This is a genomic window from Shewanella sp. WXL01 (assembly GCF_012263345.1).
GTDB lineage: Bacteria > Pseudomonadota > Gammaproteobacteria > Enterobacterales > Shewanellaceae > Shewanella > Shewanella maritima.
Genome location: NZ_JAAIKQ010000002.1, coordinates 706673 through 764343 on the forward strand (window position 1 = coordinate 706673; position 57671 = coordinate 764343).

The following is a 57671-nucleotide window of genomic DNA, read 5'->3' on the forward strand; positions in this document are numbered from 1 at the left end:
TGGCTTCGAGTTGCTCAATACGTGTATTTTGCGCCGCTTTGTCAGTCACGTCCTGACTAATACTGACTTGATCGCCGCTTGCCATGATTTGCTCGGCATCGTATTCAGAAAATAGCTGCTGATATTGATGATCACGTCTGTTTGCTTGCTTAGGCAGTTGCGCCACTACTGGCGTTTCTAATTGTGATAAGGCAACCAGCACTGATTCAACATGTGAAGCATCATCAAAGTTATACATGCGTTGACAGCGGGTTTTTAGCTCGCCCGGAGTCTGTGGTCCTCTGAGCATGAGCACCGTTAGCACGGCAACTTGTTCTGGTTTGAATTGGTTTTCGCTAAATTCTGTATTACAAAAGCGGTGTTTATATTTAACGACTCTTGAGCCGAAGCCCGATTGCTCACTGATAAGCCTGAGCTTATTAAGCGACTCAATGGTTTCACTAACTTGCTGCTCAGATAACGACATCACGGGTTCGCGGCTGCTTTTTTGATTACAGGCAAGTGTCAGTGCATTAAGAGAGAGAGGGTATTGATCTGGTGTGGTAATTTCTTTTTCGAGTAAACAGCCAATGACTCGAGTTTGCTGTGGGTTAAGTTGCATAAACGCCCCAAAATAAAAAGCCTGCTTCTGTTATAACAGAGGCAGGCTTTGAAGCAAAGGCAAACAAATGTAAGTACTTATATTAAAATGATAACTGAGACTAATCTGTACACTTTGCGTAAGGGGCTAACTACCAACTCCCTAGCTACCAGTTAAATGGATGCCATCTGTCTCAATGGTGATTTTCTGTGCTTTGAACAGGCCGCCGATGGATTTCTTAAAGGCTTTCTTACTCATTCCAAGCTGATCGTAAATCACGTTGGCATCGGTTTTATCATTAAGCGGTAAAAACCCACCGGCTTTGTTTAGCCTAGATAAAATCAGCATAGCGTGTTTATCAAGTTCAGCTTTACCACCTTGTTGCAGTACTAAATCGATTTTGCCGTCGCTGCGTACTTGCTTAATGTAACCAGTAATTGATTGACCGAATCTTAGTTTCTTGAACACTTCATTTTTGTAAATTACGCCCCAGTGACTATTGTTGATGATAGCTTTATAACCAAGGTCAGTTTGGCCTCCAATAATCAGTGAAACTTGTTCACCTTTACAGTAATTAGGTTCAGTTTTGTCAAGAAACTTATCAACTTTGGCTGAGGCAACGATACGCTCATCGACATGATTGATGTGCACGTACACTAAATACGAGAAGCCTTCTTCAACCGGGCGCTTTTGCTCACCGAAAGGGAGAAATAAGTCTTTGTCTAACCCCCAGTCTAGAAATGCACCGACTTTATTGGTCGCGACTGCTTTAAGAAAAGCAAATTCACCTACTTGGGCTTTAGGCTTTTGAGTAGTAGCGATCACCACGTCTTCGGAATCAAGGTATAAAAATACCTCAATTTTATCGCCAACTTGACTGTCTGCAGGGACATATTTTTTAGGTAGTAATACCTGACCTAATTCAAGGGCATTAAGGTACACACCAAAGCTTACTTCTTTGACGATTTCGAGTGAGTAGTGGTTGCCAATATCTATCATCTTACGCTCAATGTTGGAGGTTTTTATAACTGCGGCAATTATACACGGCTTTTTATCTTTGATAGTGCTTAACTTAAAAAATGCCAAAATATCCACTATAAATTAACCAATGTAAGCACCGCGCAAAATAAAGGTAGCCTTTTGAATGTTTTTGCTTGCTTATTGGTAGGTTAGCGAGTTAAATTCTCGCGCTTTTTGTTGATACGGCGCTCGTAAAGCATTGGATAAGTATATAGGTTTAAGTGACAAGACTATCGAGAGTTACTCAAACACTAAATTCTTGCTAAAGAGCGAAAAATAACGCAGTGTTAACTGTATTGTTCCATGGTTTTATATCGTTTTATTTGGAAAATGTTATGACTGAATGGTCTATTGAAGATGCGCGCGCAACCTATAACGTGACGCATTGGAGTCAGAAGTTTTTTGGGATCCGTGATGATGGTGAAGTGACGGTGTCACCTGATCCGCAAAATCCTGAGCATAAAATTGGCTTAAATGAGCTCGCTAAAGACATGGTTAAGGCCGGTGTGTCTTTACCCGTGCTGGTGCGTTTCCCACAGATTTTACACCATAGAGTTGAAAGCCTGTGCGAAGCCTTTAATGAGGCTATTCAGAAATACGAATATCAAAATAAATACCTGTTGGTTTACCCGATTAAGGTGAATCAACAGCAAACTGTTGTTGAAGAGATTTTAGCGAGTCAAAAATCTAAAGAAGTCCCGCAACTCGGGCTTGAGGCCGGCAGTAAGCCAGAGCTAATGGCGGTGCTTGCTATGGCACAAAAAGCTAGCTCGGTGATTGTTTGCAATGGTTATAAAGACAAAGAATACGTTCGCTTGGCATTAATTGGCGAGAAGCTTGGCCACAAAGTTTATATTGTGCTTGAGAAAATGTCCGAGCTAAAACTGGTACTTGCTGAAGCACAACAGCTTGGTGTTACCCCGCGTTTAGGTATTCGTGCGCGCCTTGCATTTCAGGGTAAAGGTAACTGGCAAGCCAGTGGTGGTGAAAAGTCAAAGTTTGGTTTATCTGCTGCGCAAGTATTACAGGTGGTTGAACAGCTTAAAGCACAAGATATGCTTCCTAGTTTGCAATTGTTGCACTTCCATTTAGGCTCGCAGATCGCCAATATTCGCGATATTAGGCAAGGTGTGAGTGAAGCTGGTCGCTTTTATTGTGAATTAAGGCAGCTTGGCGCTCCTGTGGATTGTTTTGACGTTGGTGGCGGTTTAGCTGTTGATTATGACGGCACCCGTAGCCAGTCAAGCAACTCAATGAACTATGGCCTAACAGAGTATGCCAATAATATCGTTAACGTGATGACGGATTTATGTAACGAGTATCAACAGCCAATGCCGTTGATTATCTCAGAGTCAGGTCGTCACCTTACTGCGCATCATGCGGTGTTGATTACCGATGTAATTGGCACGGAAGCTTATAAACCAGCTGACGTTACTGAGCCTGATGAAGATGCACCTCAACTATTACAAAATATGTGGCAGTCGTGGGGTGATTTAAAGGGACGTTTAGATCAACGTGCTTTAATCGAGGTTTATCACGATACGCAAAGCGATATGGCCGAGGCCAACTCATTGTTTGCGGTAGGTCAACTGACATTGGCGCAGCGCGCGTGGGCTGAGCAAACAAACTTGCGAGTGTGTCACGAGCTTAAAGGATTGCTAAGTAACAACAACCGCTTTCACCGACCAGTTATTGATGAGCTAAACAGCAAGCTAGCTGATAAGTTCTTTGTGAACTTTTCATTGTTCCAGTCATTACCTGATGCCTGGGGTATTGATCAGGTATTTCCTGTATTGCCGTTAACAGGACTGGATAAAGCACCCGAAAGACGTGCGGTGATGCTGGATATTACCTGTGACTCTGACGGTATTGTCGATCAATATGTTGATGGTCAAGGTATTGAGTCCACCTTACCCGTGCCGGCTTGGAGTGCTGAAAGCCCGTATTTAATTGGCTTTTTCATGGTTGGCGCTTATCAAGAAATTTTGGGCGATCTACACAACTTATTTGGTGATACTAACTCTGCAGTGGTGCGTTTAGACGATCAAGGCTTAGCCAATATTGACTCAGTGCTAGAGGGCGATACTGTAGCTGATGTGCTCAGATACGTGAATCTTGATGCAGTAGAATTTATGCGTACCTACGAAGAACTCGTCAACAAGCACATTGTAGAGAATGAGCGTGCATCAATTCTTGAAGAATTGCAGCTTGGCCTGAAAGGCTACACCTATTTAGAAGATTTCTCCTAGCGGTGTCACTTGCGCCGCAACTTTTGCTGCGGCGCGAGTTTTTGAGTGGTTAGATGTTTGAAGCCAGTGAAAAAAAACTTGAGATAGTTGTTGCGAATGAGTTTGGCTCGTTGAGAACTTTGCCTGATGACTTTAAGGCAAAGCTGTTAACGCTTGCTGGCGCTGAAATCTTATCTCACGTTCACAATGACTGCATCGATGCGTACGTGCTGAGTGAGTCGAGTTTATTTATTTGGGACAATAAACTACTGCTGTTGACTTGTGGGCAGTCAACCTTAATTGAGTCGGCGCTTTATGCATTAGGCGTAATTCCTACCGATCATATCATTAGTTTCAAGTATCAACGTAAAAGCGAACTTTTTGCGGCGCTGCAAACTACAACCTTTGCTGAGGATGCAAAGCTGTTAGCTCAGCAACTACCAGGTCGATCTCTGACGTTAGGTGACAAACCTGAGCAACAACATTTCATGTTCTATTATACTCATCGTGATTTAGATACAACATTAGTTCCGCTACCAGAGTTAACACCTCAAGAGCATTTAATAAGCGAATTAATGCTTTACCAACTCGATAGTGACAGTGCGGCACGTTTTATGGCGCTAAAAGGGCAAGGCAAAACCTTAACCGCAGCCAAGCAACGTAGGCTACTTAATATTGGTGAATTACTTGTGGGCTTTAAGTTTGACGACTATGCATTTAGCCCATGCGGATACTCGTTAAACGCAATTAGTGGCAGTTATTATTTAACCTTGCATTTAACTCCTCAAAGCAGTGGCTCTTACTTAAGCATTGAAACAAATCTAGATAATTTAACCATCGTTTTCGGGATATTTACTCGTTTACACCACCAATTTAGTCCGGCTCGTTGCGATCTTGTGTTAAGTGGTCATGGCGCTTTTACCAGTGATGTGAGTCAATACTTAGCAACAACGCTAAACCTCTGTGATAGCAAACACGGTAGCGATGTCAACATTGTCGACACTAGCCTTAATGAGTTAGATAACCATACTGAAAGCCCTGAGCAGAGATATACTATACACTTGCGCCAATTTTGCCGACGTCAATAAGACACGGTGCGCATTACTTTTGTTATTAAGTGAGGAGTCTATGACGACTTTTGCTGAAAAACCAGATTATTCATTGTATTCAAATGCGTTTGGCTACTTACGCCAGCCGTTAGATTTTAAACCACTAGCGAGCAACGCCGATGTCGTTGTCATTGGCCTACCGTTTGATATGGCGACTACAGGTCGCTCAGGCGGCCGCATGGGGCCCGATGCAATTCGCCGCGCCTCAGTTAACTTAGCCTGGGAGGATACTCGCTGGCCTTGGCATTTTAAGTTGAGCGATAGCATTAGCATTGTTGATGCGGGCGATTTAGTGTTCGACTGTGGCGATCAAGCCGACTTTACTGGCCGATTAGAAGCTTTTGCGACTAAAGTGGTCGAGTCTGATAAAGCGCTGTTGAGTTTTGGTGGTGACCACTTTGTTACATTGCCACTGCTGCGTGCTCACCATAAGAAATACGGCAAAATGGCTTTATTGCATTTCGATGCTCACACGGACACTTACAGTCAGGGCAGTAAATATGATCATGGCACCATGTTCTACCATGCGCCGAAAGAGGGGCTGATTGATGTTGAACATTCGATTCAGATCGGCATTCGCACTGAATACGAACAGCAAGGGCACGGTTTTGACGTAGTCGACGCTGCAACTGCAAATGAAATGACCGCAGATGCCATCATTGAACGTATTAAACAGCGTGTTGGTGATTTACCGCTATATGTAACCTTTGACATTGACTGCCTTGATCCTGCTTTTGCGCCGGGCACTGGTACGCCGGTGTGTGGTGGCTTAACCAGTGATAAAGCCATGAAGATTATTCGCGGCCTGCAGGGTATGAATATAGTGGGTATGGATGTGGTAGAAGTTGCCCCATCGTACGATCATGCAGACATTACCGCACTTGCTGGCGCCACATTAGGGCTTGAAATGCTGCATTCATGGGCAGTGGGTAAAAAGCTCGCACCGGCAAAAGACTAGTAATGTCATCGATTAATTGAAAAGCACAGCTGGAGTAGACACTTGCAGCTGTGCTTTTATTTGATAATCAAGAATTAAAAAGCGAACCGAACAATGAGTGATTTAAGTGATATTCGCCGCGAGTACACTCAAGGTGGATTAAGACGAGAGCAATTGCCAGACAATCCGATGGCATTGTTTGAAACCTGGCTTGAACAAGCACGTGATGCCAAGTTAATCGACCCAACTGCCATGAGTGTAGCAACGGTTGATGAAGACGGCCAACCATTTCAGCGCATTGTGCTATTAAAGCAATTTAGCGACAAAGGTTTTGTATTCTTTACCAATCTTGAAAGCCGTAAATCTAAGCAAATTGCCTGCAATAGCAAGGTAAGCTTGTTATTCCCTTGGAATGTATTAGAGCGTCAGGTGGCGGTAACTGGCGAGGCAAAGCCACTGTCTATGCTTGAGGTGAGTAAATACTTCATGAGCCGACCAAAAGACAGTCAGATTGCTGCCTGGGTGTCAAAGCAGTCTAGTAAGATTTCTGCCAGACAAGCCTTGGTGGGTAAATTTAACGAGATGAAAGCCAAATTTGCCGAAGGTGAAGTACCGCTGCCTAAATTCTGGGGCGGCTATATTGTTGAGCCAACAAGCATTGAGTTTTGGCAAGGTGGTGAAAGCCGCTTGCATGACCGGTTCTTGTATGAAAAACAGCAAGGTAATTGGCAGATTGATCGCTTAGCACCATAGGGCTTGTTATGAGTAAACCATTTATTTGGGTCGATGCTGATGCTTGCCCAAACCCTGTGAAAGACATGTTGTTTCGAGCAGCGGAGCGTAAACAGTTGCAACTACGCCTGGTTGCGAATCAACTAATCGGTCATCCTCCATCGCAATTTATCAAAGCGATTCGCGTGAGTAGTGGTTTTGATGAAGCTGATAACTTTATTGTCGAGCAAGCGTCACAAGGCGATTTAATCGTTACTGCTGATATCCCACTTGCAGCAGATGGCGTTGCAAAAGGTGCTTTGGTGGTGAACCCACGAGGTACTTTATATACAAAAGATAATGTTAAGCAAGCACTTAACTCGCGTAATTTTATGGAAGAAATGCGCTCAGCTGGTGTAGTTACCCAAGGACCCGCTAAATTCTCAGCTGCCGATAAGCATGCTTTTGCAAAAGTCCTGGATAAATGGCTTGCTAAGATAAATTAAAGATGACTAATATTTAGTTAGAGCGTTAATTTATTACGTCATAAAAAGGACTTACATCATGAAGACTCAACTCAAATGCTTATCTGTAGTAGCGCTTAGCGCTTTTTTTAGTGCTAGTGCGTTAGCTGGAGATTGGCAGGTTAATTCAGCCAACTCAAACGTCAGCTTTATTTCTACTAAAAAACAAGACATTGCTGAAGTACATCACTTTAAGAATCTATCTGGCAGTTTGTCGGAGTCAGGTGAGTTTAGTTTAACTATTCCACTTAAGAGTGTTGCGACAGGTATCGAGATACGCGATCAACGCATGCAGTCGATGTTGTTTGAGGTGAGTAAGTATCCAAGTATGATGCTTAGCGCTGAGGTTAAGCCTGAGTTGTATAAATCGCTTGCGGTAGGTCACAGTGTCATTGCACAGGTAAATGGTACGATTGACTTACATGGTATTAAAGCTGATAAAGTTTTTGATGTTATGGTCGCGAAAGTGGCAAAGGAAAAGTTACTTGTCACCAGTTTTAAACCCGTGGTAGTCAACGCCAAAGACTTTGGATTAGAAGGTGGGGTAGAAAAGCTTAGAGAAGTGGCTGGTTTATCAAGTATCAGCTTAGCAGTACCTGTGAGCTTTGTGATATCCTTATCGCAATAAATTTAAATAGTTAGCGAAAGAGGGCGCACTGTTAAATGCGCCTTTTAATTGCTCAAGGAGCCATAATGGTTACAGATAAAGACGGTTATGTTCATCTTATTCAGTACTTAACCGAACACTTGCACTTGTTTGAAACCAACGACGCTAGTGTTGAAGATGCTGGCAGTGTACTTGAGCTATTTGAAGAACAGTTATCAGCACAAATCATTATGGTTTGTGGTCAAAACCCGCAACTTAGTTTTGCCCAACGTAATATGGTTATCCGCGAGATCGATGCCATTGTTTATGATCTTGAAGAGATTTTAGGCTCCAAAGGTAATCATCAAGCAACAGCTCAACAAAGTATTTTTGTCACAGAATTCTCAGGCTTGATTAAAAACTTGTTTGATCAAGAAATCGAGCGCATGGTGCCTTAGGCTTGTTTGTGCTCGGTACCGCGCCAGACTCCATCTGCTGGTTACAGTCAGTTAGATACACAAATTTGGCATGCTAGATTAAATTGTAAAGCGCATGCACCCACCACAGCTAGCTTTATCGTAACAACTAGTTGTAGCGTAAAATACCTACCTCATTGATTGTCATAGTAAAAGGAATATAAATATGCTGCGTTATCTTTTCTTGTTTCTTATGATTAGTTTGTCAACACAAGTACACAGCAAACAAGCCGACCCTCAAAACCAGAGTAAACAAACGCTCAAAGGGTTTGAAACTATGACGGTAGCGGGCTCGAATTTAATGTTTGCTGCGCGTATGGACACCGGAGCGAGTAAGTCATCTTTGCACGCCGTTGATTTAGAAATCAAAGGCGGCGCGCATAAAAAGATGAAGAAAAATATTGGTAAAACCATTGAGTTCACAACCATGAATGAGCGTGGTGAAACAGCGCGCTTGTCTGGCAAGATTGTTGATACTTCTACGGTAAAAAACTCTCAAGGCACTGAAACACGCTACATTGTTGAGCTTGCCATTGGCTTCCCCGACAAACTCAAAACAGTGCAGGTTAATTTACGCGACCGCGCCCACATGGATTTTAAATTACTCATTGGCCGTAACTTCTTGAAAGGTGATTATGTGGTCGATGTGTCGGAGAAAAAGTACATTGGCCCAGTAGAAAAGCTGTCTATTGTTGAGTCTGACTTACTTTTTAAAACCCGCATTGACACTGGCGCAGTCGAGAACTCACTGCATGCGGTTGATATTCATATTGAAAATGAAGACAAAGATAATATGGATAACAATATAGGTAAGATGATCACTTTTACTACCGAAAACGAAAAGGGCAAAAAGGCGACCGTGAAGACTCGCATCACTAACACCTCACTTATTCGTAATGCTCAAGGTAGCGAAGTGCGCTATATGGTCAAACTCAAAATTGGTGAGCCGGGCAGTGAGTTTATGGTGGAGACCAATTTAAGAGACAGAAGCAAGATGAGTTATAAACTACTCATTGGGCGTAATTGGCTGCAAGGGCATTACATAGTGGATGTAGACCTTTAAAGAAGCGCCTTAGGCTAAAATTTTTTTCGCTCGCGACTAGCGCAAACAAAAAACGCCAACAAAAAACCGCTAACAGTAATGTCAGCGGTTTTTGTGATTTTATAGCGTTATAAAAGTAGTGTTAAGCCCGCATTGATTTTTCACCACGAGCAAGTCCTACGATGCCTGAGCGAGACACTTCAATAACCTTAGTGACATCAGCGAGGTTTCCTATAAAGGCGTCTATCTTTTCCCCCGTGCCAACCATTTGAATGGTATACAAGTTAGGAGTCACATCGACAATCTGGCCACGGAAGATATCAGCCGTGCGCTTTACTTCTTCGCGATTTGCGCCTTGCGCTTTTACCTTAATCAGGGCAATTTCACGCTCAATGTGCGCGCCTTCAGTAATGTTCGCAACCTTAAGAATATCAATCAGTTTGTGAAGCTGTTTCTCAATTTGTTCCAGTACGCTACCGTCAGCGGTAACCGTGATATTTAGCCGTGACAAGGTGTTATCTTCTGTCGGTGCCACGGTCAAGTTCTCAATGTTATAGCCGCGCTGTGAGAATAAGCCAACAACGCGAGATAAAGCACCGGGCTGGTTTTCAAGTAATACAGAAATAATTCGACGCATTAGCTTTTCTCCGTTTTGCTTAACCACATTTCATTCATCGCACCACCGCGAATAAGCATTGGGTACACGTGCTCAGTTTCGTCAACACTGATATCAACAAACACTAGCTTATCAGTCATGCTTAGTGCTTGTGCCAGCTTAGTTTCAAGCTCAGCAGGATCGCTAATCGTCATACCTACGTGACCATAAGCTTCAGCAATTTTGGCGAAGTTAGGTACAGAATCCATATAAGAGTGGGAGTGACGACCTGAATAAATCATGTCTTGCCACTGCTTAACCATGCCTAAGAAACGATTATTGAGGTTAATAATTTTCACCGGAATATCGTATTGCAGCGCTGTCGAAAGCTCTTGAATATTCATTTGAATAGAGCCATCGCCAGTAACACAAACTACGCAGGCATCAGGGTGGGCAAATTTAACGCCCATAGCCGCAGGCAAGCCAAAGCCCATGGTGCCTAGACCGCCAGAGTTAATCCAACGTCTTGGTTTATCAAATGGATAGTAAAGCGCGGCAAACATTTGGTGTTGACCCACGTCGGATGCAACATAAGCATCACCATTAGTCAGCTTATGGACGGTTTCAATTACCTGTTGCGGCTTAATTCTCTCTGAGCTTGTATCGTAAGCAAGGCACTTACGGTTACGCCATTGGTTGATTTGGCTCCACCACAAGTCCATGGCATTGGCATCGTTTGCTTTGCCAGAATCTTCTAAAAGCGACAGCATACTAGACAGCACTTTGTCAGCGCTGCCTACGATAGGAATATCAACCCGCACAGTTTTAGAAATAGATGATGGGTCAATGTCTATGTGGAGAATTTTGGCATTCGGGCAGTACTTTTCGACATTATTAGTTGTACGATCGTCAAATCGTACCCCAATACCGAAAATAAGGTCGCAGTTATGCATTGCCATGTTGGCTTCATAGAGGCCGTGCATGCCAAGCATGCCTAAACATTGTTGATGGGTGCCAGGAAATGCCCCTAATCCCATAAGAGTGTTTATCACTGGGATATTAAGCTTTTCAGCTAGCTGTAAAATTTGTTGATCACATTCTGATATGATCGCGCCTCCGCCAACATAAAGCACTGGCTTCTTTGCTTGTAATAAAGCCTCTAGACCACGTTTTATTTGACCCTTATGGCCAGTAGTCGTTGGGTTATATGAGCGCATGCTTACCGTTTCAGGGTAAACATAATCATGCAATACATCAGGATTCAAACAATCTTTAGGTAGGTCTATAACAACCGGGCCAGGACGTCCGCTTGCAGCAATGTAAAATGCTTTTTTGACGATAGCGGGTATGTCAGCAGGATCGGTAACCAAAAAGCTGTGTTTCACCACAGGCCGTGAAATACCAATCATGTCGCATTCTTGGAATGCATCATTACCAATTAAGTTACTTGGTACTTGGCCTGACAACACCACCATAGGAATTGAGTCCATATAAGCGGTAGCAATGCCGGTGACTGCATTAGTTGCGCCAGGGCCTGATGTCACAAGCACCACACCAACTTTGCCTGTTGAGCGGGCATAACCATCTGCCATATGCACGGCAGCTTGTTCATGACGCACAAGAATATGTTCAATACCAGAGATTTTGTGCAGAGAATCGTAAATGTCGAGGACGGACCCACCAGGGTAACCGAAAATATGTTCAACGCCCTCATCGATTAGAGAGCGCACAATCATGCTCGCGCCGGAAAGCTTTTCCATAAAAAACATCCTTTAAAGTTACCGTATGGTAAACAGTAGCTTGAATACAACGACGGTAATCGTTAAATCAGGGGGAGAGAAGGGTAATTCGCTCCCATGTCGAGCTCGATCAAGAGTATTGATACAGCCTTAAAAACATCATATGTAAAATTTAATTTACTGCAATAGCTGAAACTAATTTATTTTTATACTTGAAGTTTATTCAACTTTGTTGTTTTGAGTGCGCTTATGTGGATTTGAAAGGCTATAGCCTGTGTTGTGAGTAAACTTTGTGGATAGGGGGAAGAGAATAGTAGATTCTGAAGCGGCAATGATGCCGGAACCAATTTTTGGCACCGGCATTAAATATTTAAATTCGCTTAATAGAAGGGCAAACTTTTATGACTAGTTTGCTCTTTGTCTTGTTTGCAGCACAAGGCAAACCACTACCAATAATACTGAAATCAACATTAGCGCAGAGAATGGCACGGCATCGCCGGTATAGAACAGGGCTAAAAGTGGCCCAGCGAGAGCGCCAAAGCCAAATCGCAACGTGCCAATCACTGCAGTCGCCGTGCCGGTTTCTTGTTTAAACTTCATCAGTACGATGGCATCGGCATTCACCGACATGACACCCAAACAACCCATTAATGGGATTAGCATTGCCACTGTGTAGTGATAACTTAGCCCAAACACGTTAGCAGCTAGCAATGCTGATGCCGAAACAGTTGCGGCAAAGGTCGCCATTACCAACATACGTTTTGAACCAAAGCGACCAACGATTCTAGAGTTAATAATATTGGCGAGCATCAATGCGCCAACATTACTACTAAACAAAATTGCAAACATGTTTTTGCTTAGCTCAAACACTTCCATGTAAACAAATGGTGATGCGGTTAGGTAACAGAAAAATGCAAATGACGTCAGTACGCCACAAATGATGTTGAGTTTTACACCCTCGCGAGAAAATACCGTGTAGTAGGCTCGAAAAAACGATTTCTGACTGCGCTCATTGCCAGCATCACTAGGCATTTTAAGTTTGATGAGCACCAATATTAGCAAGCTAAAAGCATATAAAGCCTGACTGGCAAAAATCATGTGCCAGTCAGCAAAGCCAAGGATAATACTGCCAAGGGACGGTGCAACAAGCGGCGCTAACATCATAATCAAACTGACATACGACATGCCTTTAGCTGTGTTATTACCGTAAACCTCTTTAATGTAGCCAGGAACTACTACGGTCGCTGCCGCGCCTATAAACGCTTGTAAAAAGCGTAATGACAAAAATACTTCGACGCTGGTGGTTATCGCAATAAGTGTACTGACTAGGGTAAAGCCTGATAAGCCAACTATCACTAACGGACGGCGTCCAAAACGATCGGCTAATGGGCCAAAGGTAAGCATTCCTATTGCGTAACCCGCTAGGTAAATGCTCAAAGACTGTTGAACAGTTGTTACACTAGAATTGAAGCTGTCAGCCAATATCGACATTGCGGGTAAATACATGTCGATTGCCAATGGGGTGATGGCAACAATCGCCGCTAGCATTGGGATTAATAATGCAAGTGGGGGGAAGTTAGCTAGGGGATCTGTTTGATTGACATGGGTACTGGAACGCAAAACTACCTCAGAATACCGTTGAAAACAGTAATATTTTAACACGCCAACTAAATTAGCGTCCGGCTAATTACGTTTTAATTGTAAGATTTTACAAAGATTGCAGCTTGCAATATATCGTTAATCTTATCGACGCAAATTTGTCATTTTTATCCAGTACGTTATGCGAAATCAAAAAAAACAGGACGTACTAAAAATGAAAAAGCGCTTATTTTCTTTATCGGTAATTTGTTCAGCCATGTTGCTAAGTGCATGTGATGGCGATGATGGTGTCAATGGCACTAACGGCAGCAATGGTGAGAACGGAAAGGATGGCTATAACACTGTCATATCAACAACCGATATTGCTAAAGGTAGTGAACAATGTGTGTTTGGTGGGCAAATGATCCAAGCTGGGTTAGATGTTAACCGCAATGGCGTGCTTGATGCTGATGAAGTTGATGCGAGCTTAACAGTTTATCAATGCAATGAAGCACAGGGGAAATTAGCGGCTAATTTGATTGGTCGCTATGAATCTGGCGTGTTTGGCCAAAGCGCCGCTGAAATTGTTGATTTTTACGCGTCAAGTAAACAAGCATTTGTCGTAAACGCGCAAAGTGGCATGGTAGATGTGCTCGACTTGTCAAAATTAAGTGCCGCTGAACAAGTTGAGAATCCATTCACGCTAAACAATATCGACAAGCTGATGACAATAGACGCAGCTGCCGATAGCGCGTTAACAGGCTTAGGTAGCGTAAACAGTGTTGCTGTACATGGTGATTTAATGGCGATGGCGATTGAACGTGCTGATAGCGCTGGTAACAGCAAGCAAGGTAATGGCGTAATAGCATTTTATCGTTTGAGCGATTCTGCAGTTCCAGTATTCCTGAAAACGGTTGAGGCTGGCGCGCTTCCAGACAATGTGACATTTAGTCCTGATGGCGCGTATTTACTGGTAGCCAACGAAGGTGAGCCAAATGATGCTTATGATGTTGACCCAGAAGGTAGTGTGTCAATTATTGCAATCACTGATAATACCCCTGCAGATACGGCAACAAGTGTTGGCTTTACTGAGTTTAATGTTGGAAGCCCACGTAATAGCGAGCTAAGCGATAAGATTAAAATCAACGGCCCTGGAGCTAGTATCGCTCAAGATCTAGAGCCTGAATACGTCGCAGTTTCACAAGACAGTAAATACGCATTTGTTAGCTTACAAGAAAACAATGCTATTGCTGTGATTGATATTGCTAACGCAGAGGTGGTGCGGATCAATGCACTAGGTCTTAAAGACTATGGCTTACTCGGTAATGAAATCGATGCATCTGATAAAGATGACATGATCAATATTCGCACTTATCAGGGTGTATACGGCATGTATCAACCAGATACTATCGCAAGCTATCAATGGGGCAACACCGATTTCATCGTTAGCGCTAACGAAGGTGACTCACGCGACTACAGTGATTTCTCAGAGGAAGTGCGAGCTGAAGATCTCACATTATCAGCAAACCACCCTCAAGTTGCGGCAGCGCAAGATAAAACGCTACTTGGCCGTTTAAAAGTCACAACGTCAATGGGTGAGTCTGAAACCGCTGGCATTTACGATAAAATTGTATCTTACGGTGCGCGCTCATTCTCTATTTGGACTAAAGAAGGCACGCAAGTTTTTGATAGTGGTAGCCAGTTTGAAAAAATCACAGCGGCATTGCTTGGTGATGACTTCAATAACCATAATGAAGAAAGCAAAGGCGACAGCCGCAGTGATGATAAAGGGCCTGAGCCGGAAGCGGTTGCATTGGGTAAAGTCGGTGACGCCTTGTATGCATTCATCGGATTAGAGCGCACCGGCGGCTTTATGATTTATGATGTGACCAATCCTTTTGAGGTTAGCTTTATTGATTATGTCGTTAATCGTGATTTTGATGTCGAGTTCGAAATCGATGGAGCTGATATCACAGGTACACCAGAACTTGCCGGTGATTTAGGTCCTGAAGGGATGAAGTTTGTTGATGCAATGAATAGCCCGACCGGTTTGCCTTTGCTTATTGTCGGTAATGAAGTGAGTGGTAGCACTGCGGTTTACCAGTTCGAGCTAAACTAAACTGACAATTATTCGTTCAAGCTCCAGTAACAAGAGTATTGAACCTTAATTTTGTTTAAAAATTTAAACTAGTGCAGTGTACGAAAAAGCCAACGGTCATACCGTTGGCTTTTTACTTGTGACGATTAACTGCTAGTTAACTCGTCTCGTCAGCTTCTTTGCTATCCTGGTGCGGTAAAACAGCATTTAGGATGATGGCGACGATACCGCATAGACTAATGCCAGATAAGCTAAACTCGCCAATACCAAACGCCATGCCACCAATGCCGAATACCAGTGTTACTGCGACAATTGTGAGGTTTCGCGGCTCTGATAAATCAACCTGATTGCGTATTAGGGTATTTAAGCCCACAGCGGCAATCGAGCCAAACAACAAGCACATAATGCCGCCCATTACAGGTACTGGAATGGTTTGCATCAGCGCACCTAGTTTGCCGACAAAGGCGAGAATAATGGCAGTAATTGCCGTCCAGGTCATAATGCGAGGGTCAAAGCTCTTGGTTAAAGTTACCGCGCCAGTTACCTCTGAATATGTGGTGTTTGGCGGGCCGCCGAATGTAGAGGCTGCAATAGTGGCAACACCATCACCCATAAGCGTGCGATGTAGCCCAGGCTTTTTCAAATAATCCTTACCGGTTACATTAGAAATAGCCAGAATATCCCCGATATGTTCAACCGCTGGTGCGATTGCCACTGGTAACATGAACAATATAGCTTGCCAGTGAAACTCGGGCGCGACAAAGTTGGGTAGGGCTACCCAACTGGCGTTAGCGACAGGTGAGAAGTCAACAATGCCGAAAAATAAGCTCATGATGTAACCAACAACAATGCCGGCTAGAATTGGCATTAGTCGAGTAATTCCTTTGGCGAACACGGCAACAATAATCGTTGTGGTCAATGCACCTAGCGAAATAATGAGCGCCGTTGATTGCTCAATTAACACCGCGCTACCATCACCAGTTTTCCCCAGAGCCATATTTACAGCTACCGGTGCAAGGCCTAAACCGATGATCATAATGACTGGGCCAACCACCACAGGCGGTAACAGCTTATGAATAAAATCCGTGCCCTTAAACTTCACGGCGGTGCCCATCAATACATAAACAAAACCCGCTGCCATTAAGCCACCCATGGTAGCTGGGATGCCCCAGGTTTGAACGCCATATAAAATTGGTGCGATGAACGCAAATGACGAGGCTAGAAAGATAGGGACTTGTCGTTTAGTGATAAGTTGAAATAATAGGGTACCAATACCTGCAGTAAATAGCGCTACACTGGTATCTAGCCCTGTGATTAAGGGCATGAGCACCAGCGCGCCAAATGCGACAAATAACATTTGTGCGCCCTGAAGTGGTACAAACATACGATTCATTTCCGTCTCCATTTAGTGATGATTAAATTTGATTAATTACAATCATCTATTAACCGATCGTGCTAATCGTGATTTACTTCCTGTCACATTCTTATGTTACACTTTGGTCACTTTGTTTTGTTGCGTTTATCCTATCTAATGTTAAAAAATACACTCAATGTCATACTTTTAGCTGCTTCATTAGTTTTTACTACATCAATTTCGGCTGTGGAAATTAAGAAGTTGGATCAGGCTGATATACAAGTTAATAGTCGCAGCAAAACTGATCGCACTAACGCATTAAAGCAAGCTTTGTCGCAAGTGTTTGTGAAAAACTCAGGTAACGCCAGTGTGTTAAGTCATGAACTAGTGAGTGCTCAGGTTCAAAAACCACAGTCATTACTGACGCAATACAACTATTACCAACAAGATAACCAACTGTATTTGCAGGCTATCTTTGATCACCAGCAGTTAGTACAAATTCTACGTAAAGCTGACCTACCTGTGTGGGGCGCGCAGAGGCCATTGACATTGTTTTGGCTAAGTATGCCAAGTGAAAACGGTTATGAAATTGTGTCTGACGCTATGGTGAGCGCCAATGAAGATGGCATGAACGACTATGCAATTAGCCAGGGGATCCCTGTGCTATTTCCGTTGATGGATTTAGACGATTTGATGCAGGTAAGTGTTACCGATGTGCGTGGGCAATTTGCACAATCGGTGGCGATGGCTAGCCAAAGGTATGATGCCGAGTACTTTGTCGTGGCCAATATGGATACCTTTGCTGGTGAAGTGCGTTACCAAATGAGTTTATATGCCAAGGATAGCCAAGATCCGATTATGCAGCCGTTACTTTCTCATCAAGGTCTGGCGCTAGATTACCAGCTAGCTGGGCAGCAAATGATGGATAAATTAGCGCAGTACTTTGTTAGCCAATACGCGATAGCATCTTCTGGCGAAGATTTATCGACATTACTTAGTTTTGTCGGCATTACATCAATGAAAGATGTGGTGGAAATTGAAAGTTATTTGCAAGAGTTAACTGCAGTTAAAGCCATTCAGTTGCACCAAATTAATGCTGATACTGTGACTTATGCCGTTGATTTATTTAGCCAGGTTGCCGACTTGCAACGACTGCTAAATATCGACAATCGCATACAAGATATTACCATACCTCAAACTGAGTCCACTTTAGGTAGCGGCTCAAGCTTTGATCAAGGATTTGGTCAAAGTCCAGATCAAACGAATGAGCAGCCTAGTGAGAAAGACGGTGAGCCGGTTACCCTCATATATCAATGGCTAGCACGCTAGGCATTGACGTTCCTTGCGGTGAAAGTTCACCGCACTATTCTTAGCTTGTGTTATACTGGCGCCGTTAAAATTTAGCGAGATCTCAATTTAGTGAGTCAACATTCCCCAAAACAGCTTTCATTACCCGTTTATTTACCGGACGATGAGACATTTGATAGTTATTATCCTGCATCTGGCAATGATGAACTGATCGAAAAGCTGCAAGCCAGTGCCAAAGGGGAGTTATGCAATTCGCTATTCATCTTTGGACCGGAAAAGTCTGGTCGTACACATTTACTGCATGCCGCTTGCGCTCAAGCTAATGAATTCGAGCGACGCACCTTATATGTGCCACTAGGTATCCACGCCAGTATTTCAACGGATTTGTTTGAAGGTTTAGAGTCTTTACAGCTTATTTGCATCGATGACGTTGATGCCATTGCAGGACACCCAATTTGGGAAGAAGCGCTATTTCATTTATATAACCGCATTAATGAGCAGCAAGACTGCCAGCTTATTGTGAGTGGCTGTAAGTCACCAACCGAAGCTGGTTTCTCACTTCCTGATCTCGTCAGCCGTATGCAATGGGGGCTCAGTTACCAATTGCAACCAATGAAAGATGATGACAAATTGCTTGCTTTGCAGCGCCGTGCTGCAATGCGTGGGTTGCAGCTTTCGGACGACGTTGGACGCTTCTTACTTAATCGTATGGCAAGAGACTTACGTACCTTGTTTGATGTACTAGATAAGCTAGATAAAGCGTCTATGGTTCATCAACGCAAGCTGACGATCCCTTTTATCAAAGAAATGCTCAGGCTTTAGGGGCAAATCATCTGTGAACGCTTGTCGCGCTAGCATTAAATAGCGTGGGCAATTCGCCTTTCAACATTGTTAGTACAATTAATTCACACCTATTGCATATACACGTAATGCTGTATATGCTCAAAACATGTTCCCTGTTTGCTTTTCTAGTTTGGTATCAAAGGTTTATTGCTGTGCAAAAAACTGAGATCATAAAAACGCTTCAAGCAGATCCTAATTTTGATGAAGCGAATATCAATGAGCTGCTTTACCAGTCAAACCGTGATATCGCCAAGCGTTCATCGACGGGGAGTTATATTTACCTGTTGATATGGTTTGCACTCGTACTGCCATCAAACTTATGGCAAGTTAACTCAAACTTATCCATTATTGTGACTTGCGCTTTTTTGCTGTTAGCTTGTTTGCGTTTGCCGTATGTATTTAAATTCGATTCCATCTATTTAAAATTCCCTGGCGTGTGGCGTTACGGTTTTCCCCTGATCGTTTTGTCTCCTGCTTTAATGTGGGGCACATTATGTTCATTGTGCTTCGTTATTCCTAAACTTGAGCCTTATGCGCTGATTATTATTATCTCAACAGCTGGCCTGACAGGTGGTGGCGTTGCAGCGCTTATTCCATCGCGCTTCCTTACTATTGGATTGTTTTCGGCATTTTTAGTGCCGCCCTTTATCACGCTGGTAGTCACTCAACATGAAAATGTATCGTTAACGCTAGTTTTTGCAATCTATTGGCTAGGTATGTATTCAACTACCAATGAGCAACACGCTCAGTATTGGAAGGCCCTAAAAGATTCGCTGTTTATCAAAAATCATGCAAAAGAGCTTGAGCATCTCAATAATATGGATGAGCTAAGCGGATTAAAAAATAAGCGCTACTTTAACAAGGCTCTGATGCAAAACGTGAAATTGGCTGCTAGAGCTAGTGGACCACTCGCAGTAATGCTACTTGATATTGATAACTTCAAACAAATTAACGATAAGTATGGTCATCTTGTCGGGGATGTGAGTATTCATAAGCTTGGTGAAGTGCTTAAATCAATCGTCAAAAGAGATACTGATGTTGTTGCTAGGTTCGGTGGGGACGAGTTTGCGGTAATTTTACCTAGTCAGGATAGGCAGCGCTGTGTTGAGATAGGTGAAACTATTTGTCGCGCGGTGGCTTCACTGAATCCAAGTTCACCAGAATCGAGCCTTGTGGATCAAAGCCCGCAGGTTAAGTTTACCGTAAGCATAGGGCTTTGCTTTAGTATGCCGACATCGAGTACGCATCATAACGATCTTGTTGAGCAAGCTGACCACGCGCTTTATGAAGCGAAACATCAAGGCAAAAACCGTGTCGTTGTAGTAGACAATCACTAGTTTCCCAATCTGAGGTTAAGCGGACGAAAAAGCGCCTTGTGATTGCAAACTTACCATTGGTATCAATGACCGTCGCAATGACAAAGGCGCGAATTTAGCCAACCCTTTGTTGGCTGTGAATTACTTGTCTTTATTCTTGTGCTTTTTCAGCCCAAGTCCTAGCTCTCTACCACGTTTGCGCGCATAGAAAGGAAAGCCTATGAGTAGCAAGCTGATCAAAACCGACTCAATAATCGCAAACAGCAATAACTCTTCAGTGACATAAACTAGGGTAAGGCCATGCAATAAATATAGGCATAGAATGAAGCTCGCCCACGCATAGGTGTATGGGTTGCCCGTAATTACGCCTTTTAATGGCAACAATAGCGGTAGTATCCAAAGTACACTAAACGCCATTGAATAGTCGCCATTTATCCCTTGCTGGATAAAGTAACCAGCGAGCAAAGCGACCAACGCTAGATAGCCGATACGGCAAAGCTGCATCAAGGTTGCTGAACTCATACCCGATTGAACTTGGTTATCTTGCATGTTTAAACCTATAGGATCTCAAGCACATTTTCAGGAGGACGACCCACTGCAGCCTTACCATTAGCGAACACAATAGGGCGCTCAATTAACTTAGGTGTTGCAACCATGGCTTCAATAAGTTGCTCGTTTGATAATGCAGCATCACCTAGATTTTGCTCTTTGTATTCTGTCTCTTTGGTGCGCATCATCTCACGTGGTGAGGTTAAACCAAGTAGCTCAATGGTTTTGCTAATGTCTTGTACAGAAGGTGGCGTTTTTAAATACTCAACAATCGTGATCTCAGCTTGTTGTTCTTCAAGTAACGCCAGCGTTTGACGGCTCTTTGAGCAGCGTGGATTGTGATAGATAGTTGCTTTTGTCATTGTTGCTTCCCTTAATCGCTAGCTATAAAAACGGGCAAATCCGTAGATTTGCCCGCAATTGTATAGAAAATTACTGTTTAAAATAAGTCTAAGTCTATTTTAAAGCGTCAAGTTGTTTGTCTGCCTGGCGGAATTGCCTGATCCGAGCGTCAATCCTTGCCATTTGTAGGCTGTTGCCCTCAGAGTATCTGTGTGCATAATTTAGCTGATCAATGGCGCCTTTATAATCTGCCGCCAGCGCAAGTACTTCAGCGTTGCTGTAATGCTCCAGTGCTCGATTGCCAAGCTTTTTGTATGCATCAGTCATCAACTGGTAAGGCAGCATACTCTGTTTGTCTAAAAACAGCATATCTTCTAGTAGCGGAATCGCTTTTTCTGGCTTACCCGCCTCGGTGTATATGTGGGCGAGGTTAATGCTAACGACAGAAGATGTTGGCATTAGCCCTAGACGATGCTCAAGCATTGCTATCGCATCTTGATAGTCTTTGCGCTCAGCGTACAAATCGCTTTGAGTGTCGATGTAGAACAAGTTGTTTTTATCTTTTGCAAGTAGTTCAGTGATGATTTCTTGCGCTTCATCAAACCGCTTTAGCCTAAATAGCGCTAATGCTTTACCGTATAATGCAGCATCTTTAAATTTAAAAGTACGCTTTTTAAGTTGTTCTTCAAATCGGTACAAAGCAGCGCTATCACTAAGGCTTGAAAAACGTACCTGAATACGGGCTTTTGCCAGATGGTAATCAAGGTTATCTGGAATATAACGTTTAGGGTATTGCGCTGCGCGGTTACGAGCTTCACTAATACGCGATTCTGGTAATGGGTGAGTTAACAGCATTTGTGGCGGCTTTGAAGTAAAGCGGTAACGCACGGCTAACTCTTGGAAGAAGTCAGCTGCGCCGTTTGGATCAAAACCCGCTTCCGCCAAAATTTGCATACCAATACGGTCAGCTTCTTTTTCGTGTAAACGGGTGTAGTTAATTTGTGATTGAGTCGCCAGTGCCTGAGTTGTGGCTAATGCTGCCATACCCGCTTGTGGGGCAGCAATGGTTAACAATATTGCGCCTAGCATACCTGCGATAGTGGCGGTTGAGCTTTTCTCTTTGGCTTCAAATGAGCGCGCTAAGTGGCGTTGAGTAACGTGTGCGATTTCATGCGCCATAACTGATGCGAGTTCACTTTCGGTTTCTGCATTCAAAAACAGTCCTGTGTGTACACCAACATGGCCACCAAAAAAGGCGAATGCGTTAATTTCGTCATTTCTGAGCAAGAAGAAATAGAAAGGGGTTTTAACGCCGGTTGCATGAGCAACGAGTTTGTTGCCAAGCTCAGTTAAGTATTGATTTAATACAGGATCGTTGAGCATGGGGGCTGATGAGCGAATAACTCTCATGTAGGCGTCACCAAAGACCATTTCTTTCTCGAGACTTAAGGTGTTAACCGCGGCAGTACCTAAATCAGGCAAATCATTGCTGGCGAAACTTTTCGCAACGCCCGCTAAACAAATGAGTAGTGAAGCGCTAAGTAGTATTTTTTTAATAAATGCACTAGATAATGTTGGCAATGGAAACCTTCGTCGATACATAAATTGAGACATAAAACACCACATTCGGCGGATTTCTTGCCTTGTGGTTTGTTTTGCAAGCTAGGATAATAGCCTTAGTTTGTTTAACGCAAGTTGATTATGGAATTTATTGATTTAACTTCATACCGATGTCCTTACCCTTTAGTTCAGGTGAAGCTGTTGATGAAGCAAATGGTTAAGGGAGATAACTTGCTAGTATATCTATCTGACCCAGGTTCACGCCAAGATGTTCCCGCCTTTGTGAAAAAAATGGGCTTTGGTATTGAAATTAAAGAGCAAACTGATCTGCGACTTTCCTTAGTGATCTCCAAAAATTAATTGTTATACATCTAGAAGGCACATTAATGCTTACGTATTTAGGAAATTGGTACAAAAAACATTTTAGCGATCCGCAGGCTATTACTTTACTGTTTATTTTAGTTGGCTTAGGGCTAACTCTCTACTTTGGTGCATCTTTGCTTGCTCCTTTGTTGGTGGCGTTGATTTTAGCCTTTTTACTTGAGTGGCCAGTGCAACAAATGACCCGTATAGGCCTTAATCGCACAGCGGGGGCATCCGTGGTGCTTGTGGCGTTTTTAGGGGTCATGCTAGTGCTGTTTTTGGTCTTGATCCCAAGTCTGTGGAATCAGGGCTTAAGCCTAATATCAGACTTACCTAACATGCTTGATAAAGGTATGGTGGCGATTAAAGAGTTTAGTGCCAAGTACCCGCAGTTTGTCAGTGCAGAGCAAATTGATCAGATGTTCGCTGAGCTTAAAAAATTCGCCGATACTCAGCATTTACTTGATTTAGGTAAACAGCTTCTTGGCTACTCTGCATCTTTATTGGTGTTAATGGTGTATTTGATTTTAGTGCCATTATTGGTGTTCTTCTTTTTGAAAGATAAAGATGAGCTCATTAAAGGCAGCAAACGTTTTTTCCCATCGAATCGCGATTTAGCATCAAGTGTATGGTCTGAAATGGAGCAGCAGATCTTTAACTATATTCGCGGCAAAGTGATTGAAATCATCATTATTGGCGTAGTGAGTTACGTATTCTTTGCGCTCATGGGCTTAAGATACTCAGCGCTTCTTGGTGCGCTTACGGGTCTGTCTGTGCTTATTCCTTATGTTGGTGCCACCCTAGTGACATTGCCAATCGCATTAGTTGCGTTTTTCCAGTGGGGGATTAGTCCTGAGTTTGGTTATCTCATGCTTGGCTACGGCATTATTCAGGCGTTAGACGGTAACTTACTGGTACCAATTTTGTTCTCTGATGCGGTCGATTTACACCCGGTAATTATTATTGCTGCGGTGCTGGTTTTTGGCGGACTATGGGGCGTACTCGGGGTGTTCTTTGCCATTCCGCTAGCCTCATTAGTTAAGGCAGTTATTAATGCCTGGCCGGTCACCCATGAGCATCTTGAGCAAGTCGAGCAGCAACATAGGTAAGCTTATTGATTTAGCTTGATACTTTAACTTAAAGGCAGCCATTGGCTGCCTTTTATGTATGTGCTATCAATTATATAAACCATTTTAATCATCATGCTATACATTCGATGTGAACAATGTTTGTGGGCACTTTTTTTTGTAACGAAAAGGGGGGGAGAACTGAGTGAAATTAGTCAAGCCAAGTAAATCGTATCAGGCAAGTTATCACTCTTATATCGAAGAGTTAGGCCGTGAGGAGCGCTATCCGTTTCCGCTGGATTTTGACCATAGTGATTTCGATGCGCTGCTCTCAAAGCTTGAGAACTTTCGATTAGGAGAAAACCTCCCAGAGGGTTATGTGGCAAGCACTACGCTATGGCTGATTGATAATGAAGAAATTGTTGGAGTAACCAATTTACGTCATGGTTTAAATGAGGCGCTGCGCCATTGTGGTGGGCACATAGGTCTAGGTATTCGTCCATCGATGCGTGGCAAGGGTTATGGTAAGGATTTGATGAAGCTGTCTGTTGACCAGCTTCGAGCCATGGGCGAGCGACAAATTCATATTCACTGTTATGCCGATAATCTAGCATCAGCTAATACCACTAAAGCCATAGGTGGTGAGCTAGATTCGCAAGTGATGATTGATGATAAACTGGTTGAGCGCTATATCGTCTAGTGTCAGTCGCGTTTGAAGCATTGAACGAACAAGACTAAAAAGCCCGCTACAAACAGGTAAGCGGGCTTTTGGCCAATTAGATTTATTTGCAGCTCAGCTACTAAGGCGTGTAGTAAGTTGCTGCACCAGGGCCAACCGGCAATCCTACCACGAACACCCAGATAAAGAAGAACAGCGTCCAACCAACAAAGAATACGATGGAATATGGCAGCATGGTGGCAACCAAAGTACCTATGCCTAGGTTTTTCTTGTAACGACTTGCAACGGCGAGGATTAAACCAAAGTAGCTCATCATAGGTGTGATCAGGTTAGTCACTGAGTCACCAATTCGATAAGCCGCTTGAATGGTTTCAGGGGCATAACCCACAAGCATTAACATAGGCACGAAAATTGGCGCAGTTACAGCCCATTGAGCTGAAGCGCTACCTAACATTAGATTGATAAAGCCACATAGCATAATAAACAGTACAAACACGATAGGGCCTGTTAAGCCAACGGCAGATAATGCATCCGCGCCGGTTACCGCCAGCACAGCACCAAGATTAGTCCATTTGAAGAAAGCCACAAATTGTGATGCAAAGAACACCAAAACGATGTACATGCCCATGGTACTCATGCTGTGAGACATGGCGTTAATAACGTCGACATCTTTGCGCATATTGCCAACAACTGCACCGTAAACTAGACCTGGGATTGCAAAGCAAATAAAGATGAATACCACGATACCTTTTAAGAAAGGTGAACCTGCTACCAAGCCCGTTTCTGGATGACGCAGTGCGCCCCATTCAGGCACGATGGTTAACGCTAAAATAGCTGAAAGAACAACAACCGATAAGCCGGCCATCTTAAGGGCTTTGCGCTCGATAGCAGTGACTTCATCCATTTTTTGCTCGGATAAATCGTCTGCTGCTTCAGATACATCATATTTACCAAGCTTAGGCTCAACAATTTTTTCAGTAACGAATGCGCCCAAGATAGTAATTAAGAAGGTAGATGCGAACATGAAATACCAGTTTACCTCAGGGCCGACGACGTAATCTGGGTCAATCATCTGCGCTGCCGCTTCTGTAATGCCTGATAACAGCGGGTCTACAGTACCCAGTAATAGGTTCGCGCTGTAACCTCCAGATACCCCGGCAAAACCCGCTGCTAGACCCGCTAGCGGGTGACGTCCTAGGGAGTGGAATATCATTGCTGCCATCGGCACAAGTACCACATAGCCAAGCTCTGATGCGGTATTAGATACGATACCGGCAAACACAATAGTTAAGGTAACTAGGCGTTTTGATGCGCCCATTACCAGTAAACGCATAGCTGCAGATAGCAAACCAGAGCGCTCAGCAATACCAACACCAAGCAGTGCAACCAGCACAGTACCAAGTGGTGTAAAGCCGGTGAAATTAGTCACTAGGTTGGAGACTATCATGCGCAGGCCTTCGCCGCTCATGAGGCTCACGACATGGATAAGTCCATCTTCGCCTCGACCTTTTGCGCCTTCAGGACGAGGGTCGACAACCGATAGCTCAAAGTAACCAGCGATGCCACTGATCACTACTACCGCGATACAGAACATAGCGAAAAGGGTAATTGGGTGGGGTAACAGGTTACCTAAACGTTCGACAATATTAAGAAACCGGACAAAAGCGCCGCTAGAGGCGATGTCCTGTGGGGTTTTAGACTGCTGAGAAGTCATGATCTTCCTTTGTATTTGGCTTAATTATTATGGATTGCAGATTTGGGCCAACTTATAGGCTAGCGTTTAATGTTTAAACCTAGCTTAAATGCGCGCTGTCATTGTGTCATAGATAACCCCTAGAGTGGCTGAAATCAGTGTTCTAGGTTTCTAGCTTCACTTATTTGAAAGCTATATCTTGGTTACAATCTTCTACTTAACTAAGGGCTGGGTCTTAGTTAAGAGCTTTATCTAGCTCAATAGCAGCGACATTGGGCTGCCATTCTATTACAACCGCACTGTTTTGGAATATGTTTTTGCGCGATTGCAGATAAAAGCAGCACGTGCATTAGTTTGCATTCAATAACATGGGTTGAAACTCAAAGGTGTGAGGGGATTTATAGCTACATGCGAACAAATTTTAGATGTAAATTGCAAACAGAAACGCCACTAACCATGAGTCAGTGGCGTTTAAATAAGTTGTGCGCAGTATGAATAAAGGGCTACTGATTATGAATGAATAGCCTTAACAGTATTAACTCTTATTGTTGCTACCCGCTTGCTCACTCGTCACTATGTCTGTGTCATCAGTTGTACTTGATTTAGTGTCTTTCTTCTTGGTCTCAGATTCAGCTAAAGCATCCAGAATAACCTGACTCAGCTGCTCATCGTCTGAGTTATCAGACTGTTTGCCTTCTTTTGAGTCGCCTGCTTTTGGATCTCCAGTTTTAGGTTCACCGGCTTTTGGTTCACCGGCCTTTGGTTCACCGAACTGGGGCATCTTGAACTTGGCGCTATATTTAAGCACTGCAAGGTTGCTAGCGATTATGCCAACTACCAAAATAATGATTAGCCAAACTTCTAAGCCTTCTAATTCCATAATGCCTCTGTAACAATGCTAAATTGTACGCTTTGAAATAATTAGTCGACTGCTAAGCGCAGTTCACACTTGCGAATATCTTCAGGCGTATCTACCTCTGGTGAATCAAAGGCGCTGATCGCGACTTTAATTTTATGACCATGCTCAAGTGCTCGTAATTGCTCAAGCTTTTCAAGATCTTCCAAGCGGCCTAGCGGCAATTTAGCAAACGTATTCACAAAGCGGCGAGTATAGGCATAAACCCCTAAGTGTTTGTAGACAGGGTAGTCATCGGTATCGCGGCCAAATGGAATGCACGAGCGCGAGAAATACAGTGCGTAAAAGTCGTTGTCGAATACCATTTTAACGTGCAGTGGGTCGTCACGTTCTTGCTTATCGACAATTTCAAACCCTAAGGTTGCCATTTCGAACTCGCCTGGATGGCGCTCAAATAAGGTGATTATTTGCTCGATTGAAATTGGGTCGATAAGTGGTTGGTCACCTTGTAAGTTGATCACTAAATCATCGTCAGCAAGGCCAAGTTGATCGATAGCATCATTAATACGGTCTGTACCAGATGCGGCTTCAGGATTGGTCATGACCACTTGACCGCCAAAAGCTTCTACTGCTTGTTTAATTCTGTCATCGTCAGTCGCTACATAGATATTATCTAAACCTTTGGCTAATGATGCACGCTCATAAACGTGTTGGATCATTGGCTTGCCGTTAATTGGCGCTAAAGGTTTTCCTGGGAAGCGGCTTGAGCCGTATCGCGCGGGAATAAGCAGGGTAACTTTCATTATTGACCTTTCAATTTTGCAAAAAGCAGTAAATAAAAGGGCTCATACGAGCCCTTATGTAAATAGCGTATGGCTATTATATACGACGGAATAGCTTAGTCAGCATTTCGTCGGTAACTTTCTCTTGGTAACCTTCACCGTAAACATTTTCCCAAAGTGGGCCCATGCTCTTTGTTACGGCTACCATCTTAGCGATAGTTTCATCTGGTAAGTCTTTACAGATGTTCTTAGGTAGCTTGATGTTGTGCTTATCCATCATTTGACGGAACTCTTTAACGCCTTCTGGGTAGAACTCTTCAAGTACGTCAAATGCTAAGCAGTTACCGATACCGTGATGGTAACCTAGTACATAGCCTAGACCGTATGAAACTGCATGACAGGCACCAACTTGGCTGTAAGCGATGCTCATACCGCCCATGTAAGAAGCCATCATTAGCTTGTCATCTTTTTCTGGATGATCATCTAGGAATACTTCGCGGCAAAGATCCATCGATTTCTCAGCAAATGCTTTAGCGAACTCGTTCAGGTATGTACCTTCTAGAGATTCAACACAGTGAATGTAGCAGTCCATACCTGTGTAGAACCATTGATCCGTTGGCACGCCATCAATTAGCTCAGAGTCCATGATGATTTGATCAAATACAGTGTAGTCTGAGTTAAGACCAAGCTTGCGCACTGGGCCGCAAAGTACAGCAGTACGTGATGCTTCAGCACCTGTGCCTGAAACGGTCGGGATACCAATATGGTGAATAGCTGGGTTCTTAATTAAGTCCCAACCTTGATACTCAGCGCTGCCGCCTTCGTTGGTTAGCATCAGTGAAACTGCTTTCGCTAAATCCAGCGTTGAACCGCCACCAAGACCCACAACGCTAACTGGTGCTTTGCTGTTGAATGCTTGTACTTGCGCGGTTAAGTCATCAACCTGCTTAGTGGTTGGCTCATCATCTACGTTAACGTAAATCAGTAAGTCGTGATCTTTTGCTGGTACGCGGCCACCAAGAGGTTTGTCTTGGTGTACGTCATCAACTAGGAATACCACAAAGTCATCAGCAGTTTTACGTTCTTCGCTTAACACATCATCAAGCTGTGCGAATGAACCACGGCCAAAGATCATTTTTGGTACGCATTTAAAATTTTTAAAGCTCATTACAAGACTCTCCGTTGAGACATCTACATATAGATAATCGCACCAAGCGAGCATGGTGCGATTATTGGTAACCGGGTTTAATTAAGCAAACGCTTTCTTAATGTTTTCAATGCGCTGCGCGATTTCTTCTTCTGTCCAAGATAGCTTGATCAGCATAGAAATCGTGCGGCTCATGATAGCGTCTGACTTAGGCGTTTGAACCTTAGTATAGTCAGGGCGATCTTCAATTAATGTGATAGGTAGCGCAGCTGGCGATTTTAGCTCCTGAATGTGCTTCCAGTTTTTCAAGTAGTGCCAGTTGTTTACGTACCAGTAGAAACAACCGTCAACGCCGTTTTCAGCAAGCTTCTTGTTGATTTCAATGGTGCGCTCTTCTGTTGGCAACATGAAAGATAGGAACCCCGCTGAATCACCGTCTTCACAAGGGATTTCACGGAAAGTCACTTCGCTGATATCCGCCATCGCATCTTTGATTGCTTTTTTGTTAGTGCGCTGGATGTCGATGATTTTGTCTAGCTTACGTAGCTGAGCTAAACCCATTGCTGAGTTCATTTCTGAAATACGGAAGTTAAGACCCATGTTCGGGTGGCCTTCTGCGCCGCGATCGTTACCTACGTGGTCGTGACCGTGATCTGAGAACATGTGGGCATGGTCGTAAATTTCAGTCGAGTTGGTGATAACCGCTCCGCCTTCACCACAAGTGATGGTTTTAACTGAGTCGAAAGAGTAGCAACCCACTGCACCAATCGTGCCTAGAGCTTGACCCTTGTATGAGCCACCAATGGCTTGGCAAGCATCTTCAAGAAGAACTAGGTTGTGCTTTTTACAAATCGCGACAATCTCGTCCATCTTGGCCATAGAGCCACACATATGAACTAGGTTAACCGCCTTAGTGCGCGGAGTAATTGCCGCTTCAATACCTTCTGGAGATAAACATAAGGTTTCGTCTATTTCGGCAAACACTGGGATAGCGCCTGCCATGAAGACCGCTTCTACTGAAGCAACGAAAGTAAATGGCGGTACAATCACTTCATCACCAGCGCCGATGCCCGCTGAGGCTAGGGCAGTTTGTAGCGCAGCAGTACCACTCGATACTAGGTGCGCGTGCTTGGCGTTCATTTTCTCGCAAAGCAGCTGTTCCATTTCGCGGGTTTTCCAGCGATCGTTACGCATATGGTCGAAGTTATAACGAAAAGTAAAGCCGTTCTCCATCACATCAGCAACTTCTTGCTTTTCTTCTGGACCAAATAGTTCAAAACCTGGCATGGAAATTATCTCCTAAAAATTCTTACGCATCTGCGTTTAGTAAACCCATCGATTATAACTAGCTTCATAGGCAGAGGGCGAATGATATTGAAAAATAATTCATCAAAAACACAAAGACCTGCGGCTTTCGCAGGTCTTTAGTTAATGATTGCGTGATATTTGTTCAACTTGCGTTAAACATCAGCAGCCTTATTTGTCGTTTAGGGCAATCTGACGGTCAACGGTAACATCAAGGTCGTTAAGTAGGCCGTTGTCGATACCATAAATCCAGCCATGAACTGAAATGTCCTGACCACGTGCCCAGGCTTCTTGAATGATACTCGTTGAGGTCACGTTAGCCACTTGCTCAATCACGTTGAGCTCACACATGCGATTAAAGCGTGCGTCTTCATCAAGTTTTTCTAACTCATCTTTGTGGAAGCGGTAGATGTCTTTTAGGTGACCCAACCAGTTGTCGATTAAACCATAACGATCGTCAGTCATCGACGCTTTTACACCGCCACAGCCATAGTGTCCTACTACCATGACGTGTTTCACTTTTAGCACATCAACAGCGTATTGCAGAACAGACAGACAGTTAAGATCGGTATGGATGACCATATTAGCGATATTACGGTGAACAAATACTTCACCAGGCATCAAATCAATAATCTGATTTGATGGTACACGGCTATCAGCACAACCAATCCATAAGTATTCAGGTGTTTGTTGCTTGGCGAGCTGTTCAAAGAAAGTTGGGTCTTCTTGATTGATACGATCTGCCCAGCGGCGGTTGTTATCAAACAGAGGTTTAAGGATTTTCATAGGCACCTGATTATTGTTATTAAGCCTGCAGTGGCTAAGTTATATCTCGACATGGCTCTTTGCTATTGAAGTCGCCAAGCTAGTGAAGTCGCAAAGTTAGCGAATTCGTTAAAGCGAGCCCAAACTGCACTGTGAGTGAAACAGAGAGTTGCGACTAATCGATTGTTTTGCCAGATTATACCAGTGATTTCTAATCGGCTGGTCGTATCTTTGTTTTCGCTGAGCCATCTTAAATTAATTGCAGATTAAATTCATTAACAGGTATTACATTTGTATCGTGAATTTATCTATTTAGAATTGAAATGAACACTGACATTGTTCTAATTGCGAATTTTGAGGTGTCTCTACTCATTTTTAGGTTATCGTGGATTTTCACTTCATCGCAGACTAGTAGGAAGCGGCGCGACATAACGTACATAGCGGCTGACTAGGTTGGGTAAATCATTTACCAGCTCATCTGATAATTCGACTTCGCTTTTATCAAGAACTTGAGCCAGAGCATCTGTGCTAAATGCATCAAGGAAGTGTTTGGCGACAGGGTAAAAGCTTAAATGCCAAGGCTCGGCGCTAACGCCACTTTTGCCATGTTGAAACGGGAAGTAAAAGCCAAATCTTGCTGCATTGACTCGTAACCATTGATACAGCTCATAACATGGGCCATTCGCCTGATACTCTTCACTGACTAATTGCAGATCGTTAACATCAATGCTTGCAGCATCAAACACATCTATATCCGTTCCCCAGTGATGGCGAGAACTGCCGGGGAATGCTGACCATAATAAGATAGCCTTGAGTAACTGCTCATGAGTGAGCTTTGAAATATCGAGTGGTTTTGACTGGCTATCAAGCACAGGACGTTTGCCAAGTGCTTTATTATTCCAAATCAGGCTTTGGCGCTCAAAGTCACGAAATGCAGAGCATATCTGAATATCAAAGCCGTGTTTAGCGCCAGCACGTTGCAGCTGATTAAAAGCCGCAGCAGTATGATGCTCAACGAGTTTATTACCAATTTGAGTTAAGTGCTTTGAGCTTAAGCCATATAGCAGCTCAGGTGCGTTAGCAAGATAGCTAAGGCTATCTTGCTGCAGCTGAGTTAACGATGTGGTGGGTAACTGGTTTATTTGCAAAGCAGTTTTTCCAGAATACGTTCATAGCAAAGTGCTAGCACATCTAAATCGGCGACTTTAACGCACTCGTTAACCTTATGGATGGTAGCGTTTACCGGGCCTAACTCAATTACTTGTGCGCCTGTTGGTGCGATAAAGCGACCATCTGAAGTGCCGCCAGAGGTTTGCGGATCAGTTTCATAACCTGTGACTTCCAAAATAGCTTCTTTGGTTGCGTCAAGTAATGGACCTTCACCGGTTAAGAAAGGTAAGCCGTTAAATATCCAGTCGATGTCGTAATCAAGGCCATGAGCATCAAGAATATTCAGCACCCGTTTAATTAACTCTTCAGCGGTAACCTCTGTTGAGTAACGGAAGTTAAACATCACCTTTAGATCGCCAGGGATCACATTTGATGCGCCCGTACCGCCATTGATGTTGGCGATTTGAAAGCTTGTTGGTGGGAAGAACTCATTTCCATGATCCCAGTGCATTTGCGCGAGCTCAGCAAGCGCTGGCGCAGCTTTATGTACTGGGTTATCAGCAAGGTGAGGGTAGGCAACATGACCTTGAACACCTTTCACTACCAAATTACCGGTGAGTGAGCCGCGGCGGCCATTTTTAACCACATCGCCTAATTTATGGGTTGATGATGGCTCACCAACCAGTGCCCAAGTAATTTTTTCATTACGCGCTTCGAGGGTATCAATTACTCTTGTGGTGCCGTTAATGAATGGGCCTTCTTCATCACTGGTGATCAAAAAAGCGATAGAGCCTTGATGGTCTGGATTCTTGTCAATAAAACGTTCAGTGGCAACCACCATAGCGGCTAATGAGCCTTTCATGTCAGCTGCGCCGCGACCATGTAGGTAGTCATCAATTACCGTTGGAGTAAACGGCGGCGTATGCCAGCGATTGATATCACCGGTTGGCACAACGTCGGTGTGGCCAGCAAAACAAAATACTGGGTCGCCTTTACCTTTACGTGCCCACATGTTGGTGGTGTCTTCAAACACCATCGACTCAATTTCAAAGCCAAGTGCTTTAAGACGCTCGGCCATTAGTTCCTGACAACCCTCATCTAAAGGCGTGATTGACTCTCGGGAGATCAGGTCTTTCGCTAACGCGAGTACGGCTGAATCTTGCTTCATTGGTTTAACCACGCTTGATAACTGTCAGCTTTAAAGCCGTTGATGATTTGATTGTCACGCTCGAGCACTGGGCGCTTAATGAGCGTTGGTTGCTCAGTCATTAATTTAATCGCGCTCGCTTCATTAAGGCTTGCTTTAACGTCATCAGCTAAGGCGCGGTAGCTGGTGCTACGCTTATTGAACAGTGTTTCCCAGCCTATCAGCTTGGCCCAGTTTTCTACTTGCTGCTCAGTCAAGCCGTCTTGACGAAAATCATGAAACTCAAATGCATGCTCATTCTGTTCAAGCCATTTACGTGCTTTCTTTACTGTGTCGCAATTTTTAATGCCGTATAAAATCAAAACTGAACTCCGTGTTCTTTAACTATGCTTTTGAATTAATTTGAAAATGAGGTTGGTATTTGCGCAGGCTTTGATGATCATGTTATGTGATAAGCTCAAGCGCAGTGCAGGTAGCCGTTAGATTAATAATAAAACGGCTAAACAGACAAGGGGATATTACATTTGCACAGTAAAGATAACGTCTTTACCTGCAGTTACGCTGCCTTGTTTTTTATCGAGCTGATCGACATCTTCCATATTGGCTAGTACAACCGGTGTCAGCAGGCTATCTACTTGACCTTCAAGCTGCTGCATATCAAATTCTAATATCGGGTCGCCAGCTTTAACTTGTTGACCTTCTTCAGCCAAGCGTGAAAAACCTTTGCCACCAAGCTCAACTGTGCCAATACCAAAGTGGATGAATAACTCTAACCCTTGTGGAGACTCAATGCTGAATGCATGGTTTGTCTCAAAGATTTTGCCTATAGTGCCGTCAATTGGTGCCAGTATTTGCTTACCCTTGGGGTCGATAGCAATACCATCACCAACGATTTTTTCTGAGAATACGGCATCTGGTACTTTTTCTATTTTTACTATCTCGCCGGATACTGGCGCCAAAATATCTATTTGACCAGAGACGGGCTGTTGCCCTGAAATTAGGCGTCGAATTCGACTTAAAAATCCCATGTTAACTAGGCCTCGAATTTTATTATTCTATTTACTTATATGTTTGTTTAGCTAGCGCAACTAGTAGCTTCTAGCATACTTTACTTACTGTAATCACGCTGGCAACACCTTAGGTTAGTGTAACGCGAAAGCATCTGAATTGTATGCCTTTATTGTTTGTGAAATTTGCTCAATTTGGCTTAATTGCGTCACTACCTGCGCATGTTTTACAAATTCTTGATAATTACCCTCTATCAGGCGTGCTTTAACTGCCAATACGCTTGCTGGGTTGATACTCAATTCATCTAACCCTAAGCCAACTAACAATGGCAGTAATTCAGGGCTGCTGCCTATCTCACCACATAAACTAACTTTAGTGCTAGCGTTTTTACATTGGCTAATTGTCATGGCGATTAATCGTAATACCGCTGGTGATAGTGGTGGATAATCTTTGGCTAATTGCGGGTTAGTGCGATCTGCAGCCAAGGTGTATTGGGTTAAGTCATTGCTGCCAATACTGACAAAATCAATCAACGGCAACATGCTCGCAAGATTGAGCACTGCAGCAGGCGTTTCTACGACTAAACCAATATCGACTCTATCGTACGTTTTACCATCCTGGGTTAATTCTTGTTTGGCTTGATTGACCAGGTCGAGTAGTGCAGTGAGTTCTTCAACCTGACTCACCATGGGGAACATCAGCCTAACTGTGCCGTGGACGCTGGCTCTAAGTATGGCTTTAATCTGGGTAATAAATACTTTTGGCCGGGCAAGACTATAGCGAATGCCGCGCAGTCCTAGCGCAGGGTTATCCTCTTTTGGTAGATTTAACCAAGGGATCTCTTTATCTGCGCCAATATCAAAGGTTCTGATGGTTAAAGGTAAATCGCCAAGGCTATGCAGCGCTTCACAGTACAGCTGGTACTGTTGTTGCTCGCTTGGCATCGCCTTAGAGTGCATTAAAATAAATTCCGTTCGAAACAACCCCACACCTTGAGCCCCCACGTCGGCAAGATGACTAATATCGTTTAGCTCACCCACGTTAGCTACTAGGCTCACATGATGGCCATCCTGGGTTTGCGCACTAAGATCTTTGTACTTTGCCAGCGCCTCACGTTTTTGTCTTTCAGCCTCTGCTTGCGCTTTTAGTTGTTCTCGAAGGGTATCGGACGGCGCAAAGTGCAGTTCACCTTGCAGCGCATCGACAATAACTTCAGTGCCATCGGCAATGGTCTGATGCTCTGCAAATGGGCAACTTAATAACGTTGGAATGCCGGCGCTTCTGGCTAAAATTGCGGTGTGACTAGTTAAGCCACCAGATTCAAGCACAATACCTTTGATATGCGCTAAAGGTAAAATGGCAAATTCAGCTGGGGTTAGGTCATCGGCAAGTAAAATGGTGTCTTGCTCTAATGTTGATAAGTCCCATTGAAGGTGGCCATTTAGCGCGGAATTTAAACGTTTAGCTAAGCACAAGATATCATCGCTACGACTCGCAAGGTACGGATCATCAATTTGACTTATCTCAAACGCTTGCTGGCGAAAAATTCGATCGACAGCAACGCTGGCTGAAACGCGATACTGGCCAATATGTTGATACAAGGTTTGGTGGAGTTCGCTATCTTCTAACAGTGCAATATCGGCATCAATAAGCTGAAAATGATCGCACTGTTCGCTCAAGCGCTGTTGGCACTGCAACAGGTATGAAATAAGGTTATTGACGCCACGAAGTAGTTTGTCTTTTTCTGCTTCAATCTTGGAGGTTGAGATGAGTGATAGGTCTAATGGGTGGGTATTGGATCGGATGGTAAGTGCTTGGCCAAATGCAATACCTGATGAAACAACAATCCCATTTACCGACATATTCGTTCCTATCTCTTTTCTATTTATTGATGCTTAACATGTGAAAGCTAGCTAAGTGTACTGAGTAGGTTAGCAACGCAATCAACAGCTTGCTCAGCTTGGTCACCACTGGCACTGACAGATACCGTCACGCCATGGTGGAGCCCTAAGGTTTGCAGTTTAAATAAACTCTTTGCGCTTGCTTTTTTTCCGTTGCATTCAACCATGACATCACAGTCAAAACGTTTAGCTTCTTTTACAAGCAAGGCAGCAGGACGGGTGTGCATGCCATGACGGGCATTAATAGTGACAGACTTTTGGTACATCAATTTACGACTCACTCTATTGTTGGCAAACAATATAACGTAAAACATCGCCAGCTTATAGAAAAAAGCTGGCTTGAATACAGTGTTTGCGATGACATGGTGGTAACTGGTGTGATTTTAGGCATTTACCAGCTTTGTTAGGGGAATTTGTACTCGCTCAAAACAGTCAATTTGAATTGCTTACACTTGGCTTAAAGACAAGTTAGACCTTAAATGACATTTATAGGCTTTAACAAAGTAGAAGATTATAAATTTTTCCTTGTCCTCCAGTGAGCGACAAATCTACGTTCTGTGAGCTAAGATGTAAAAATAATGTATTTGTTAATCGAAGTTGAAATCTGGCTAATTTGCCGCTTAATCAATGATTTATAAGTTATCGGGTATTGTTTGGTTAATAATCATGCTAATGACTTGTTTTTATTTTGATTTTTTGTGAAATTACCCGCAAGATGGCAGAGTTAATAATAAGAGGTGTTCAAATGGTAAACCCAGCAAGTGTTGTAACCAATGATGATATTCTTTTAAAGCTGTGCCATTCAGTGTCACACGTGCTTTCGAGCACCAGCGGCAGCCAAATTAGTCACGCTGGCATGGTGCAAAGTATTTCCCGTACGCGACTAAAACCAGACCTTGGTTGTTTCTCTATTTTTGATGGTGGCTTTTCTGGGTTGGTTGTCATCAATTTCTCGGCAGCTGCTGCGATTGAAATCTATCGTAAGTACATGGTTAACATGGGTATGCCAGAATCTGAGCTGGCTTTTACTCACACGTCAGATGATGTTAGCAATGTGATGGGTGAGTTGATGAATCAAATCCTTGGTGATTTCATCAATAAAATTTCTAAAGAGTTACAGACCTCAATCAGCCAAAGTCAGCCAAAAATGCTGACAATTAATAAAGAATTAACGATTTCAGTAGATACTAATCTTGATGATGCAGTGGTGCGCCGTGTGTCATTCAAAACTGAAAACAACCATACTTTCTATTTAGAATTTGCCATGGATAAAACCGAATTTATACGTTCGGTCGATTTTGAAATGGACGAAGAGTTTGACCCGGATTCTCTACTTGAGGCTCACAGTATTCAAACACGTGTCACAACGTCTTCGAACAAGCCTGCGGTAAAGAGTACTGATGACGATGCCGGTGACTTGCTGGATGAATTAGGCTTATAACCGCAAACATAACAACAATAAAAAGGTTGAACGCGCTATGGCTGCAAAAGCAACATCAATAGACATTGCCTATCGCGCTGGGGTGTCCCAGTCTACCGTGTCGCGCGCATTGCGCAATAGCCCTTTGGTAAACGAAGCAACTAGGCTAAAAATTCAAGCAATCGCCAAGGAATTAAATTACAAGGTCGATAAGAACGCCAGTAATTTACGTACCCAAAATAGTCACACTCTCGCGCTGTTAATCTGTGAAGACCCAACTAATGATGACTCCATGATTAATCCTTTTTTCTTGTCGATGCTCGGTTCGATAACGAGAGCGACGGCGCAGCAAGGGTATGATTTATTGGTTTCATTTCAGCAACTTTCAAGCGATTGGCATGCAGATTACGAGGACAGTAATAAAGCGGATGGCATTATTTTGCTTGGCTATGGTGATTATGTTGACTACGCCCACAAGCTAGAACGTCTAGCTGAACAAAATACCCATTTTGTTATTTGGGGAGCACAGGGCAGTGACGACTCGGTGTTATCAGTCGGTTGCGACAACTATCAAGGTGGCGTCATTGCAACTGCTCATCTGCTGGAGTGTGGTTATAAAGACATTGCTTTTTTAGGCGACAGCTCGAGCCATAGCCCAGAGTTCAGAGATCGTTATTTAGGTCACAGCGACGAGTTAGGTAAAGGTGGCTTAACTGCGGATGCTAACAAGCAGTTTGACGCCATCAGTACTGAGGACTCAGGTTATCAGGCCGCCAATGCATTGCTTGATAGCGGCGAGAATTTTGATGCTATTTTTGCGGCAAGTGATTTGATTGCTATTGGTGCTATGCTAGCGCTTTCAGAGCGGGGGATCCGCGTTCCTGAAGATGTGGGTGTAATCGGCTATGACGATATTCCTGTAGCTAGTTATGCATCACCTGCGCTAACCACGGTTAAGCAAAATACGAAGCTCGCAGGCGAGAAAATTGTTGAGAGTCTGCTTAAAGCGATTCGAGGACAAGAGGTCGAGCCGCAATTAATTCCAACTAGTATTGTCGTGAGGCAGTCTTGCCGAGCTGAAACTGTAGTTTCAGCTGACTAATTTCTCATTTAAAGGCTGTGTATTTCTAAAGCAGGCGAGCTTAGTGTGACTAATAAGCCCCAGCCTGCTGACGAAAAGCTTGCTGCTAACTCGTAGATTTAACTTTGCAGGGAATTGCAATTTAATATGGGTAAACAAACTCTTAACCTTTCGTCCGCTTTATCCTTTCTTGTGACTTGTCAGCTTACGCTTGTAAGAACGCTTGTAAGAACGCATGTCTCTAGTGTCGTGTTAATAGCATCGCTGTTGGTAAGCGGCAATTGTCGTGCACAAGATCTCGAACCCCGCAGTTACACCAACGTGCCAATTGATCTTGAATTTGTAGCAGCAGGACTCGTCTATTCCCATGGCGGATTGTCTCCGGCACCAGGTGTGACCGTAAAAGATGCCCAGCTAACTGCAAAGGCCGCCGCGGTGGGGTATGCACGTACCTTTGCTTTGTTTGGTCAATCGGCAAAGTTTGATGTTGGTACCACGCGCGCTTGTATCGAAGGTAGTGCAACTTTCCAAGGCGAATTCGTAGAAGGTGAACAATGTGGCTTCGGCGATCCTGCGTTTAAACTCTCTTGGAACTTTTATGGTGCACCAGCTTTGTCATTGCAACAGTGGTCAAGCTATAAAGCGGGTTTGGTCATTGGAACTAGCTTGCAAGTTGAAGCGCCTTGGGGCGGTTATGACAGTGATAAATTGTTAAATACCGGTACTAACCAATGGGTTTTTAGGCCTGGGTTAGGGTTATCTTACACGCAAGAAAAGTGGCAATATGGTTTAAACGCGACAGTGCGTTTTTATAGCGATAATGACAATTTCTATAATGATGTTTTTCTAGAAAAAGCGCCGCAATATAGTACTCAGATTCACATTATCTATACATTAGATAGTGGAGATTGGTTGTCGGTAAGCGGCAATTATTTTTTTGGTGCGGATACGACTCAAGATGGTGCTGATAGCAATGATGAAGAGCGTAATTCTCGTCTCGGAGTAACTTATTCCTATGCAATTGATAAACGAAATAGCCTTAAGTTTAACGCTAGTACAGGATTTATTACTCGGGTAGGAAATGACTTTAGTACCTATGGGGTGTTCTGGCAGTATTTACTGTAAATAGACTCTACTCAGCCGCGTGAGGCAACAAAAAAGGGTATCTAGTATGGATACCCTTTTTAGTTTATTGCAGTTGTTAGTTATAGATTAGGCAGCAACCTGATCAACGTTAACAGCCTTTGGATTTGGTCCGTACTCGTTATCTTCTTTTGAATTGAAGCACATAACCACTAACAAGATTAATGCGCCTAGTAATGGGATTAAAATAAGCAGTAACCACCAGCCAGAGTGTCCGGTATCGTGTAATCTTCGCACGGCAACGGCAATACTTGGAATAAGTACCAGCAATGTATAAATACCGCTAAATACACCATAACCAGTTAACTCATTGTATGTACCGACTCCCATATCTAACATGGTAAGTACAATGCTGACGATAATGTTGATTAGGGTAAACATCCAGTATTCTTTACGACGTGCGCGACCACTAAAAACAAAATAGTTTTTGAGAACCTTTAGATACCATTCCATTGTGTTGTTTTCCTTAAACTTAAACACCAAATTGAGTGGTGACTATTATTAGCAGTTTAAGCTCGATTTAACAATATGATATATATAAAAAAATCCCACACTGGTCAGAGTATGGGATTTTGTTTAAACATTAGTGTCTATATATTACTTTATTAAAGCATCTGACACGATAGGGTAGTGATCCCATACTTGCTCGTCTGTCATTGAACGCACTAGTTTAACGTATTCAGCGTGTGTCCAGGCAAGTGGTGTAGCAGAGTTAGTACCACCACCAAGCTTATATTGGTAGCGCGTTGGGTTACCAACACCATCCCAGGCTTGTTCTGGTAGCATTAAACCACTATTAGCAAAGGTTTCCATGCCTTGAACATAGGTATTGATTAAGTCTGATTTAGTCTCAGCATTTAGCGTGTTGGTTGCTTTAGCCAGTGCAAGCTCGTAATGTCCACGTTCACCTGTAAAGAACGGCCAAACACGACCGCGCTGCTCAGGAGTATTGCCATTTTCAGCGTAACCTAAACCTGTATTGACGTCTTCACCGTAACCATCGTTACCATAACGGCGAAAACCTGGAACTTTACTGCCGTCTTTAGCGGTGAACTCGTAACGTACACGCAAATTGTGCTCTAAAGTCATATCATCAATCAGGGTCACACTGTTCTGCACAACTTCATCGGTTGGGCTCTTCACGCCGTAGCGAACTAGCTCAAGGAAACCGCCGTCCAAAATAGTGCGTTGGTCAAGGCCTGGCTTACCATTGTTATCGAGCAGCTTTTGATCTGTATTTGGCTGACCATTTGGGCTGATCCGCAAGTAATAAGGTTTACCATCGATTTTACTATTAAAGCTGCCATTGGTGGTAATTGTGGTTTGCTCAAGTTTAGCAATAAGTGCCTCGGCAACTTTCAAGTAGTCTTGATTGCTATCGCCTGCAAGTTTGGCTAGGTCATCAGCAGCTACCAGGCCTGAAATAATTGCCGCTATGGTAGAAGGTGAGTAACCCGCTTGCTCTTCCCAGCGCTCTTGTTGTGTTGCTGGTGGCGTGATTTGTGTATCGTTCCAGTCTAATTTTACTTTTCCGCCTTTAACCAAGAAATCAGCCGCAGGTTTAAGCATCTTGTTATACCAATCGCTAATTTCCGCGTCAGTGAATACTCCTGCCTGCCAGAGTTTCCAACCTAGCATCAGTGGCATAGCGGTTTGGTCAAGCTGCACACCAACCCACTCAATTTGGCCATCAACATGGGTTTTTTGTAAGAACCAACCTGGTGCCCCTTCAAAGCCTGGGGTATTTGCGCTTACTTGTACTTTTTCAAGGTATTCAAACGCGACACGTGGGGTTTCGGTATCGCCCATGGCTAAAAATGCCATTGCACATTGGTAAAAATCACGTGGCCATACTGCTTTATAACCGGTGCTGCCAACTTTGGCTGAAACGGCATCGCCCCATGGGTTAGAAAGTGATGCAATCAAGGCGCCACCATGGGTTTTATCTTCTTGGGCTTTTAGCACAAGTGCGCTAGCGTTAAGCAACTTACCACCATCGGTGGTGGTCGCCGCCATGCGCTCTAACGGGCTCAGACTTGCAAGATAGTCTTTCCAGCCAAGGTGCTTGTCATCGCCCAAATAAGCACTTAATACTGCATCATAACCATCGTTTAAGGTGGCTGTTGCATTGCTAAGGCTGTTTTGTTTATTGTCACCAAAACCTATGGTGAGGTTCATCACCAATGGCTTATCTTTGTTTACCGCTGGATATTGCGCCGTTAGTGCGACATTGCCGCCAGCATTCTTGTCGCTGGTGGTTTGATAGACTGATTTTAGCTCGCCGCTTGATTTGATTTCGCTTACACCATCTGAAGTGCCAACAAAACCTGCAGATGCCTTGTTAAATTTCACATCAGTTGTGATGGTCATATAAGATGAGTCGGCTTTGTCTGTATGAGCAACTAACGTGTTGCCTTCTACAAACGCGATGTCATTGGCGCCACTATTATCGACATGCGGATTAGCATAAAGATAAGGGGTAATACCATCTTCAAATGCGGTAAATACCACTTTCATCATTAAGCTGTCGCGATTGGGATCGGTAAATATGTGCTTTTCAATTTGGTACTTGCCATCTTTATCCTTGTTAACGATTTTATAAGCAAGTGAAAGAGGACGGCCTTGCTCATCTTGATGCAAGTATTCAATGCTAGAGATGGTGTCGTCTTTTTCGGTATCAACAAAGCCATTACCTGCAATCACAAACTGCATTTCTTTTAGCTGTGCGTTGTGGATAAGCCCGTACATGGTTTCGGTTAAAATACCTTGAGCAACACTAAACCAAACTTTACTGACAGGGTTGTCAGCTTGTGATTGATACTGACCATTCACATAAGGTTCGTAAGAAGTACCAATGCCGGTTTTTCCAGAAAATGCCCACGTAGGGTCGATACCTGGCGTGCCCGGTGCGACGCTTGAACTTGCTGCCGCTTGAACACTTTGCGCTTCAGCTGAAGTAACTGCTACATCTTTAGTACATGCAGTTAAGCTTAAACCCAGCAGTGCAATCGAAATACCGGCAGCTAGCGGCTTAAGTTTAGTGTTTGAAACCATGTGCTTCCCCAATTGTATTGATAATTGATTTTGTTGTTTTTTATAAGTGTGCTTTAAGTAAGTTAAACCTGCTCTTGCTCTGGTGATTGTTGAACAAAGTGCACAGCAATTCCCGATATGAGCATGAATACGCCGCCCAGCACGACTGCATAAATGGGTTGTCCCTGGAAAAACAGTTTTAACAGCAGACCAAGTACACTTGCGGCGAGTAGCTGTGGGATAACAATAAAGAAGTTGAAGATACCCATGTATACGCCCATTTTGTTTGGCGGTAGTACACCCGATAACATGGCGTAAGGCACTGACAAGATTGAAGCCCACGCAAAACCAACGCCAATCATCGGCAGCCAAAGCAGACTTGGGTCGGTAATAAAGTAGAAGCTGATAAGACCGAAACCGCCCAGGAACATGTTGATGGTATGGGTAAACTTAATACCAACAGCTTTAGCTAGAAATGGAATAATTACCGCGGCAACCGCAGCAAAACCATTGTATGACGCGAATAAAATACCTACCCAATCTGCGCCATCATTATAAGCTTTGCTAAGTACATCGGTACTGCCGTAGTGAAATGACGTTACTGCAGCTGTGGTGTAAATCCACATCGCGAACAGCGCAAACCAGGCGAAGAACTGCACTACGGCAAGCTGCCTCATAGCCTTAGGCATGTGGAATAAGTCGTTAACCACATTAAAAGCCAAACCATGATTGTCAGCGTTAGTGTCTTTTTTAAGCTTCAGCGAGCAGAAAAGCTGCAGCGGACCAAATGCGAAAATACCGATACTCAGGATATATAGCTCTTGCTCTAGCCCTTGGGTGAAAATAGCGGCGGTAAAAATTGCGCCAATGGCCATCCAGATCATAGCGCCGGTTTGATATTGCTGTGCACTGCGCTTTTGGGTGTTGTGACCATTAGCGTTTTCGTGCGCTTTGCCATTAAAGGCCTCAAGCTCCTCCGGCGAGTATTCTTTTGATGAGATAATGGTCCATCCAACGGCTAGGAACAGCACGACTGCACCAAAATAAAAAGAGTAAGTGACTGAGTCTGCAATTTCACCTGCAGGCGCGGTATTTGCTACGTCAAAATAGTTAGTCAGAATGTATGGAAGTGATGATGCGATAACAGCGCCGATGCCAATAAAGAAGCTTTGCATTGCATAGCCTTGGGTACGCTGATTTTTTGGTAGATTGTCACCTACAAATGCGCGAAACGGCTCCATGGCGATGTTAATTGAAGCGTCCATGATCCACAGCATACCAGCAGCGATCCACAAGGTCGGAGAGTGCGGCATGATGAACAGTGATAACGTGGTACAAATCGCACCGATTAAAAAGTAGGGGCGACGGCGACCTAGGCTATTCCAAGTGTTGTCACTCATATAGCCAATGATGGGCTGTACGATTAAACCCGTAAGCGGTGCTGCAATCCAAAGAATAGGGATTTCGTCTATGTCTGCGCCAAGGGTTTGGAAAATGCGGCTGACGTTAGCGTTTTGCAGTGCAAAGCCAAATTGGATCCCGAGAAAACCAAAACACATGTTGAATATTTGCCAAAAGCTTAATTGCGGTTGAATCGCCGTTGGCTGTGTATTGCTAGATCCTTGAGTTATTGTATTTGATTGATTAGCAGACATGGCATTCCCTGGTATTTTTTATGTTATTTATGCTTGCTGTCGTAGGTGCACTAGCACGAGCTTTCTAGGTTAAACTGCAGATAAAAAAATGGCGAATACACATCTCCCTAAGACGGGTATTCGCCAAAGACCTAGTTACTTTGTTAATTTGCTTTACTTGGCGCCGAAGCGATGAGTCTAACAAACAACAAAGAAAATGAAGGTACTCCAAAACTGACACACGCGTGTCAGAAACGACCTAGCCCTTTTCATCTCCACAAGCAGAGAGTGAAATTAGCAGGTTTCATACTATCGTTAGCGTGCATTTTTGCACAACTGAATACATACGTATTCATAAAATTTCAGCAACCTAGATATCGATAGTTGTTTACATTGATGGCGTGTTGATACTCTTGTAAGGTATTGTAAATAATTAGTTTTATTGCTTTATGTGATAATGCCGATATCGATAATTAGAAAGCAACTCTTGCCTGGTTTTGAAATCAATATGCAGTGTATTTGTGAAAAAAGTGTGAGCCAGATGAGTTTGTTCTTAGTGTTGAATTAGATCGGAAAAGTTTATGGCAGGCTAGCGTTAGGGAAATGCGCTTTGAGAAAGCAAGCTTGTTTAGCAGGGTTGCTAAAGCAGAGCCCCTAACGTAACCATAGGGGACGATTTTACGGCGTTTTGCATTGTCAAAGTTCGCATCCCATTAGTGGAAGGTCAATAATTAGCTCTCATGTAGTTAAATATATGAAACGTATATAGATTACAGAGACTTCGCTTCAACACATATCATTTAGATAATAAAAAGACGCCTCAATGATTAACTCATTCATCGAGGCGTCGATGCCTTATAAATTACAGTGCTATCTGTTTAGGGCTGTTAGTACAGTTTTATCAATTTAGCGCTTTGAAGCGAATCGCCGTGCCACCACTAGGTGCGAGCTTAAGCGTTAACGCATCTTTAGCAGTAACGGTTTTAGTTTCAATCACGTAATCATATGGATTGTCTAACCAGTTCGCCTTTTCACCATCACGATAGATTTGTGCTTCATAGCGTTTATTGGCCTCAAGAAAGTCTAGCTTTACATCAACTTCACGTGCGGCTTCATCGGTAATCGCACCTACATACCAATCTTGATTTTCACGTGCTTTACGGGCAAATACCAAATAGTCACCCACTTCACCTGCTAATGCTTTACTCTCCCTCCAATCGGTTGGTACATCTTGGATAAACTGGAAAGCATCCATACGTTCAACATAGTTGCGAGGCAAATCAGCAGCCATTTGAATTGGGCTATATAGCACTACGTATAGGGCAAGCTGTTTGGTTAAGGTGGTTTGCACACGATTCACGGCGTCAAGGCCCTGTGGTGCTAAGTTAAAGATACCCGGAGTAAAGTCCATTGGACCGCCAAGTAGGCGTGTGTATGGCAAAATTACCGTGTGCTCTGGGTTATTTGGTGGCGTGCCCCAAGCATTAAACTCTTGACCGCGCGCACCTTCGCGAGAGATCCAGTTAGGGTAGGTGCGGCGCAGGCCCGTTGCCTTAATTGGCTCATGGGTATTAATGCTAATGCCGCGTTTGGCTGCTTCTTTGATGCTGTGTAGATATTCATTCACCATAAATTGGCTGTCATGCCATTCAAGACGAGCGATACCGTTCTCATCAATGCGTTTAATGTCTCCGCCATCGGCGACATAACCGGTTTTGATTTGGGTAACACCATTTTTCTGGTACAGATCGTAAGCATCTGCCATTTGGCTACGGTAGTTGGTAACCGAGCCAGATGTTTCGTGGTGGCCAATTAAACGCACGCCTTTGGCTAGGCCATGTTTAGATACGGCCTCGATATCAAAGTCGTCATAGGACTTGGTAAAGCTAAACACATCGCCGTTATGGAACCAACTTCCGTCCCAACCGATATTCCAGCCTTCAACTAGCACTCCGTCAAAACCATATTTAGCGGCAAAGTCCATATAACGTTTGGTTTCACTGGTTGTTGCGCCATGTTTTGGTCCGCTTCCCCAGGTGTTTTCGTTAATGTGCATGCCCCACCAAATACCTATGTACTTGCCAGGCTCCACCCAGGATACATCGCCAAGCTTGTTTGGTTCATTCAGGTTTAGGATTAAATCTGAGTTTAATAAGCCTGTTGCATCATCACTTATTTGAATTGTGCGCCATGGGGTTGTAAAGCCTGGCTGGGTTTTCACTAAAATCCCGTCAGACCAGGGGGTCAAGTCGGCGCGCAGGGTACCGTCGCGGCGTTGATCCAGCACCATAGCAGCGTAATCGGTAAGTGCGGCTTCATGAATACTAATGTGAGTGCCTGATGAAAGCTTAGTGGTGAATGGTGTGTGGGCGCGATCCACCTTTGATACCGGTGTGGTGTTGTATAGGTACTCGTAACGGTTCCAGCCACGTCCAGGGATCCACCATGCTGTGGCATTGTGCGGATCGGGAATGACGAATTCAGTCATTTCCTTGGTGATATCAAGCTGTTGAAACCCATTTAGGCCAGTTTGGGTAGGCACTATATAACGAAATCCAATGCCGTCGTCAAAGGCTTTAAACTCAAGGGCGAAGTTAAGCTCACCGTTAGATAGTTCAACGCTGAGTTTTTGATGATTGTCTGTAACAAACTGACGTTCACCCCATGGTTGCTCCCATTGAGAGTTATTTGCTGTAATCTCGCTGGCAGTGATCTTGTAGTTGGCGCCCATCTCGCCAATTTGTTTAAACACCAGACCTAAGCGGCTGTCGTTGATGACGTTATTACCATCAAACTTAACCGAATATTTTAGTTGGTTGTCATCATCAGATAGCGCAATACTAATGCGCTTATCTGGAGAGTTAACAGACACGGTTTTTGCTAATGCCGCTGATGAAAGCGTACCTGCAGCCAATGCACTGAGTACAAAAGCTACTGAGCAAGCTTTAGCCACGGATGAGCGCGTTAAATTTTGGTTCATTGCGATGAATTCCTTGTTCTACTTTTTATCGTTCTAATGGTTTAACTTGCTGTCACTATCTCTGTAGCTCTAACACCAAAGACTCTAAAGGCTTTAGCGAAACCCTTAGTGCGCCTTTGCCTGCATCATCAATTGTTAAGTGGGTGATTTGTTTGTTGCTAAGTAAATCGACCATTGCAATATCACCTTGCTGATTCAGCTTCCATTGTTGAACAAGGGTATTGGGTACACTAATGTTGAAGTTTGCGCCCTTTGTGGTTGAGAAGTTACTAGCAACAATGAGTTGCTGCTGCTCATCAAAGCGGGCAAAGGTGAAGGTTTTGTCGTTATAGCCTTTGGTCGCTAACTGACGTTGCAGGCTATCAAGCTCAACATAGTCACCTTTAAGTGCACTGGCACTATGGCTAAGATTCATAAGTGTTTGATAGTAACTGCGTAGCGCTTTTTCGCTCTCGGTAGACTGACCACCGTCGAACTTGCCGTTGTTCATCCAACGTTGATGTGCAGGCACGCCAATATAGTCAAAAATACTGGTGCGAGTGGGTTGTCCAAAGCCTGCATTTTCAACGCCGGCTTCACCTACATCTTGACCAAAGTAGAGTAGTGTTGGTGCTCGGCTAAGTAGCGTTGAAACCACCATTGCTGGTAGCGCATTTTCTGCTTTGCCACCAAAGTCTGGGCTGGCAATGCGTTGTTCATCGTGGTTTTCTAAAAAGTGCAGCATGTGCTCTTCGATATCTAACACCTTGTGTTGCACGCTGGCGATCGCTGCCGTCGACTTTTTGTCATGCATGATGTCTTTCAGGGTGTCATACAGATCAACTTTGTCGTAGAGATAATCCATTTTGCCTAAATGAATATAATCTCGGTAAAGGGTCGGGTTATAGACCTCTGCTAACAAGAAAGCGTTTGGGTTGGTATGTTTGATGTTGCTATTTAAATAGCTCCAAAACTCTACTGGCACCATTTCAGCCATATCAAAACGGAAACCATCTACGCCTTTAGCAAGCCAGTATTGAGTGATTTGCTTGAATTTAACCCAGGAATCAGGGATGGCGCTGCTATCTTGCTGTGACCAAAATGCATAGTGAGCTGCAGCGTCCTTTTTGTCGAACCCTTTTGGCAGTGAAGGGAAGTCATGGCTGCCGTCTGGTTTAACGCCATAGTTAATTTTGACCGTTTCGTACCAATCATTAGCGTCAGGTTGGGCAAGACGGGAACCATTACCTGTCCACTTAGCCGGGTTTTCTACAAATTTACCATCGCTTAATGGATGCGCGTCGCCGCCAAGTGGTTGATAACCATTTTGGCTCGCTGGCACAGTAAAGCTCTCACCTTGGATGTAATAAAAATTGTTGTTTTTAGCGTAAGTCACTGAGGTGTCGTCATTCTCGCCAAAGTCTACTACGCCTTCTGGTTTGGCAAGTGATTGATAGTCTCTAGCAACATGGTTGGGCACGATATCAATTAGTACCTTCATGCCGTTGTTGTGGGTACGGGCAATAAGGGATTCGAATTCTTCAAGGCGCTTAGCTGGGTCATTGGCTAAATCTGGGTTAACACTGTAGTAGTCTTTTACTGCGTAAGGTGAGCCTGCGCGCCCTTTGACCACATCTGGGTCATCTTGGCTTATTCCATATTGGCTATAGTCGTTTATCACCGCATGATGGGGCACGCCGGTGTACCAAATATGCGTCACGCCAAGTGATTTAATATCTTGCAGCGCTGCTTGAGTAAAATCACTGAATTTGCCTACACCATTTTCATCTATGGTACCCCAAGGTTTGTTAGTGGTATTGGTGTTGCCATAAAGGCGAGTAAATACCTGGTAAACCACGGCTTTGTGAGGCATAGGAGCTGCCAGGTTTACATCGCTTTGGCTATTTGCGTTTTGCTGGATGTTTTGTGCGGCAGTGTCCTTTTGCAAAGCTTTTGTCGTATTACATGCAGCAAGAGTGCCGCTGCCAGCTAGCGCGGCTATGGCAATGGCGACAGGTTTTAGCCATGAAATGGGTTGATTAATTTTACTCATCTTCATAAATGTCTCGTTGATTGGTTTACTAGGGCAGCCCCTAATACGTAATGTCTTATTGTTATTTTGATAGCCGGGTTACAGGTTTAAGAACCAAGCCCTGCTATCTGTATAAAGTTCGGCTTTTTCAACGCTTGTTATTTAAGCACTTGTTATTTAAGCCTAAGCAAGGTGACACCTTTGGATACTTCTAGTGTGTCGCCAAGTTTGATCTTGTCATCACTAATGATGTTTATTGCGTGCTGATAATTACCTATGTGAGCCGCAAAACGTGCTAAGTCTAAAGCCGTGGCATCAGCATTTTTGCTGTAAATGACCATTAGGGTTTCATCCTGGTGTTGACGCAGCTGCACGTAAGTACCGTTTTCTGGGGCAAAATGCTTGAGACTGCCTTGTTGTATCGCTAAAGATTGCTTGCGGTAGTTGAGTAGCTTACGGTTGAAACTTAATGCCCGATTTTGTGCTTTGCTTAGGCCTTGGCCGCTAAATGCATCTACGGCATCACCTTGCCAGCCGCCAGGAAAGTCGCCGCGCACAGCGCCATCATGACGGCCCTCGATAGGGCTAGTCATTAATACTTCGGTGCCATAGAAAATCTGCGGAATGCGATTACTTGTTAGCACATAGGCGAGGGCAGCTTCATACAAGTCGATATCTTCATTCACTAAGCTGTACAAGCGGTTGGTGTCATGGTTACCCTCAAACAACACCAGCTTTGTCGGATCGGCATAGACGACATCGTTAGCTAACGCCTCATATAAGGTGATTAAACCGCTGCCCCAATCTTCTTTGGCGTTGATGGCTTCAATCAGTTGCTCGTATACAGGGAAGTCCATCATGCTTGGTGTGTATGACACATAGCCATCTGCATTTTGTTTGCCCGCTTGCCAATAGCTAACCGTTATTGGGTTTTTAGTCCATTCTTCACCAACGATATTGAAGTTTGGGTACTCAGTCATTAAGGCTTTTGACCAGCGAGTTAAAAATGCTTTGTCGGCGTAGGAGTAGGTATCTTCGCGTATACCGCTAAGCCCAGCATACTCAACCCACCAGATGCTATTTTGGATAAGGTAGGTTGCCATTAGTGGATCGTTCTGATTCATATCTGGCATGGTTGGTACAAACCAGCCTTTTTCAAAATCATCTAAATCGGCTTTAACCGCGTAAGGGTCTTGCACCGCAGTTCGATGATGGCTGGTATAAGGGACTAAATCAGGATTTTGTTGCCAAGTTTGCTGATGGTTTATCCATGTTGAAGTTGGGAAGTCCTGCATCCAACGATGGCCGCTGCCCATGTGATTAACAATCACGTCTTTAATAATGCCAATTCCATAGCCTTTGGCTTGTTCTACTAAGGCTTTATATTCTTCGTTTGAGCCAAAACGTGGATCAATTTTATAGAAATTGGTGGTTGAGTAACCATGGTAAGAGTATTTAGCCTGATTGTTCTCCAGCAGTGGATTGATCCACAGCTGAGTGACGCCTAACTCATGCAAATACGGCAGTGCTTTACGAATGCCTTCAATGTCGCCGCCATGACGGCCGCCATCAAAGTTCCTATCGAGTCCCTCAAGCATATCAGGGCTGACATCATTATTTGGATTACCATTAACGAATCGGTCTGGCGTGATCAGGTAAATCACATCTTTGTTGCTAAAGCCTTGGCGCTGAGCAGAGTTAGCTTCGCGTTGTTTAATTTGATAGCTGAATGATTGGCTGCTTCCAGATTTATCTTCCAAGGTTAGGGTGATGGTTTGCGGCTCAGCATTAGCAAGGTCGAGATTGATAAACAGGTGATTATCGCTATCTGATTGAACCACTGACGTGAGTTTAACGCCGTTAGCCTTAGTAAGGTTGACGGAATGTTCTCGGATGTCTTCGCCGTAAACCAGCAGCTGCAGTTGATTGTGCTGCATGTCAGCCCACCAAAACTCTGGTTCAACTGTCAACTGTGATTGAGAAGTTTGTGGCTGCGCGTTAACCATTGTGGGTAAGTTAAATGAAAGCATTAATGCAAGCGCCAAAGATACGCTTGCAATTGGCTTTAACTTACAAGGGCGGATTAACTCAAGATTGGTTTGGCTGAATTTCCCATTACAGTTATGAAAGCAGTTGGTTAAGGATTTGATTCTGGCTGTCATTTGTATTCCTTATATCCTTGATTGCGAGTGCCAAATAGTTAGCAATGTGGTGCATCATCTAAAGCATCACAGGTTTAAAAATGTTTCGTGCGCAGGTAGCTCAGCACTATAGTGCTGGTAAATCTGTTTGAGGTTATCGAGAAAATCTTTTCGTTCTTGCTGACTTAGAATATTGGCCAGTGGATTGTGATCTTGTGGCATCAGGTTTTGCCCAATCATGACTTGTAACCATGCCTCTTGGGTAAACAGTTCATCTTGCTGCCTAAATAAGTTAGCTGTTTGCGCAAATAACGAAATTTTGTGATGTAAGGTGTCTGGGATAGACATGGTTTGGCAGTATTGCCAAAGCTCACCTTGCTGCCTTTGGTTGAGGTGGTAATGCAAGATAATAAAGTCGCGAATTTGCTCAAATTCAGTTTGTGACTGACGGTTATATTCTGCTACGAGTTCGGGCGTAATCGATAAGTGCGGCATAAGCTTGGTTAGGCGAATAATCGCAGTTTGCACCAGATGCAAGCTAGTCGACTCTAAAGGCTCTAAAAAGCCTGATGATAGCCCAATCGCTACACAGTTATTTTGCCACTGCTTTACTCGTCTACCTGGCTTAAAGCGAATAAGTTTAGGCTCACCAATGGTTTTTGCATCCAGATTATCGAGTAAAGTCTGTTTTGCCTTTTCATCACTGATGTATTTTGATGAAAATACCATGCCGTTGCCGGTTCTATGCTGCAATGGGATGCGCCATTGCCAACCAAAATCATGAGCTGTAGCTCTGGTGTATGGAATAATAGGGCTGGTTTTCTCACTCGGCACGGCCCAAGCACTGTCACAAACAAGCCACTGCTGGTAGCTTTCAAATTCAACGTTTAAGGTTTTATCGATAAGTAGAGCGTGAAGGCCAGAGCAATCAATGAACAAGTCCCCGTTGATTACTTGCCCGTCTTGCAAGGTAAGACTTTCGACGTCGCCATTGTCTTTTTGGTTAATCGTTTCGACTAAGCCTTGAATATGGCGAATGCCCAGTTGCTGACAGTATTGTTGTAAGTAGTTGGCATAAAGGCCTGCATCAAAGTGGTATGCGTGGGTAATGCCAGCTAGTTGGTCGTTATGGATTTTAGGTTGAACCGAAAACTTATTTTGTTTAGCAACCTGATAGTTGTAGCTAAAATCCCATAAAGATGCAGGGCTTTGCGGTTTATTTGCTAGCCAGTAATGATGAAACGCACTGTAGCCAATATCTTTACCGATACTGCCAAATGCATGCATATATGCATCGCCTTGCTTGCCCCAATTCTCAAACTCAATACCGAGCTTGATGCTCGCTTTGGTCTTTTCAATAAAGTCTTGCTCGTTGATACCTAAAACATCATTGAAAATCTTAAGCGGTGGAATCGTCGCTTCACCAACGCCAATAGTACCAATGGCGTCAGATTCAACTAACGTGATATTGATTGTACCTTTATACATTTTGCAGAGTAGGGCAGCGCTCATCCAGCCTGATGAACCGCCACCAACAATGACGATGTTATTTACTTTGCTGTCCATGGCATGCTCCTGATTTAAAATAAAGGCAATGTAAAATTAGTTAACGTTACGATTTATTAACAAGTTGCTGATATAAAAAAGCCTCTACCAAGGCAGAGGCTTTTTAAAAGCAATTTAGCTTAGAACTTGTAGTTAGCACCGAACATGTAGTTACGGCCATAGTTCTGGTAGTCACGTACATGGCGAGCATCTTCACCTGTGTATGTGATAAATGGCTCGTCAGTTAAGTTGTTAACCTGGAACATGATAGATAAGCCATCTAAAGACTCAAAACCACCTTGACCAAAGTCATAACCTAGCTGCGCATCGACTACCGTTTCGCCTTGAACATTCACGTTAACGCGGCTCAAGCTAATTGCGGTTACCTCACCTAGGAAGTCAGAGCGGTAGCGTGAGCTTACGCGTGCTTCAAAGCCTGAGTTTTCATAGTAAACCGTTGCGTTAAAGGTCTTGTCTGATAGACCAGCTAGTGGGATAGGGTCACTATCTGCTGTTTCTCTTACTTCTGAATCGTTGTAAGAGCCGTTTAGAATAGTACCAAAACCTTCTAATGACTCATGGAAGTAACCAAAGTCCATCGAGAATGACGCTTCAATACCGGCGATATGACCGCCATCACCATTTACTGGGATTTCAAACGAACCTGCACCTTTGCCTGGTTCAACACCTGGGATGACGCCTTCAAAATCAACAAACTCTGTATTGGTATAAACAGTGTTTTCTAGCTTCTTATAGTAAGTTGCAATTGCAAAGTAGCCTTGGTCGCTAAAGTAGTTCTCGTAACTCAAATCTACCTGGTTAGCCATCCATGGACGCAGCTGAGGATTACCCGCGCTACCTGAATAATAGATACCGCCTGCACCGTTTGGATCGTAGTTGAAGCTAGCTGAAGCATTCATCTTATCCATACGAGCACGGCTCATTGTGCGTGCCGCTGCGAATACTAAGCGCTGGTTTTCGGTTAAACCGAGTGTCACGTTCAAACTTGGTAGCCATTCTAGGTAGTCATCATCGCCATAGCTATCAACTACTTCCAGCACACCGTTTACATTCTGAACGGCTTTACCATTTGAGCTTTGCTTGGTTTGTACCGCTTGAACACCGAAATTACCAGCTAAAGGCATGTCACCAATTTCAGTCTCAAAATCAGCCTTAACGTAGAAAGTAGCTACTTTCTCTTCTACCTGCCATGTATTTGTAGAGCGCTCAGGTTGAACCTCTGCAGCATCTAGAGAGTTGTAAATACCTGAGTTATACAACGCAAGTGCGTCATAAGACAGCATGTTACCCATGCCGAAGAAAGCCAGCGATGTTGGCTCTAGCATATACTCTGGTGGGATAGTCATCATGTAGTCGTCACCGCTACCGATTTCATATCCTTTAAGTGTCAGGTATTCACCATTATCCACTTTAGATTTTTCACGAGTTGTGTAGTTAACGCCAAACTCAACGCTGCGCATGAAGCCGTCATCGAAGGTGTATGTAGTACCTAGACGTAGTGAATTTAGCTCATCTTCAATTTCTGGTTTATTGATAAAGCCATCTTGCATATTGCCATCGATTGATGGGCCCCAGCTAAATGCACCACCTAGCTTGATTAGGTTTGGATCTGAATAGTCTAGCGCTGGATTAAATAAGTAACGACCGTCACCAGTAAATTTGAAACCTAGGTTTGGTTCTACTGCACCGTTGCTGTTACCGCGGCCTGTACCTGCGTAGGTTTCGATACCAATGTCGGTACGCTCAACTTTAGACATGGCGATGTCGCCTTCAATCGTCCAGTTGTCGTTAATGATATATTCGGTGTTCCAACCTACAGATAACGATTTAGCATCACGGGTATTGGTGTCGTTACGTACCACAACCATCGCATCTTGAATAGAACCTTCTGTAACAAGACCGTCTTCAACCTGACTCGCAGTCACACCTGAGTTACCCCAGCCTGCACCCCACATACCAGGAATTTCGATACCACGTAGAATTTGCTCATCAAAGAATTTGGTGTAGAACACGTCTACCACTGATTTGAATTGATCATTAGGTGCAAATTCGAACACAGCCATTACACCGTCACGTTCTAGCTCAGAAGAACGTACATATGGTTTAGCACCACCTAAAACTACAGGGTTGTCTGGGTTGTAATCTAATTCTGGGTAACCCCAAGCTTGCCAGCGCTCTTCTTGGTTTGGCGACTGCATGCGAGAGTAGCCAAGTGCAATACCGATGGTGTCATCAGCAAATTGGTCAATGTAAGAGATGCTGCCGCGGTAACCTTTATCGGTAGAACCTGCGTTTAGTGCACCTAGGTCATTCATTTCGCCGCGTACGTTGACTGCGATAGTGCGCTCGCCATGACGTAGTGGGCTAATGGTTTGCATATCTACAGTACCCGCGATCGCTTGGGTCATTAGAGATGCATCAGGTGTTTTGTAAACAACTACTGTATTAAGTAGTTCTGAAGGGTATTGGTCAAATTCAACGCCGCGGTTGTCGTTAATTGACGCTTGCTCACGACCGTTTAATGTCGCAAGAGAAAAATCTGGGCCAAGGCCACGAATAGATACTACGTTTGCACGTCCGTCCAGACGCTGCGCAGCAATACCTGGAAGACGAGCTAACGATTCTGCAATCGATACGTCTGGCAACTTACCGATATCTTCTGCTGAAATCGCTTCAACGACAGAACTTGAAGTCATTTTTACCGCTTGTGACTCTTTTAAGCTGCGACGAATACCAGATACCTGGATAACTTCAATGTTTTCGTCTGCAGTTGCGCCTGTTGCATCGTTTTCAGCGGCATAAGTGGTCATACTTGCGCCGGCTGCCGCAATTGCGAGAGTCAGTAGGCTTGGTTTAAAAAGCAACATTCATCTTTCCCCTTTTATGAATGCTTAACAACAAGTTGTCCAGTCCAGGTTGTTAGCGTTCGTTGTTTTTTGGTTACAGTCTTTATTTTGTTATTGCCCCGACTAGCTTAAATGACTGCATAAGTGTCGAGGTTATTACCAAATTGTTGTGGAACAGTTGAGATACTACTCCCAGCTTTTGATTGCCGACAATCTTATGCATACGTATTCAAAGCTATGCAAGTCACAAATCGTAGGTGTTTTAACCATATTTTAACAAATGCTGTGTCAGGTTATTTTATATTAAGTCATTGATTTTATGTGTTTAAAATTGTATCCAAACTGTATTTGTTACAAGCGTATTTAATGCATACGTATGCAGGCGTATTGAACCTGATTTCGTTATTCACGTATCCTCGAAACCAATAATAAAGAAAGCGGTTAACAACTTAATCGCAACAAAGGCGCAACTCATAGCAGGCTGCTATCGCTAGGTTGCCAAAGAAAGTAAGGGGAAAAAATGGGGCAAGTTAGCTGGTGGAAGGGCGGAGTGATATATCAGGTATATCCTCGCAGCTTGATGGACTCCAATGACGATGGGATTGGCGACCTGCGTGGTATTATTAATAAGCTTGAGTACATCGCTAGCTTAAATGTCGACGCCATTTGGATCTCACCGTTTTTTAAGTCACCAATGAAAGACTTTGGTTACGATATCAGTGATTACCTTGCTATTGACCCTATGTTCGGCTCGATGGAAGACTTTGATGAGTTGATCGCGAAAGCCCATGAACGTGATATAAAGGTTGTTATTGATCAGGTGCTTAGCCACACCTCAGATCAACATGCGTGGTTTGAAGAAAGTAAACAGAGCCAAGATAACCCGAAAGCGGACTGGTATGTTTGGGCAGACCCGCAACAAGACGGCACGCCGCCTAATAACTGGTTAGCGATTTTTGGTGGCTGTGCGTGGGAATGGGAACCTCGCCGCAAGCAGTACTATTTGCATAACTTCTTAAAAAGCCAACCGGATCTAAATTTCCATAACCCTGAAGTACGTCAAGCGATTCTTGCTAACGTAGAGTTTTGGCTAAAGAAAGGCGTTGATGGATTTAGGTTAGATGCGATTACCTTTTGTTATCATGATGAGCAGCTTCGTGATAACCCTGCAAAGCCTGAAGATAAGCGTCAAGGTCGCGGGTTTAGTGAAGATAACCCTTATGCTTACCAGTACCACTACTACAACAATACTCGTCCCCAAACCGTTGGCTTTATAGAAGAGCTAAGGGCACTCATTAACAAGTACCCAGGCAGTGTTACCTTAGGGGAAGTGTCGTCTGAAGATTCGTTAGCGACGATGGCCGAGTACACTCAGGGCGATGAGCGTTTACATATGGCATATAGCTTTGAGCTGTTAACCGATGACTTTAGCGCAGCTTATATTCGTCAAACTGTTGAAGAATTAGAGGCAAGTATTGGTGATGGTTGGCCTTGTTGG

At 43.8% G+C, this 57671-nt stretch carries 47 protein-coding genes and 1 pseudogene (2 of these 48 running past the window's edge); 19 read left to right on the forward strand and 29 right to left on the reverse strand.

The genetic code is table 11. From position 1 onward, the window contains the following. Both G3R49_RS08145 and G3R49_RS08150 read right to left on the reverse strand, forming a co-directional pair. Positions 1-601, reverse strand: the 5' portion of a protein-coding gene (locus G3R49_RS08145; RefSeq protein ID WP_167869292.1) for a YceH family protein. It extends 53 nt beyond the left edge of the window; 601 of the gene's 654 nt are visible here — the first part of the coding sequence; the start codon lies at positions 599-601; the stop codon falls past the left edge of the window. A gap of 141 nt (positions 602-742) precedes the next feature. Continuing rightward, positions 743-1579 (reverse strand): S1 RNA-binding domain-containing protein, encoded by an 837-nt coding sequence (locus G3R49_RS08150; RefSeq protein ID WP_167869293.1) that lies wholly within the window; start codon positions 1577-1579, stop codon positions 743-745. 356 nt (positions 1580-1935) lie between these two features. Here G3R49_RS08150 and speA point away from each other — a divergent pair, with 356 nt between their 5' ends. From speA to G3R49_RS08190, 8 genes are all read left to right on the forward strand, one after another. Then, on the forward strand, positions 1936-3849 hold the full coding sequence (gene speA, locus G3R49_RS08155; protein WP_130597437.1) for a biosynthetic arginine decarboxylase: 1914 nt from the start codon (positions 1936-1938) through the stop codon (positions 3847-3849). A gap of 53 nt (positions 3850-3902) precedes the next feature. Further along, positions 3903-4916 (forward strand): adenosylmethionine decarboxylase, encoded by a 1014-nt coding sequence (locus G3R49_RS08160; protein WP_167869294.1) that lies wholly within the window; start codon positions 3903-3905, stop codon positions 4914-4916. Positions 4917-4956: 40 nt separating this feature from the next. Then, positions 4957-5895: an agmatinase gene (gene speB, locus G3R49_RS08165; RefSeq protein WP_130597435.1), complete on the forward strand. Its 939-nt coding sequence runs from the start codon at positions 4957-4959 to the stop codon at positions 5893-5895. A 93-nt stretch (positions 5896-5988) separates the two neighbouring features. Further along, positions 5989-6627 carry a pyridoxamine 5'-phosphate oxidase gene (gene pdxH, locus G3R49_RS08170; protein WP_130597434.1) on the forward strand — a complete coding sequence of 213 codons (639 nt, stop codon included), beginning with the start codon at positions 5989-5991 and terminating at the stop codon, positions 6625-6627. An 8-nt stretch (positions 6628-6635) separates the two neighbouring features. After that, a complete protein-coding gene (locus tag G3R49_RS08175) occupies positions 6636-7091 on the forward strand; it encodes a YaiI/YqxD family protein (protein ID WP_130597433.1) in 456 nt (151 codons plus the stop codon). Positions 7092-7149: 58 nt separating this feature from the next. Further along, positions 7150-7737, forward strand: a complete 588-nt coding sequence (locus G3R49_RS08180; RefSeq protein ID WP_130597432.1) for a YceI family protein — start codon at positions 7150-7152, stop codon at positions 7735-7737. Positions 7738-7802: 65 nt separating this feature from the next. Next, entirely contained in the window at positions 7803-8153 is a 351-nt protein-coding gene (locus tag G3R49_RS08185; protein WP_130597431.1) for a DUF3802 family protein, read from the forward strand. 184 nt (positions 8154-8337) lie between these two features. After that, positions 8338-9234 carry a RimK/LysX family protein gene (locus G3R49_RS08190; protein WP_167869295.1) on the forward strand — a complete coding sequence of 299 codons (897 nt, stop codon included), beginning with the start codon at positions 8338-8340 and terminating at the stop codon, positions 9232-9234. A gap of 121 nt (positions 9235-9355) precedes the next feature. Here G3R49_RS08190 and ilvN read toward each other — a convergent pair whose 3' ends face one another. From ilvN to G3R49_RS08205, 3 genes are all read right to left on the reverse strand, one after another. Beyond that, positions 9356-9850 carry an acetolactate synthase small subunit gene (gene ilvN / locus G3R49_RS08195; RefSeq protein WP_167869296.1) on the reverse strand — a complete coding sequence of 165 codons (495 nt, stop codon included), beginning with the start codon at positions 9848-9850 and terminating at the stop codon, positions 9356-9358. Continuing rightward, positions 9850-11568, reverse strand: coding sequence for an acetolactate synthase 3 large subunit (locus tag G3R49_RS08200; RefSeq protein WP_130597428.1), 1719 nt, complete (start codon positions 11566-11568; stop codon positions 9850-9852). The genes ilvN and G3R49_RS08200 overlap by 1 nt, the downstream gene beginning before the upstream one ends. A gap of 384 nt (positions 11569-11952) precedes the next feature. Then, positions 11953-13167, reverse strand: a complete 1215-nt coding sequence (locus G3R49_RS08205) for a multidrug effflux MFS transporter (RefSeq protein ID WP_245335286.1) — start codon at positions 13165-13167, stop codon at positions 11953-11955. 193 nt (positions 13168-13360) lie between these two features. Between G3R49_RS08205 and G3R49_RS08210 the strand changes: the two genes are divergently transcribed. Continuing rightward, positions 13361-15244 carry a choice-of-anchor I family protein gene (locus tag G3R49_RS08210; RefSeq protein WP_167869297.1) on the forward strand — a complete coding sequence of 628 codons (1884 nt, stop codon included), beginning with the start codon at positions 13361-13363 and terminating at the stop codon, positions 15242-15244. Positions 15245-15380: 136 nt separating this feature from the next. Here the strand turns inward: G3R49_RS08210 and G3R49_RS08215 are convergent, their stop codons facing one another. Further along, positions 15381-16616: a uracil-xanthine permease family protein gene (locus tag G3R49_RS08215; RefSeq protein WP_167869298.1), complete on the reverse strand. Its 1236-nt coding sequence runs from the start codon at positions 16614-16616 to the stop codon at positions 15381-15383. A 207-nt stretch (positions 16617-16823) separates the two neighbouring features. On the opposite strand from G3R49_RS08215, the gene G3R49_RS08220 reads away from it, so the two are divergent. The 3 genes from G3R49_RS08220 (at position 16824) to G3R49_RS20300 (ending at position 20065) form a co-directional block, all read left to right on the forward strand. Beyond that, positions 16824-17906 carry a DUF2066 domain-containing protein gene (locus G3R49_RS08220; RefSeq protein ID WP_167869299.1) on the forward strand — a complete coding sequence of 361 codons (1083 nt, stop codon included), beginning with the start codon at positions 16824-16826 and terminating at the stop codon, positions 17904-17906. Positions 17907-17996: 90 nt separating this feature from the next. Beyond that, complete coding sequence (gene hda, locus G3R49_RS08225) at positions 17997-18707, forward strand: DnaA inactivator Hda (RefSeq protein WP_167869300.1); 711 nt, start codon at positions 17997-17999, stop codon at positions 18705-18707. Positions 18708-18880: 173 nt separating this feature from the next. Continuing rightward, positions 18881-20065, forward strand: coding sequence for a sensor domain-containing diguanylate cyclase (locus tag G3R49_RS20300; RefSeq protein ID WP_167869301.1), 1185 nt, complete (start codon positions 18881-18883; stop codon positions 20063-20065). Between the two features lie 120 nt (positions 20066-20185). Here G3R49_RS20300 and G3R49_RS08235 read toward each other — a convergent pair whose 3' ends face one another. From G3R49_RS08235 to G3R49_RS08245, 3 genes are all read right to left on the reverse strand, one after another. Next, positions 20186-20566 carry a DUF2069 domain-containing protein gene (locus G3R49_RS08235; RefSeq protein WP_167869416.1) on the reverse strand — a complete coding sequence of 127 codons (381 nt, stop codon included), beginning with the start codon at positions 20564-20566 and terminating at the stop codon, positions 20186-20188. 35 nt (positions 20567-20601) lie between these two features. Then, positions 20602-20955 carry an arsenate reductase (glutaredoxin) gene (arsC, locus tag G3R49_RS08240; RefSeq protein ID WP_130597422.1) on the reverse strand — a complete coding sequence of 118 codons (354 nt, stop codon included), beginning with the start codon at positions 20953-20955 and terminating at the stop codon, positions 20602-20604. Positions 20956-21049: 94 nt separating this feature from the next. Continuing rightward, positions 21050-22549: a M48 family metalloprotease gene (locus G3R49_RS08245; protein ID WP_245335288.1), complete on the reverse strand. Its 1500-nt coding sequence runs from the start codon at positions 22547-22549 to the stop codon at positions 21050-21052. Between the two features lie 87 nt (positions 22550-22636). On the opposite strand from G3R49_RS08245, the gene G3R49_RS08250 reads away from it, so the two are divergent. The 3 genes from G3R49_RS08250 to G3R49_RS08260 all read left to right on the forward strand — a co-directional run bounded on the left by G3R49_RS08250 (position 22637) and on the right by G3R49_RS08260 (position 24625). After that, positions 22637-22855 (forward strand): sulfurtransferase TusA family protein, encoded by a 219-nt coding sequence (locus G3R49_RS08250; RefSeq protein WP_130597421.1) that lies wholly within the window; start codon positions 22637-22639, stop codon positions 22853-22855. Positions 22856-22881: 26 nt separating this feature from the next. Next, positions 22882-23967, forward strand: a complete 1086-nt coding sequence (locus G3R49_RS08255; RefSeq protein ID WP_130597420.1) for an AI-2E family transporter — start codon at positions 22882-22884, stop codon at positions 23965-23967. A 163-nt stretch (positions 23968-24130) separates the two neighbouring features. After that, positions 24131-24625: a GNAT family N-acetyltransferase gene (locus G3R49_RS08260; RefSeq protein ID WP_130597419.1), complete on the forward strand. Its 495-nt coding sequence runs from the start codon at positions 24131-24133 to the stop codon at positions 24623-24625. Between the two features lie 100 nt (positions 24626-24725). On the opposite strand, the gene G3R49_RS08265 is transcribed toward G3R49_RS08260, so the two are convergent. From G3R49_RS08265 to G3R49_RS08320, 12 genes and pseudogenes are all read right to left on the reverse strand, one after another. Continuing rightward, a complete protein-coding gene (locus G3R49_RS08265) occupies positions 24726-26318 on the reverse strand; it encodes an AbgT family transporter (protein ID WP_167869302.1) in 1593 nt (530 codons plus the stop codon). A 742-nt stretch (positions 26319-27060) separates the two neighbouring features. Beyond that, a pseudogene (locus G3R49_RS20085) lies at positions 27061-27177 on the reverse strand (DUF2897 family protein); the annotation flags it as partial. Between the two features lie 41 nt (positions 27178-27218). Continuing rightward, positions 27219-27956: an 8-amino-3,8-dideoxy-manno-octulosonate cytidylyltransferase KdsB gene (kdsB, locus tag G3R49_RS08275; RefSeq protein ID WP_130597417.1), complete on the reverse strand. Its 738-nt coding sequence runs from the start codon at positions 27954-27956 to the stop codon at positions 27219-27221. Between the two features lie 76 nt (positions 27957-28032). Next, a complete protein-coding gene (gene kdnB / locus G3R49_RS08280; RefSeq protein ID WP_130597416.1) occupies positions 28033-29103 on the reverse strand; it encodes a 3-deoxy-alpha-D-manno-octulosonate 8-oxidase KdnB in 1071 nt (356 codons plus the stop codon). 81 nt (positions 29104-29184) lie between these two features. Beyond that, entirely contained in the window at positions 29185-30369 is a 1185-nt protein-coding gene (kdnA, locus tag G3R49_RS08285; RefSeq protein WP_130597415.1) for an 8-amino-3,8-dideoxy-alpha-D-manno-octulosonate transaminase KdnA, read from the reverse strand. Positions 30370-30558: 189 nt separating this feature from the next. Further along, complete coding sequence (can, locus tag G3R49_RS08290) at positions 30559-31173, reverse strand: carbonate dehydratase (RefSeq protein ID WP_167869304.1); 615 nt, start codon at positions 31171-31173, stop codon at positions 30559-30561. A gap of 377 nt (positions 31174-31550) precedes the next feature. Further along, a complete protein-coding gene (locus G3R49_RS08295; RefSeq protein ID WP_245335289.1) occupies positions 31551-32300 on the reverse strand; it encodes a M15 family metallopeptidase in 750 nt (249 codons plus the stop codon). Then, a complete protein-coding gene (dapE, locus tag G3R49_RS08300) occupies positions 32291-33430 on the reverse strand; it encodes a succinyl-diaminopimelate desuccinylase (RefSeq protein ID WP_167869305.1) in 1140 nt (379 codons plus the stop codon). The genes G3R49_RS08295 and dapE overlap by 10 nt, the downstream gene beginning before the upstream one ends. Beyond that, entirely contained in the window at positions 33427-33771 is a 345-nt protein-coding gene (locus G3R49_RS08305; RefSeq protein ID WP_130597412.1) for an ArsC family reductase, read from the reverse strand. The genes dapE and G3R49_RS08305 overlap by 4 nt, the downstream gene beginning before the upstream one ends. Positions 33772-33927: 156 nt before the next feature. After that, positions 33928-34437, reverse strand: coding sequence for a PTS glucose transporter subunit IIA (gene crr / locus G3R49_RS08310; protein WP_130597411.1), 510 nt, complete (start codon positions 34435-34437; stop codon positions 33928-33930). A 114-nt stretch (positions 34438-34551) separates the two neighbouring features. Beyond that, positions 34552-36279, reverse strand: coding sequence for a phosphoenolpyruvate--protein phosphotransferase (ptsP, locus tag G3R49_RS08315; RefSeq protein WP_167869306.1), 1728 nt, complete (start codon positions 36277-36279; stop codon positions 34552-34554). A 47-nt stretch (positions 36280-36326) separates the two neighbouring features. Beyond that, positions 36327-36584: an HPr family phosphocarrier protein gene (locus tag G3R49_RS08320; protein ID WP_130603155.1), complete on the reverse strand. Its 258-nt coding sequence runs from the start codon at positions 36582-36584 to the stop codon at positions 36327-36329. A 479-nt stretch (positions 36585-37063) separates the two neighbouring features. Between G3R49_RS08320 and G3R49_RS08325 the strand changes: the two genes are divergently transcribed. From G3R49_RS08325 to G3R49_RS08335, 3 genes are all read left to right on the forward strand, one after another. Further along, positions 37064-37759, forward strand: coding sequence for a DUF3334 family protein (locus tag G3R49_RS08325; protein ID WP_130597410.1), 696 nt, complete (start codon positions 37064-37066; stop codon positions 37757-37759). Positions 37760-37796: 37 nt separating this feature from the next. Beyond that, positions 37797-38840: a LacI family DNA-binding transcriptional regulator gene (locus tag G3R49_RS08330; RefSeq protein ID WP_167869307.1), complete on the forward strand. Its 1044-nt coding sequence runs from the start codon at positions 37797-37799 to the stop codon at positions 38838-38840. 246 nt (positions 38841-39086) lie between these two features. Beyond that, positions 39087-39944, forward strand: coding sequence for a transporter (locus G3R49_RS08335; protein WP_245335290.1), 858 nt, complete (start codon positions 39087-39089; stop codon positions 39942-39944). 87 nt (positions 39945-40031) lie between these two features. Here the strand turns inward: G3R49_RS08335 and G3R49_RS08340 are convergent, their stop codons facing one another. The 8 genes from G3R49_RS08340 to G3R49_RS08375 form a co-directional block, all read right to left on the reverse strand. Then, entirely contained in the window at positions 40032-40415 is a 384-nt protein-coding gene (locus tag G3R49_RS08340) for a DUF805 domain-containing protein (RefSeq protein WP_130597407.1), read from the reverse strand. Positions 40416-40559: 144 nt separating this feature from the next. After that, the gene (locus G3R49_RS08345; RefSeq protein WP_167869309.1) at positions 40560-43016 is read right to left on the reverse strand and encodes a glucan 1,4-alpha-glucosidase; all 2457 of its coding nucleotides are present in this window, start codon (positions 43014-43016) and stop codon (positions 40560-40562) included. Between the two features lie 62 nt (positions 43017-43078). Then, positions 43079-44554: an MFS transporter gene (locus tag G3R49_RS08350; RefSeq protein ID WP_245335310.1), complete on the reverse strand. Its 1476-nt coding sequence runs from the start codon at positions 44552-44554 to the stop codon at positions 43079-43081. 976 nt (positions 44555-45530) lie between these two features. After that, complete coding sequence (locus tag G3R49_RS08355) at positions 45531-47609, reverse strand: glycoside hydrolase family 97 protein (protein WP_167869311.1); 2079 nt, start codon at positions 47607-47609, stop codon at positions 45531-45533. A 55-nt stretch (positions 47610-47664) separates the two neighbouring features. Further along, positions 47665-49461, reverse strand: a complete 1797-nt coding sequence (locus G3R49_RS08360; protein ID WP_245335311.1) for an alpha-amylase family protein — start codon at positions 49459-49461, stop codon at positions 47665-47667. Positions 49462-49793: 332 nt separating this feature from the next. Next, positions 49794-51626, reverse strand: coding sequence for a glycoside hydrolase family 13 protein (locus G3R49_RS08365; protein WP_245335312.1), 1833 nt, complete (start codon positions 51624-51626; stop codon positions 49794-49796). A gap of 222 nt (positions 51627-51848) precedes the next feature. Beyond that, positions 51849-53327, reverse strand: a complete 1479-nt coding sequence (locus G3R49_RS08370; RefSeq protein WP_167869312.1) for a tryptophan halogenase family protein — start codon at positions 53325-53327, stop codon at positions 51849-51851. Between the two features lie 119 nt (positions 53328-53446). Then, positions 53447-56194 carry a TonB-dependent receptor gene (locus G3R49_RS08375; protein WP_167869313.1) on the reverse strand — a complete coding sequence of 916 codons (2748 nt, stop codon included), beginning with the start codon at positions 56192-56194 and terminating at the stop codon, positions 53447-53449. A gap of 499 nt (positions 56195-56693) precedes the next feature. On the opposite strand from G3R49_RS08375, the gene G3R49_RS08380 reads away from it, so the two are divergent. Further along, on the forward strand, positions 56694-57671 hold the 5' portion of the coding sequence (locus G3R49_RS08380; protein WP_167869314.1) for an alpha-glucosidase family protein. It continues 657 nt past the right edge of the window; 978 of the gene's 1635 nt are visible here — the first part of the coding sequence; its start codon is at positions 56694-56696; its stop codon lies off the right edge, out of view.

Coding starts and splice junctions, on each gene's coding strand:
- G3R49_RS08345 (WP_167869309.1), bottom strand. CDS start 43,016: ATGGTTTCAAACACTAAACTTAAGCCGCTAGCTGCCGGTATTTCGATT.
- G3R49_RS08375 (WP_167869313.1), bottom strand. CDS start 56,194: ATGTTGCTTTTTAAACCAAGCCTACTGACTCTCGCAATTGCGGCAGCC.
- speB (WP_130597435.1), top strand. CDS start 4,957: ATGACGACTTTTGCTGAAAAACCAGATTATTCATTGTATTCAAATGCG.
- G3R49_RS08370 (WP_167869312.1), bottom strand. CDS start 53,327: ATGGACAGCAAAGTAAATAACATCGTCATTGTTGGTGGCGGTTCATCA.
- crr (WP_130597411.1), bottom strand. CDS start 34,437: ATGGGATTTTTAAGTCGAATTCGACGCCTAATTTCAGGGCAACAGCCC.
- G3R49_RS08265 (WP_167869302.1), bottom strand. CDS start 26,318: ATGACTTCTCAGCAGTCTAAAACCCCACAGGACATCGCCTCTAGCGGC.
- G3R49_RS08160 (WP_167869294.1), top strand. CDS start 3,903: ATGTTTGAAGCCAGTGAAAAAAAACTTGAGATAGTTGTTGCGAATGAG.
- G3R49_RS08215 (WP_167869298.1), bottom strand. CDS start 16,616: ATGAATCGTATGTTTGTACCACTTCAGGGCGCACAAATGTTATTTGTC.
- ptsP (WP_167869306.1), bottom strand. CDS start 36,279: ATGTCGGTAAATGGGATTGTTGTTTCATCAGGTATTGCATTTGGCCAA.
- kdsB (WP_130597417.1), bottom strand. CDS start 27,956: ATGAAAGTTACCCTGCTTATTCCCGCGCGATACGGCTCAAGCCGCTTC.
- G3R49_RS08245 (WP_245335288.1), bottom strand. CDS start 22,549: ATGTCTCAATTTATGTATCGACGAAGGTTTCCATTGCCAACATTATCT.
- G3R49_RS08175 (WP_130597433.1), top strand. CDS start 6,636: ATGAGTAAACCATTTATTTGGGTCGATGCTGATGCTTGCCCAAACCCT.
- G3R49_RS08235 (WP_167869416.1), bottom strand. CDS start 20,566: ATGAGTTCAGCAACCTTGATGCAGCTTTGCCGTATCGGCTATCTAGCG.
- can (WP_167869304.1), bottom strand. CDS start 31,173: ATGAAAATCCTTAAACCTCTGTTTGATAACAACCGCCGCTGGGCAGAT.
- G3R49_RS08250 (WP_130597421.1), top strand. CDS start 22,637: ATGGAATTTATTGATTTAACTTCATACCGATGTCCTTACCCTTTAGTT.
- pdxH (WP_130597434.1), top strand. CDS start 5,989: ATGAGTGATTTAAGTGATATTCGCCGCGAGTACACTCAAGGTGGATTA.
- G3R49_RS08365 (WP_245335312.1), bottom strand. CDS start 51,626: ATGGTTAACGCGCAGCCACAAACTTCTCAATCACAGTTGACAGTTGAA.
- G3R49_RS08360 (WP_245335311.1), bottom strand. CDS start 49,461: ATGCCTCACAAAGCCGTGGTTTACCAGGTATTTACTCGCCTTTATGGC.
- G3R49_RS08185 (WP_130597431.1), top strand. CDS start 7,803: ATGGTTACAGATAAAGACGGTTATGTTCATCTTATTCAGTACTTAACC.
- G3R49_RS08320 (WP_130603155.1), bottom strand. CDS start 36,584: ATGTACCAAAAGTCTGTCACTATTAATGCCCGTCATGGCATGCACACC.
- G3R49_RS08330 (WP_167869307.1), top strand. CDS start 37,797: ATGGCTGCAAAAGCAACATCAATAGACATTGCCTATCGCGCTGGGGTG.
- kdnB (WP_130597416.1), bottom strand. CDS start 29,103: ATGAGCTTTAAAAATTTTAAATGCGTACCAAAAATGATCTTTGGCCGT.
- G3R49_RS08355 (WP_167869311.1), bottom strand. CDS start 47,609: ATGAACCAAAATTTAACGCGCTCATCCGTGGCTAAAGCTTGCTCAGTA.
- dapE (WP_167869305.1), bottom strand. CDS start 33,430: ATGAAGCAAGATTCAGCCGTACTCGCGTTAGCGAAAGACCTGATCTCC.
- G3R49_RS08255 (WP_130597420.1), top strand. CDS start 22,882: ATGCTTACGTATTTAGGAAATTGGTACAAAAAACATTTTAGCGATCCG.
- arsC (WP_130597422.1), bottom strand. CDS start 20,955: ATGACAAAAGCAACTATCTATCACAATCCACGCTGCTCAAAGAGCCGT.
- G3R49_RS08180 (WP_130597432.1), top strand. CDS start 7,150: ATGAAGACTCAACTCAAATGCTTATCTGTAGTAGCGCTTAGCGCTTTT.
- kdnA (WP_130597415.1), bottom strand. CDS start 30,369: ATGCCAGGTTTTGAACTATTTGGTCCAGAAGAAAAGCAAGAAGTTGCT.
- ilvN (WP_167869296.1), bottom strand. CDS start 9,850: ATGCGTCGAATTATTTCTGTATTACTTGAAAACCAGCCCGGTGCTTTA.
- G3R49_RS08350 (WP_245335310.1), bottom strand. CDS start 44,554: ATGTGTTTTGGTTTTCTCGGGATCCAATTTGGCTTTGCACTGCAAAAC.
- G3R49_RS08325 (WP_130597410.1), top strand. CDS start 37,064: ATGGTAAACCCAGCAAGTGTTGTAACCAATGATGATATTCTTTTAAAG.
- G3R49_RS08210 (WP_167869297.1), top strand. CDS start 13,361: ATGAAAAAGCGCTTATTTTCTTTATCGGTAATTTGTTCAGCCATGTTG.
- G3R49_RS08150 (WP_167869293.1), bottom strand. CDS start 1,579: ATGATAGATATTGGCAACCACTACTCACTCGAAATCGTCAAAGAAGTA.
- G3R49_RS08190 (WP_167869295.1), top strand. CDS start 8,338: ATGCTGCGTTATCTTTTCTTGTTTCTTATGATTAGTTTGTCAACACAA.
- speA (WP_130597437.1), top strand. CDS start 1,936: ATGACTGAATGGTCTATTGAAGATGCGCGCGCAACCTATAACGTGACG.
- G3R49_RS08340 (WP_130597407.1), bottom strand. CDS start 40,415: ATGGAATGGTATCTAAAGGTTCTCAAAAACTATTTTGTTTTTAGTGGT.
- G3R49_RS08200 (WP_130597428.1), bottom strand. CDS start 11,568: ATGGAAAAGCTTTCCGGCGCGAGCATGATTGTGCGCTCTCTAATCGAT.